This is a genomic window from Quyinboa mangrovi (genome assembly GCF_042219825.1).
Taxonomy (GTDB): domain Bacteria; phylum Bacteroidota; class Bacteroidia; order Bacteroidales; family UBA5342; genus JBHJHP01.
Genome location: NZ_JBHJHQ010000003.1, coordinates 603,952 through 661,622, shown reverse-complemented (window position 1 = coordinate 661,622; position 57,671 = coordinate 603,952). Strand labels below are relative to the sequence as shown.

Annotated in this window: 53 protein-coding genes (2 of these 53 only partly in view); 31 read left to right on the top strand and 22 right to left on the bottom strand. The window is 39.3% G+C overall.

What is annotated here, in order from left to right; all coding sequences use genetic code 11:
- From polA to ACE1ET_RS08680, 3 genes are all read right to left on the bottom strand, one after another.
- Positions 1-1,396, bottom strand: the 5' portion of a protein-coding gene (gene polA, locus ACE1ET_RS08690) for a DNA polymerase I (RefSeq protein ID WP_375727995.1). Its footprint begins 1,376 nt before the window's first position; the window shows 1,396 of its 2,772 coding nt (coding positions 1-1,396); its start codon is at positions 1,394-1,396; its stop codon lies beyond the left edge, outside the window.
- 143 nt (positions 1,397-1,539) lie between these two features.
- Complete coding sequence (locus ACE1ET_RS08685; protein WP_375727994.1) at positions 1,540-1,986, bottom strand: 6-pyruvoyl trahydropterin synthase family protein; 447 nt, start codon at positions 1,984-1,986, stop codon at positions 1,540-1,542.
- Between the two features lie 42 nt (positions 1,987-2,028).
- A complete protein-coding gene (locus ACE1ET_RS08680) occupies positions 2,029-2,346 on the bottom strand; it encodes an ArsR/SmtB family transcription factor (RefSeq protein ID WP_375727993.1) in 318 nt (105 codons plus the stop codon).
- A 199-nt stretch (positions 2,347-2,545) separates the two neighbouring features.
- Here ACE1ET_RS08680 and ACE1ET_RS08675 point away from each other — a divergent pair, with 199 nt between their 5' ends.
- Positions 2,546-3,520 carry a polyprenyl synthetase family protein gene (locus ACE1ET_RS08675; protein WP_375727992.1) on the top strand — a complete coding sequence of 325 codons (975 nt, stop codon included), beginning with the start codon at positions 2,546-2,548 and terminating at the stop codon, positions 3,518-3,520.
- A gap of 1 nt (position 3,521) precedes the next feature.
- Positions 3,522-3,833, top strand: a complete 312-nt coding sequence (locus tag ACE1ET_RS08670) for a thioredoxin family protein (protein ID WP_375727991.1) — start codon at positions 3,522-3,524, stop codon at positions 3,831-3,833.
- Between the two features lie 279 nt (positions 3,834-4,112).
- Here ACE1ET_RS08670 and ACE1ET_RS08665 read toward each other — a convergent pair whose 3' ends face one another.
- The 14 genes from ACE1ET_RS08665 to ACE1ET_RS08600 all read right to left on the bottom strand — a co-directional run bounded on the left by ACE1ET_RS08665 (position 4,113) and on the right by ACE1ET_RS08600 (position 20,719).
- The gene (locus ACE1ET_RS08665; protein ID WP_375727990.1) at positions 4,113-4,430 is read right to left on the bottom strand and encodes a nucleotide pyrophosphohydrolase; all 318 of its coding nucleotides are present in this window, start codon (positions 4,428-4,430) and stop codon (positions 4,113-4,115) included.
- Between the two features lie 8 nt (positions 4,431-4,438).
- Positions 4,439-6,250 carry an excinuclease ABC subunit UvrC gene (gene uvrC, locus ACE1ET_RS08660; RefSeq protein ID WP_375727989.1) on the bottom strand — a complete coding sequence of 604 codons (1,812 nt, stop codon included), beginning with the start codon at positions 6,248-6,250 and terminating at the stop codon, positions 4,439-4,441.
- Positions 6,251-6,259: 9 nt separating this feature from the next.
- Positions 6,260-6,784, bottom strand: coding sequence for an adenine phosphoribosyltransferase (locus ACE1ET_RS08655; protein ID WP_375727988.1), 525 nt, complete (start codon positions 6,782-6,784; stop codon positions 6,260-6,262).
- 42 nt (positions 6,785-6,826) lie between these two features.
- The gene (gene mnmG / locus ACE1ET_RS08650; RefSeq protein WP_375727987.1) at positions 6,827-8,701 is read right to left on the bottom strand and encodes a tRNA uridine-5-carboxymethylaminomethyl(34) synthesis enzyme MnmG; all 1,875 of its coding nucleotides are present in this window, start codon (positions 8,699-8,701) and stop codon (positions 6,827-6,829) included.
- Between the two features lie 67 nt (positions 8,702-8,768).
- Positions 8,769-9,188 (bottom strand): rRNA maturation RNase YbeY, encoded by a 420-nt coding sequence (gene ybeY, locus ACE1ET_RS08645; protein WP_375727986.1) that lies wholly within the window; start codon positions 9,186-9,188, stop codon positions 8,769-8,771.
- Between the two features lies 1 nt (position 9,189).
- On the bottom strand, positions 9,190-10,407 hold the full coding sequence (locus ACE1ET_RS08640; protein ID WP_375727985.1) for a murein hydrolase activator EnvC family protein: 1,218 nt from the start codon (positions 10,405-10,407) through the stop codon (positions 9,190-9,192).
- Entirely contained in the window at positions 10,404-11,213 is an 810-nt protein-coding gene (gene lolB1 / locus ACE1ET_RS08635) for a lipoprotein insertase outer membrane protein LolB1 (RefSeq protein WP_375727984.1), read from the bottom strand. Before lolB1 ends, ACE1ET_RS08640 begins: the two co-directional genes overlap by 4 nt.
- Entirely contained in the window at positions 11,210-12,958 is a 1,749-nt protein-coding gene (locus ACE1ET_RS08630; RefSeq protein ID WP_375727983.1) for a tetratricopeptide repeat protein, read from the bottom strand. The genes lolB1 and ACE1ET_RS08630 overlap by 4 nt, the downstream gene beginning before the upstream one ends.
- A 4-nt stretch (positions 12,959-12,962) precedes the next feature.
- A complete protein-coding gene (gene dut, locus ACE1ET_RS08625) occupies positions 12,963-13,397 on the bottom strand; it encodes a dUTP diphosphatase (protein WP_375727982.1) in 435 nt (144 codons plus the stop codon).
- 184 nt (positions 13,398-13,581) lie between these two features.
- On the bottom strand, positions 13,582-15,054 hold the full coding sequence (locus tag ACE1ET_RS08620) for a lipopolysaccharide biosynthesis protein (protein ID WP_375727981.1): 1,473 nt from the start codon (positions 15,052-15,054) through the stop codon (positions 13,582-13,584).
- Positions 15,055-15,066: 12 nt separating this feature from the next.
- Entirely contained in the window at positions 15,067-16,089 is a 1,023-nt protein-coding gene (gene ruvB, locus ACE1ET_RS08615; protein ID WP_375720120.1) for a Holliday junction branch migration DNA helicase RuvB, read from the bottom strand.
- Between the two features lie 285 nt (positions 16,090-16,374).
- Positions 16,375-17,352, bottom strand: a complete 978-nt coding sequence (gene nadA / locus ACE1ET_RS08610) for a quinolinate synthase NadA (protein ID WP_375727980.1) — start codon at positions 17,350-17,352, stop codon at positions 16,375-16,377.
- Between the two features lie 478 nt (positions 17,353-17,830).
- Positions 17,831-19,657: a T9SS type A sorting domain-containing protein gene (locus tag ACE1ET_RS08605; protein ID WP_375727979.1), complete on the bottom strand. Its 1,827-nt coding sequence runs from the start codon at positions 19,655-19,657 to the stop codon at positions 17,831-17,833.
- 93 nt (positions 19,658-19,750) lie between these two features.
- A complete protein-coding gene (locus ACE1ET_RS08600) occupies positions 19,751-20,719 on the bottom strand; it encodes a family 43 glycosylhydrolase (protein WP_375727978.1) in 969 nt (322 codons plus the stop codon).
- 299 nt (positions 20,720-21,018) lie between these two features.
- On the opposite strand from ACE1ET_RS08600, the gene ACE1ET_RS08595 reads away from it, so the two are divergent.
- The 10 genes from ACE1ET_RS08595 to groL all read left to right on the top strand — a co-directional run bounded on the left by ACE1ET_RS08595 (position 21,019) and on the right by groL (position 31,415).
- On the top strand, positions 21,019-22,041 hold the full coding sequence (locus ACE1ET_RS08595) for a LacI family DNA-binding transcriptional regulator (protein WP_375727977.1): 1,023 nt from the start codon (positions 21,019-21,021) through the stop codon (positions 22,039-22,041).
- Between the two features lie 22 nt (positions 22,042-22,063).
- Positions 22,064-23,521 (top strand): tagaturonate reductase, encoded by a 1,458-nt coding sequence (locus ACE1ET_RS08590; protein ID WP_375727976.1) that lies wholly within the window; start codon positions 22,064-22,066, stop codon positions 23,519-23,521.
- A 29-nt stretch (positions 23,522-23,550) separates the two neighbouring features.
- The gene (locus ACE1ET_RS08585; protein WP_375727975.1) at positions 23,551-25,041 is read left to right on the top strand and encodes a UxaA family hydrolase; all 1,491 of its coding nucleotides are present in this window, start codon (positions 23,551-23,553) and stop codon (positions 25,039-25,041) included.
- Between the two features lie 243 nt (positions 25,042-25,284).
- Positions 25,285-26,196, top strand: a complete 912-nt coding sequence (gene deoC, locus ACE1ET_RS08580; protein ID WP_375727974.1) for a deoxyribose-phosphate aldolase — start codon at positions 25,285-25,287, stop codon at positions 26,194-26,196.
- A 172-nt stretch (positions 26,197-26,368) separates the two neighbouring features.
- The gene (locus ACE1ET_RS08575) at positions 26,369-27,619 is read left to right on the top strand and encodes a sigma-54 interaction domain-containing protein (protein ID WP_375727973.1); all 1,251 of its coding nucleotides are present in this window, start codon (positions 26,369-26,371) and stop codon (positions 27,617-27,619) included.
- On the top strand, positions 27,619-28,125 hold the full coding sequence (locus tag ACE1ET_RS08570; RefSeq protein WP_375727972.1) for an LptE family protein: 507 nt from the start codon (positions 27,619-27,621) through the stop codon (positions 28,123-28,125). Before ACE1ET_RS08575 ends, ACE1ET_RS08570 begins: the two co-directional genes overlap by 1 nt.
- Positions 28,125-28,982, top strand: a complete 858-nt coding sequence (locus ACE1ET_RS08565; protein WP_375727971.1) for a hypothetical protein — start codon at positions 28,125-28,127, stop codon at positions 28,980-28,982. The genes ACE1ET_RS08570 and ACE1ET_RS08565 overlap by 1 nt, the downstream gene beginning before the upstream one ends.
- Before the next feature lie 5 nt (positions 28,983-28,987).
- Positions 28,988-29,332, top strand: coding sequence for a preprotein translocase subunit SecG (gene secG / locus ACE1ET_RS08560; protein WP_375727970.1), 345 nt, complete (start codon positions 28,988-28,990; stop codon positions 29,330-29,332).
- A gap of 160 nt (positions 29,333-29,492) precedes the next feature.
- A complete protein-coding gene (locus ACE1ET_RS08555; protein WP_375727969.1) occupies positions 29,493-29,762 on the top strand; it encodes a co-chaperone GroES in 270 nt (89 codons plus the stop codon).
- A 21-nt stretch (positions 29,763-29,783) separates the two neighbouring features.
- Entirely contained in the window at positions 29,784-31,415 is a 1,632-nt protein-coding gene (gene groL / locus ACE1ET_RS08550) for a chaperonin GroEL (protein ID WP_375727968.1), read from the top strand.
- Between the two features lie 92 nt (positions 31,416-31,507).
- On the opposite strand, the gene ACE1ET_RS08545 is transcribed toward groL, so the two are convergent.
- A complete protein-coding gene (locus ACE1ET_RS08545) occupies positions 31,508-32,410 on the bottom strand; it encodes a helix-turn-helix domain-containing protein (RefSeq protein WP_375727967.1) in 903 nt (300 codons plus the stop codon).
- Between the two features lie 163 nt (positions 32,411-32,573).
- Here ACE1ET_RS08545 and ACE1ET_RS08540 point away from each other — a divergent pair, with 163 nt between their 5' ends.
- The 7 genes from ACE1ET_RS08540 (at position 32,574) to ACE1ET_RS08510 (ending at position 40,386) form a co-directional block, all read left to right on the top strand.
- Positions 32,574-34,292, top strand: coding sequence for a hypothetical protein (locus ACE1ET_RS08540; protein ID WP_375727966.1), 1,719 nt, complete (start codon positions 32,574-32,576; stop codon positions 34,290-34,292).
- Between the two features lie 12 nt (positions 34,293-34,304).
- Entirely contained in the window at positions 34,305-35,711 is a 1,407-nt protein-coding gene (locus tag ACE1ET_RS08535; protein WP_375727965.1) for a rhamnulokinase, read from the top strand.
- Between the two features lie 54 nt (positions 35,712-35,765).
- A complete protein-coding gene (gene fucP, locus ACE1ET_RS08530; protein ID WP_375727964.1) occupies positions 35,766-37,037 on the top strand; it encodes an L-fucose:H+ symporter permease in 1,272 nt (423 codons plus the stop codon).
- On the top strand, positions 37,037-37,384 hold the full coding sequence (locus ACE1ET_RS08525; RefSeq protein ID WP_375727963.1) for an L-rhamnose mutarotase: 348 nt from the start codon (positions 37,037-37,039) through the stop codon (positions 37,382-37,384). Before fucP ends, ACE1ET_RS08525 begins: the two co-directional genes overlap by 1 nt.
- Complete coding sequence (locus ACE1ET_RS08520) at positions 37,385-38,437, top strand: aldo/keto reductase (RefSeq protein ID WP_375727962.1); 1,053 nt, start codon at positions 37,385-37,387, stop codon at positions 38,435-38,437.
- 6 nt (positions 38,438-38,443) lie between these two features.
- Positions 38,444-39,274, top strand: a complete 831-nt coding sequence (locus ACE1ET_RS08515; RefSeq protein ID WP_375727961.1) for an amidohydrolase family protein — start codon at positions 38,444-38,446, stop codon at positions 39,272-39,274.
- Positions 39,275-39,369: 95 nt separating this feature from the next.
- Positions 39,370-40,386: a zinc-binding alcohol dehydrogenase family protein gene (locus ACE1ET_RS08510; RefSeq protein ID WP_375727960.1), complete on the top strand. Its 1,017-nt coding sequence runs from the start codon at positions 39,370-39,372 to the stop codon at positions 40,384-40,386.
- 44 nt (positions 40,387-40,430) lie between these two features.
- Here the strand turns inward: ACE1ET_RS08510 and ACE1ET_RS08505 are convergent, their stop codons facing one another.
- Complete coding sequence (locus ACE1ET_RS08505) at positions 40,431-40,703, bottom strand: acylphosphatase (protein WP_375727959.1); 273 nt, start codon at positions 40,701-40,703, stop codon at positions 40,431-40,433.
- A 514-nt stretch (positions 40,704-41,217) separates the two neighbouring features.
- On the opposite strand from ACE1ET_RS08505, the gene ACE1ET_RS08500 reads away from it, so the two are divergent.
- From ACE1ET_RS08500 to ACE1ET_RS08445, 12 genes are all read left to right on the top strand, one after another.
- Positions 41,218-43,248, top strand: a complete 2,031-nt coding sequence (locus tag ACE1ET_RS08500) for a MutS-related protein (RefSeq protein ID WP_375727958.1) — start codon at positions 41,218-41,220, stop codon at positions 43,246-43,248.
- A 394-nt stretch (positions 43,249-43,642) separates the two neighbouring features.
- Positions 43,643-44,056: an NADH-quinone oxidoreductase subunit A gene (locus ACE1ET_RS08495; RefSeq protein ID WP_375727957.1), complete on the top strand. Its 414-nt coding sequence runs from the start codon at positions 43,643-43,645 to the stop codon at positions 44,054-44,056.
- Positions 44,057-44,058: 2 nt separating this feature from the next.
- The gene (locus tag ACE1ET_RS08490; RefSeq protein ID WP_375727956.1) at positions 44,059-44,598 is read left to right on the top strand and encodes an NADH-quinone oxidoreductase subunit B; all 540 of its coding nucleotides are present in this window, start codon (positions 44,059-44,061) and stop codon (positions 44,596-44,598) included.
- On the top strand, positions 44,576-45,079 hold the full coding sequence (locus tag ACE1ET_RS08485) for an NADH-quinone oxidoreductase subunit C (RefSeq protein WP_375727955.1): 504 nt from the start codon (positions 44,576-44,578) through the stop codon (positions 45,077-45,079). Before ACE1ET_RS08490 ends, ACE1ET_RS08485 begins: the two co-directional genes overlap by 23 nt.
- A 4-nt stretch (positions 45,080-45,083) precedes the next feature.
- On the top strand, positions 45,084-46,235 hold the full coding sequence (locus ACE1ET_RS08480) for an NADH-quinone oxidoreductase subunit D (protein ID WP_375727954.1): 1,152 nt from the start codon (positions 45,084-45,086) through the stop codon (positions 46,233-46,235).
- 23 nt (positions 46,236-46,258) lie between these two features.
- The gene (gene nuoH / locus ACE1ET_RS08475) at positions 46,259-47,314 is read left to right on the top strand and encodes an NADH-quinone oxidoreductase subunit NuoH (RefSeq protein ID WP_375727953.1); all 1,056 of its coding nucleotides are present in this window, start codon (positions 46,259-46,261) and stop codon (positions 47,312-47,314) included.
- Positions 47,315-47,323: 9 nt separating this feature from the next.
- Positions 47,324-47,884, top strand: coding sequence for a NuoI/complex I 23 kDa subunit family protein (locus ACE1ET_RS08470; protein ID WP_375727952.1), 561 nt, complete (start codon positions 47,324-47,326; stop codon positions 47,882-47,884).
- 20 nt (positions 47,885-47,904) lie between these two features.
- Positions 47,905-48,408 carry an NADH-quinone oxidoreductase subunit J family protein gene (locus ACE1ET_RS08465; RefSeq protein WP_375727951.1) on the top strand — a complete coding sequence of 168 codons (504 nt, stop codon included), beginning with the start codon at positions 47,905-47,907 and terminating at the stop codon, positions 48,406-48,408.
- 4 nt (positions 48,409-48,412) lie between these two features.
- The gene (gene nuoK / locus ACE1ET_RS08460) at positions 48,413-48,721 is read left to right on the top strand and encodes an NADH-quinone oxidoreductase subunit NuoK (RefSeq protein ID WP_375727950.1); all 309 of its coding nucleotides are present in this window, start codon (positions 48,413-48,415) and stop codon (positions 48,719-48,721) included.
- 24 nt (positions 48,722-48,745) lie between these two features.
- Entirely contained in the window at positions 48,746-50,914 is a 2,169-nt protein-coding gene (gene nuoL, locus ACE1ET_RS08455) for an NADH-quinone oxidoreductase subunit L (RefSeq protein ID WP_375727949.1), read from the top strand.
- Positions 50,915-50,939: 25 nt separating this feature from the next.
- A complete protein-coding gene (locus ACE1ET_RS08450; protein ID WP_375727948.1) occupies positions 50,940-52,568 on the top strand; it encodes a complex I subunit 4 family protein in 1,629 nt (542 codons plus the stop codon).
- A 35-nt stretch (positions 52,569-52,603) separates the two neighbouring features.
- Positions 52,604-54,106 carry an NADH-quinone oxidoreductase subunit N gene (locus ACE1ET_RS08445; RefSeq protein WP_375727947.1) on the top strand — a complete coding sequence of 501 codons (1,503 nt, stop codon included), beginning with the start codon at positions 52,604-52,606 and terminating at the stop codon, positions 54,104-54,106.
- Between the two features lie 63 nt (positions 54,107-54,169).
- On the opposite strand, the gene xylE is transcribed toward ACE1ET_RS08445, so the two are convergent.
- The 3 genes from xylE to ACE1ET_RS08430 form a co-directional block, all read right to left on the bottom strand.
- Positions 54,170-55,558 carry a D-xylose transporter XylE gene (gene xylE, locus ACE1ET_RS08440; RefSeq protein ID WP_375727946.1) on the bottom strand — a complete coding sequence of 463 codons (1,389 nt, stop codon included), beginning with the start codon at positions 55,556-55,558 and terminating at the stop codon, positions 54,170-54,172.
- 135 nt (positions 55,559-55,693) lie between these two features.
- Positions 55,694-57,019 carry a xylose isomerase gene (gene xylA, locus ACE1ET_RS08435; protein ID WP_375727945.1) on the bottom strand — a complete coding sequence of 442 codons (1,326 nt, stop codon included), beginning with the start codon at positions 57,017-57,019 and terminating at the stop codon, positions 55,694-55,696.
- A 7-nt stretch (positions 57,020-57,026) separates the two neighbouring features.
- Positions 57,027-57,671, bottom strand: the final stretch of a protein-coding gene (locus tag ACE1ET_RS08430; RefSeq protein ID WP_375727944.1) for a xylulokinase. It continues 852 nt past the right edge of the window; the window shows 645 of its 1,497 coding nt (coding positions 853-1,497); the start codon falls outside the window, past its right edge; it ends in the stop codon at positions 57,027-57,029.

Genomic DNA, 57,671 nt, shown 5'->3' with positions numbered 1-57,671 from the left:
TTTTTACGGTATCGTAATTCAGGTATTGAATTGCCAGTTCATCCAGATTATGTTTCAATTCAGGCTGAATCAGGTAGTGCGCAATCATGGTATCAAATACAGGTCCCTTTATTTCAATTCCGTATTTGTGCATGACAAGAATATCATATTTGATATTCTGTCCAATTTTCAAAATTTTTGAGTCCGTAAAAACGGCTTTAAATTCCTGTACAAGCTTTGTTGCATCGCTTTGATCTGCAGGAACCGGAACATAAAACGCCTGTCGGTCGGCATAAGAAAATGCCATTCCAACCAATTCTGCTTCGAGTGGATCCAGACCTGTTGTTTCGGTGTCAAAACAAAACTCCTTCTTTGTTGCCAGTTCAGCCCTTAAGGAAGCACGTTTCATGGCATCATCCACAAGGATATATTCATGTTTGCGAGTGAGAATATTTTCACGTCCTGTCTCAGGCATGTCTACGGAAACGTTTACTTCGGTATCGTCTGATCCAAACAATGTTCCCTGAACCGGATCCTTCTGTACATCGCCAATGATACGGTTTTTCATTGTCCGAAACTCCAGTTCTTCAAACAATTCTGCCAACTTCTGCCGGTCAAAATCTTCTTTTTTCAATCCATCAGGATCAAAATTAACGGGGACATCTGTTTTAATTATGGCTAGATCACGTGACAGGTACACCTGTTCTTTAAAGTTTTCCAGGTTTTCCTTTTGCTTTCCTTTCAGTTGTTCAAGATTTTCATATATGCCATCAACAGAACCAAACTGACTGATAAGCTTCATGGCTGTTTTTTCTCCTATACCGGGACAACCGGGAATATTATCCGCAGCATCTCCCATTAATGCCAGGATATCAATTACCTGCTTAGGATCACTTAAATCAAACCTTTCTTTCACCTCATTCACACCCCAAACTTCAGCATCATTCCCTGATTTTGCAGGTTTATACATTTTAATATTGTCGTGAACCAATTGGCCAAAATCCTTATCCGGCGTCATCATAAATACATCGAATCCATCTTGAGCAGCTTTATTCGCAAGAGTTCCAATCACATCATCCGCCTCAAAACCGGAAACTTCAATCACGGGAATTCTATAAGCGTCAAGAATCTGTTTGATATATGGAACAGCCAGCTTAATGTCTTCGGGTGTTGCATCACGGTTAGCTTTATACTCCTCATACATTTCATGCCTGAAATTAGGTCCGGGAGGATCGAAAACAACGCCGATATAAGCCGGGTCTTCTTTTCGGAGTAGTTCATCCAATGTATTCGTGAAACCAAATATTGCGGAAGTATTAAGACCTTTGGTTGTTACTCTCGGATTCCTGATAAATGCATAGTATGCCCTGAATATTAAGGCATAAGCATCAAGAAGGAATAATTTTTTTTCTGACATAATCAATCAATTTTGGAATGCTGACTAAGGTAAGGAAATAATTCCATTTCCTCTTATTCAGGGCTTCACTTAAAGTGAAATACTGACTAACAAAAAAAGCGCTGAAACAGCGCTTTTTGAATATATATTGAGTTTAATTAGAGCTAATTGTCGTTCATATTCCATTCGGCGAACGACTTAGCTGTTTCGTATAATTTCACTGAAAATAACTCAACCCCGGAAGGTAAATGCAGTTTTATCCGTTCCGCAAAATCAATCACCATATTTTCACATGTTGGCTGATAATCTGTTAAAAATAACCTGTCATACATCTGTTCTACATCCAAAAAACTTTTATCCGGAATATCTTTATTCAACACAACGGAATGATCCATTTTATTGACAATCTCTTTTTTCACAATACGGCTCAAATCCCCAAAGTCAATTACCATACCGTCTTTAACATCTGATTTATCCATCATCGGCTCACCAATAACGGTTACATAAAGAATATAAGAATGTCCGTGAATATTTTTACACAGGCCGTCATAGTTCCACAGGGCATGCGCCATCTCCCACCGAAACTCTTTTGTTACTCTTATTTTTGACATATTAGTTTTTTCTGATAAACAGAACAGGTTTAAAAAAGTTTATCAGAGTGTACTTGTACAACGTTTAAAGCAACACATTACTTCACTAATAGCATCACTATCAATATAATAGAAGTTACTTTTACCTTCACGCTGACTCCTTAGCAATCCGCGGGATTTCAGTAAACCTAAATGGTGTGATGCCGGCGCTTGTTCAATATCCAGCTTTTGATATATTTCTGTTACAGTAAGTCTTGAACCATCTTCTAACAGACCCAAAATTGAAATTCTGACCGGATGAGCAATTACTTTCAGAGTATCAGCCATCCGTTCCAGTTCAACATGATCCAATCCCTTGATACTATCTTTTTCTTCTATCATATTTACGGGGTATTTACTATTATGCAAATATATTAATAATTGCCAAAACGCAAATAAATATTTTCATATCAATATCTTACTATATGTTATGACTTTAAAAAAACTTAAATGTATAAGACTCAGTAGGCAACAATAGTATTTAACTGTTTATGTATGATGTATATTTTATACCTTTGGGCTTTATTTTGAACCAATCAGGATGGATCAACTCGAAAAAATAAAACAACCGATACAAAAAGATCTGGATGCATTTTCTGAATTCTATAAAGATATCCTCCAGGACAATTACAAACGCATTCAGGCTATTAATAAATATATTCTCAAACAGAGAGGTAAACTTATGAGGCCTACTCTGGTATTTTTAGCTGCACGGTTATTTGCTGAACCCAATATTAATACTACCCGTGCTGCGGCTTCTCTTGAAATGTTGCATAATGCGTCGTTGATTCACGATGATGTGATTGATGAAACGCATGAAAGAAGAGGATTATTATCAATCAATGCTATATGGAACAATAAGAATGCCATTTTAATGGGTGATTACCTGCTTTCAACGTCATTAACCCTTTCTGTTGATACCCACAATTACGATTTCCTTTATATCATGTCAGACCTCAGCAAAACACTGAGTAAGGGAGAAATCCTGCAAATGGAGAAAACAAAAACCCTTGATATTACAGAGGAAGAATATTACAACATTATCCGAATGAAAACCGCAATTTTATTTTCAAGTTGTGCAAAGGCCGGTGCAATTTCGGTAAATGCTTCCAAAGAGGATATTAAAAAAATTGAAGACATTGGAATGGCATTAGGGATTGCCTTTCAGATCAGAGATGATATTTTTGACTATCAGACAAAAGGAATTATTGGCAAACCTATAGGTAACGATCTGAAAGAGAAGAAAATAACACTTCCATTAATTTATGCATTAAATAAAGCCAATGATCATACAAAAAAACGGATTATTAAAACCATTAAACGATACAATAACAGTACCCGTAAAATGAAAGAAGTTACGCGTTTTGCTGTGCTGGAAGGAGGCATTGAATATGCTGAAAATGCCATTGAAAGAGAGATTTCCAAAGCACATTCAATTCTTGATACGTATCCTGACAGTGACATCAAGAGTGCACTGAAAGACTTTATTGACTTTACCGTAAACAGAATAAAATAACATGCCGATCAATATAAAAAATGAACTGAGAGAACATCCCGCAGTGTTGCTCTATTTTAAAAATGAAACGTGTCAACCCTGTAAAGTACTACGCGTAAAAGTTCAGGAACTGCTGGAAGCGAAATATGAAAACATCAGATTTCATGTACTCGACATTGCCGATTATCCGGAATATGTAGCAGAATTCAACGTGCTTTCATCCCCAACAATGTTACTGTTCCTTGATGGTAAAGAATTCTTCAGAGGAGGTATTTATACAAGTATAAGTGAGCTGGATGAAAAATTAAACCGGTTTTATTCGTTAATGTTTTAGAAAATAGCTGCTTAAGAACGGTCGCTTCGATACGAATTATAGATTCTACTCAGTGACCGGGTAAATCTTTTCAAAATATATCTTTGTAGTAAAAGCTTGCAGCTTACTGAGTGCAGCAGAGCAATGTATCGAAGGAAGCAATAGAATGGTCGCTTAGATACGAAACTTTGTTTCACTCAGTGACCAGGTAGATCCTTTCAAAATAAATCTTTGTACTAAAAATATGTAGCTTACTGAGTGCTGCGAAGCAGTGTATCGAAGGAAGCAATACCTTTAAACTCACTTCAACTTCTCATTATTCTTATGACGGTCTTTGTCGCGATTGGTCTTTTTCTCAATATTCCTTTGAATGGCACCTTCCAAATCAACACCGGTTTGATTGGCCAGACATACCAGTACCCACAATACGTCAGCCATCTCATCTTCAAGGTTCAATACTTCTCCGGGTTTGGTTGACTGATCCCCAAATTTTCTGACCATAACCCTGGCCAGCTCTCCAACCTCCTCTGTTAGGATTGCCATATTTGTCAATTCACTGAAATACCGAACACCGATTGTATTAATCCATTGATCTACAGATACTTGTAATTCGTTCATTGTCATAACTACTTATCTTTCAGCTCATTATATATAATCCGAGACTTAGACTTACCAACCACTTTTTCTAAATCCTCAACTTTTGCTTCCTCAATTTTTTTGAGAGATCCAAATTCCTTTAATAAAATTTCGAGCGTATTTGGACCTATTCCTTTGATTGCTTCCAATTTCGACGAAATAAAATTAGCCGATCTTTTGTTTCTGTGGAAGGTAATTCCAAACCTGTGTGCCTCATCACGCATCTGTTGAATCAGTTTTAAAGTATAGGAATTTTTATCCAGATATAACGGAATACTGTCTCCGGGTTTAAAAATCTCTTCCAGTCGTTTAGCAATACCAATAAGCGCAGGTCGCTTATCGAATTGCAATCTATCCAAAGCAGAAACAGCAGCTCCGAGCTGACCCTTTCCTCCGTCAATTACAACAAGCTGTGGTATCTGTTCTCCCTCTTCCAGCAAGCGCCTGTACCTTCGGTAAACCACCTCTTCCATCGAAGCAAAATCGTTAGGACCTTCTACTGTTTTTATATTAAAATGCCGATAATCCTTTTTTGAAGGTTTTCCATTTTTAAAAACCACACAAGCAGCAACCGGGTTTGTTCCCTGTAAATTGGAATTATCAAAACATTCCAGATGAACCGGAAGGTGGTCCAAATGCAAATCTGTTTGTACCACTTTCAACTTTTCAACAACGTTTTGCGATTTGTCCAGTTGCTGTTTTTGCTTTAATTTATCTGCCCTGTAATATTTCAAATTCCTTTCGGATAGTTCCAACAAGCTCCTTTTATCTCCCTTTTGTGGAACAGTAAACTTAATATCATCCAGTTCCATGTTTAGTTTAAAAGGAACAATTAATTCCTTAGACGTACTATGAAATCGTTGGCGTATATCAAAAAGTGCGGTTAATAAAAGATCCTCTTTATCTTCTTCTACCCGTTTTTTAATTTCCATGGTATGGGCCTGGATAACACTTCCGTCTACCACTTTAATAAAATTGACGTATGCTTCTTTTTCATCATCGATGATAGAGAATACATCTACATTTGAAATTTTAGGATTAACGATAGCAGATTTACTCTGATATTTTTCAATGATTTCGAGTCGCTGACGATAGGTTTCGGCTAACTCAAATTCCAGTTTTTGTGCAGCCTCTGTCATCAAATCCTTTAAATAATGCTTTACTCCCGAAATATTTCCTTTCAGAATTTGCCGGATATGATCTATATTTTCTTCATATTCTCTCCTTTCCTGATAACCGACACAGGGTGCTTTGCAATTACCTATATGATATTCGAGACAGGTTTTAAATTTTCCGGCTTTGATATTTTTTTCAGTTAAACTTAAATTACAGGTGCGAAGTTTATACAATTGTCGGATCAGACCCAAGATGGTATTAACCATATGTACGGATGTATATGGCCCGAAATATTCGGAACCATCTTTTATAATTTTACGGGTTTTAAAGATGCGCGGAAAGGGTTCATTTTTAATGCATATCCATGGATAGGTTTTATCATCTTTCAGCATTACATTATATCGCGGCTGATTCTCCTTTATCAAATTATTTTCCAATAACAGGGCATCCTGTTCGGTATCAACCACGATATGTTTTATGGAGTGAATTTTTCTTACAAGAATAGAAGTCTTGGCAGAATCATGTGTTTTGGTAAAATAGGAACTGACTCTTTTCTTTAAATTTTTGGCTTTACCAACATATATTAATTTACCTTCCTTATCATAATACTGATAGACACCTGGTTTTCCCGGAAGGTTTAAAACCTGATTTTTCAGATCATCTTTATGTTGGTTTTCACCTTTCACGATTCAATATTAAAACTGAATTAAAGAGAAAACGTCGCTTTTGTCCTTTAGTTTTTCAATGCCATTTAATGCGAGTAATTCAACAATAAAACTTACATAAAGCCCCTGCGGGTTGAAGCGATTTACAAGTTTTATTGCCGCTTCCATGGTTCCTCCGGTTGCAAGCAAATCGTCATGCAGTAAAACGATGTCATCTTCCTCCAGTGCGTCTTTATGAATTTCTATCTTGTCAGTACCATATTCCAGATCGTAATGTTCGCTGAAAACATCGGAAGGTAATTTACCTGGTTTACGGATCGGAACAAAAGCTGCTCCCAGTTTATATGCAATAACAGGTCCTAAAAAATAACCTCTCGATTCTACACCTACAACCTTTGTTATACCACTATCCTTATATTTATCCACGAATAGTTCTACTGTTGCAGCAAACAATTTTGCATCCTTAAACAAGGTGGTTAAATCTTTAAATACAATTCCTTTTTTAGGAAAGTCATAGACATCACGAATCGATGCTTTGATCTGTTCAATTTTCATTATTATTATTTTTATCGAATTGTTCCACGTGGAACACAAATTTTAACGACCCATTAATACCAATAAAACGTTAATATCAGAAGGTGAAACTCCGGAAATCCGACTGGCCTGTCCAATTGTTTCGGGATTAATTTTAGTCAGTTTCTGCCTTGCTTCAGTTGACAAATTTAAAAGATCATTATAGTTGAATTTATCCTTAATTTTAATATTTTCAAGACGGCTTAACTTATCAGCGATAACTTTTTCTCTATTTATATAACCTTCATATTTAATCAGAATTTCTGCGGCCTCAACAATTTCTTCCTTTCTATTTGGAATATGATCAATAAGCTCTTTAAACTTCGGAACCATTTCAGCGAGATCCTTAAATGTAACCTGTGGACGCAAAGCTACATCTTTTAACTTTACGCCTTGTTTTAAAGGAGCTGTTCCCAACGCTTCGAGCTTATCATTAATCTTATCCTTTTTTACCGAATAGTTATTCACAAAATCAATAACCTTATCCCTCCACTCAAGTTTTTCATCCAGAAGATCCTTCCGATGCTTTGTAGCCAGTCCTAAGTCATATGCCAAAGGTGTCAACCTTACATCCGCATCATCCTGCCGTAATAAAATACGATATTCCGCACGAGATGTAAACATACGGTATGGTTCATCCACACCTTTGTTCACCAGGTCATCAATCAGCACTCCAATATATGCCTGATCACGGTTCAGAACAAACTCCTTATCTCCATGAACCCTGAGATGTGCATTTATTCCTGCAATAATACCCTGGGCACCGGCCTCCTCATACCCTGTTGTTCCGTTAATCTGACCCGCAAAGTACAGATTATCAACGAGTTTTGTTTCCAAAGTATGTTTTAGCTGTGTTGGATCAAAAAAGTCATATTCAATGGCATAACCAGGACGGTAAATCTTAGCATTTTCGAACCCAGATATCATTCTAAGAGACTGATACTGAACATCTAAGGATAACGAAGAACTAAATCCATTCAGATAATATTCCTGCGTATTTTCACCTTCCGGTTCCAAAAACAACTGATGTCTGTCCTTTTCTTCAAACGTTACAATCTTTGTTTCAATACTGGGACAATACCGCGGCCCGATACTTTTAATGGTGCCATTGTAAAGCGGAGAATCCTTAAGTCCCTGCCGTAACGATTCGTGGACGTCTCCATTAGTATGAGCAATATAACAATTCCGTTGCTTTAGTCTTCTCGGTTCATGATCAAGATATGAAAACTTATGAAAATCATTTTCACCTTCCTGAGGTATTAATTTCGAAAAATCAATTGTTCTCCCGTCAATTCTCACCGGAGTTCCGGTTTTCATACGTCCGGTAACAAATCCGAAATCAGAAAGCTGATCTGACAAATGATATGAAGCGGGTTCCGACACACGACCTCCTCCAATTTGCACCCTACCGATATGCATCAATCCGTTCAAGAAAGTACCATTAGTCAGTATAACACATTTAGCCCTGAACTCAACATTCAACGCCGTTCTGACTCCAATAACCGTATTTCCTTTAAATATTAATTGCTTCACCGTATCCTGCCACAAATCCAGATTATCAGTATTTTCAAGAATATTACGCCAGCGCTCTATAAACCTGAACCTGTCACTTTGCGCACGTGGACTCCACATAGCAGGACCCTTGGAACGATTTAACATTCTGAATTGAATAGCCGTGTCATCCGTTACAATTCCTGCCTGTCCACCCAGTGCATCAATTTCCCTTACGATCTGCCCTTTTGCAATTCCTCCCATGGCCGGATTACAACTCATCTGTGCAATCTTATTCATATCCATGGTTATGAGCACAGTTTTTGAGCCTAAATTGGCTGCTGCTGCTGCTGCCTCACAACCAGAATGTCCGGCGCCAACCACAATAATATCGTAATCAAATCTCATTATTAACAAATTTCAATGCAAAAATAATAAATCAGAGGTTTAACCTGCTAATTTCGTAAGTTATATGCTAGCAAGATAAGTGGGAAAGTGCAAGATTCTCCTGCTTTGTCATCTCATTTTTATCCGTTTCAGTTTTATCCTTATATCCACAGAGATGTAACACGCCGTGTATAATTACCCGAAAAAGCTCATTCTTTTCGTTTTTAGCGAATTTCATCTCATTAAACCTAATCATATCCACTGATATAAAAACATCCCCGGAAACAAGCTTATTTTCGCTATAATCGAATGTTATAACATCAGTGTAGTAATCATGGTTCAAATATTGCCTGTTAATATTCAGTAAATAGGCATCGGAACAAAAGATGACTGAAATGTTCCACGTGGAAAGTCCTTTTGATCTAATCGTAAAGTCAATCCAATCCGCAATGCACTCCTGATCGAACTCAGGCATCGCTACATCTTCAGAAAAAAAATTGATTTCCATTTTAACGCGCCAACCAGTATTCTGGATTAGTATTTACAATACCCTTATAAATACTGAAATATAGAACTGTTTTACTGGATTCTGATGAACCTGTCTCAATATTGTCTGTGAAAATTTTCCCTATTGTTTGCTTTGTATCTACAATATCGTCTCTTTTTACATAAACCTGTGATAAATTGCCATAAAATGAAATATACTCACCATGACGAATTGTAACTCCCAAAGTATTTGTAGCCAACATAAAGACTCCTGAAACCTTTCCTTTAAAAACTGCCCGAGCTTCTGTCCCTTCATCTGTTAAGATATCAATGCCAGGGTTATTTTCAGTAACAGAACTTACTAATGCATTTTTATGCGTACCAAACTTTGATATTATTATACCCTGATCTACAGGCCATGGCAACTTACCTTTGTTCTTATCAAACTGTTCAGACACCAGTTTTTCCTCAGGAGTTAAAGAAAATTTACCCGGTGACGTATTTGATTTACCTTTATTAGAGGCTTTTATCTGCTCTTCTATTATTTTCTTTATGAACGAACTTAACTCATCCCTTTTCTTTTGTTGCTGAGCCAATTGCCTTTTAAGATTTCTTTCTTTCGATTTCAAATCTTTAACATACACATCCTGCTTATTTTGCTCCAGCTGTAAATTATACTGTTCTTTGGTCTTTGAATCCAGTAGACTCAATTTATCTTCCCGTTTCTCCTCGACTTCCCTAAGTTCCTTTTCCAGATCCTTTTGCATTGCCAGCAATAATTCACTTTGTTGCTTTCTGAAATTACTAAACTCGTGCAAATATCTGATTCGCCTGTAAACCTCACCCAAATCCTTACCGGAAAACACATACATTAGCCTGTTCTGAGCATTACGGGTCTTCCATGTATGATAAATGGCACTTTCATATTCCTTCTTTAACTTCGCAATTTCAGCCTCAAGATTTGATATATTATTTCTTTTATCAACAATATCATTGTCAATAAGTTGTATTTCCTTATTAATGCCACTAATGAGTTGCTTCCTGTTATCTATCTGCTTTCCAATAATTGTTATTTTATTCAGCGAAGATCGGGTATCCTTCTGCGTTTTTTCCAATAATTTATTGGTATATTCTATATCCTTCTCCGTTTTCTCTCGTTGCTTTTTTAATTCCTCAAGAGTCTGTGAAAAAGCAGATAAATGCAAAACAGCCAGGAAAAGTATTATAACAGATTTTTTCATTTATAATTAACTCTGGTGTATTTATCAGATATGCTAAATGGAAAATTTAAAGTTTTATTCAGTTCAGCATTTTTAAAGCTGAGTTCAAGTTTATCAATGGTATTTCCCCTTATAAACGTTATATTCAGTTCGTTTGGTATAAAAGACACATCATTCTTTTCAAAATAGGAACCATAATGAATATCTAATGATGAACCTCCCGCAAAGTCTATAACCAATATACGCTTAATCTTCAGATTCTTAGCATAAAAATATTCAATCCCAAAATTAGACTTTTCTACGGGAATATAATACTCAACTGAATAAAAATCGTTTGTTTCCCTGAATTTACGCGGCACAATTTCAGAATTATCCAAAAATGGATCGTAACCAAGTAAGAAAGATTGTACTAAATTGAAATCAGCCGGCAATCCGTACTTTTGGTTTAGGCCGTATAATCCATCTAAAAAATAGGTTTTGTAATACCTGTCTATAAAGCCAGCAGAATCCCGGTCAAGTCTTAAACGAAATAATTCTATTCCCATTAGCGGAGAAACCGAAACCATAAGCACGCTATCGTGCTTCAAACGTATAAAACCCTTAAAGTTTTTCTTTTCTTCTGATCCTGAATAATTAGCTGTGAACTTTGATATTTCAAGTGTTTTAAAAGAATGATAGGAAGTGGTTTCAATGAGCCTGATAAATTTCTTTTCATTAAGCCCGGAATATATATCACCAGTAACAACTGACTTTCTTGTAACCGAACATGAAACAAGTACAACTATCAGAAATCCGGATGCTATATGTGAGCCTATTCTATTTTTCACAAATTGACCAATTCACCAGATTCAATTTTTTTATCCAGTTCAGACGAATCGTATCCGGCAGCTTTTGCTTTTTTCCACCATTCCAATGCCTTTTGCTTATCTCCCGATTTAAAGAGAATATCACCATAATGTTCAAAGACCTCACCATTATCCTGATCGAGTTTATCAATGGCCTGTTCAATAAAATACTTTGCCATGGTGTAATTTCCCTTTTTGTAATAAACCCAGGCATAGGTATCAAGATAAGTACTGTTCTTAGGTTCCAGTTCAACACATTTAGAACTCATTTCAAGCGCTTTGTCCAAATCGTGTCCTTCCAATGAAAGATAATAACTGTAATTATTCAATACCAGCAGATTATGATCATCCAGTTGAAGTGCTTTATCGTAATACTCAAACGCATTTTTACTTTCACCAAGTTTATAATATGCATCCCCAATATTTGAATAAAACTGCCCTTTCATATCTTTATTATCATCAGAACTATATACAGCGCCCTTTAAAAATGCATTCAATGCTGTTTTATAATCTTCCTCCTGAAAAGCAGCTATGCCCTTGTACATGTAAGCCTGTGGCATGGCAGGTTGTGCATCAATAGCATGATCGGCCATTTCAATAACTTTTTTCCAGTCCTGATCATCCATATAAAATCCGGCAATTTGTAACCATGTTTCATATCGCGACGGATCAAGTTCTACCACCTGTTTAAATTGCTCAAGTGCATCCTCCTTCTGATTCTGGCTCAGTAAAAAGTTGCCGTAATAGTAATGCAGATCAGGCTCATTAGGATGCTTATCGAGCATCACATTCACCAAACTCACAAGATTTTCGGTTTTGGTAGAATCCTTGGTAGTCTGCATCATATACTGAACCAAAATGCGCAGTTTATTCTCAAATGGAATGGAATTACTTTCGAAAGCCTTCACTAACTCCTGCTGTGATTTTTCCGGTTCATTAAGAATATCATAATAACCAGCTAACGACATATGAACAGGACCATAATCCGGATCAATAGCTATTGCTTTATTATATTCCTTCAATGCTTTCTTATATTCCTTACCATCAATGTAAGCATCGCCTAATAACACATGATACCGTGGTTGATTGGGATACTCATTTTTAAGGTTTTCAATTTCACTGATTGCACCTTTAAGATCATTTGCCTGCAGGTACAAATTATGCTTTTCAAGAGATATAGGTTCACTTATTCCATCCTGTTGCTCTATTTTATCATACACGGCGATAGCATCCTTAAATCGTTTTTGTTGCGTAAGTAATGCGGCCAGATGATACTGATATTCCTGTTTATTGGGAAATTTCTGAGTTAAAATCTGATACTGCAGTATGGCATTATCGTAATCCTTGTTTTGCTCATACAAACCGGCAAGATAATATCTGTACCATTCATTCTCCGGATTATAATCTGCAGCTATCTTAATATTTTTAATAGCATTAGTAATATCCTGTGATGCCAGATACAATTTACCTAATTCAAAATATGTGGCTGCGCTTTTAGGATCGAGTTGAAGACACTGACTAAACATTTTCGCAGCCCGCTCCAGATCACCATCTAGTTTAAACCGGTTACCTTCAATAAAAAAATAATCAAACTTTCTTTGATTCTCATCTGAAAGATTCGTTTGATAACTTTTTGATTTAGTGACTACCGGAACATGTTCACTTGTTTTACATGATGCCAGTAAAAGTGTCAGCAAAACGGCATAAATACTTATTTTCTTAATCATTTTTTTAATGTTTTCCGGTGTGACCAAAACCTCCTGCTCCTCTCATTGTTTCCTCCAGAAGTTCAACTTCGTGCCAGTCCACCGTTTCGTGTTTTGCAATAACCATCTGACAGATCCGTTCTCCGTCATTGATCACGAATGGTTCATTCGAAAGGTTTACAAGAATAACGCCAATCTCTCCACGGTAATCCGCATCAATGGTTCCTGGAGTATTTAATACCGTAATACCTTTTTTGTAAGCCAGACCGCTTCTGGGCCGTATTTGTGCCTCGTAACCTTCCGGCAATTCTATAAACAAACCTGTTTTAACCAGTGCTCTATCCAGCGGATTTAAGGTAATCGGTTCATCAATGTTAGCTCTTAAATCCATACCTGCCGATAGAACTGTGCTGTAAGCAGGTAAATCGTGCTTCGATTTGTTGACAATTTTTACAATCATATTTTTAAAGTATCAGGTATCAAGTATCAGGTATCAGGATTTTTGAACTCAAATCAATCTTAATTCATAATTGTACATTAGTCTTGATACTTGAATCTTGATACTTGTGTCTATATTCTGCTAAAATAGTATTTTCAAATTCTTGTAAACTGCTTTACATAAAACGTTTAACCATTTATAACACTTATTGTTTGAATAGTTTAAATAATTTTTCTTTTCGAAGGATATATATTAAATAACCTAAAAGCAATACACCACTAAGGGCATATTTAATGTTACCCAGTGGTTCAATCAGCTTAATATCGATGACATATAATAATCCGCCAATAAGGATATACATAAATATTTTTTTGAGCTCATACTTAACAGGATAATATTTCTGCATTAAAAAATATGAAATAACAACCATGCTGAAATAGCAGATGAAATTTGCCCATGCTGATGCTATATACCCATATTTGGGTACAAATATAATATTGATTCCAAGGGTTATAACAGATCCTAAAATAGCCAGCCATGCCCCAAAAATAGTCTTATCCGTCAGTTTATACCACAACGATAAATTAAAGAAGATACCGAACATTAAATTCGCGGTCAACACTATTGGTACAACCTTTAAACCCGAATGATAGGATGAACTGATAAAATATTTTACAATATCAATGTAAAACATCACACCCAGGAAAATAAAAATGCCGAGAATGATAAAATACTTCATGACATCTGCATACTCCCTGGTTGAATCGGATTCCTGTTTATGTTTAAATATAAACGGTTCAAATGCATAACGAAAGCCTTGCGTGAACATGACCATAATTACGGCTATTTTATAATTAGCACCGTATATACCCAGCTGAGTTCTTGCATTTTCAGTTCCATCGATTAAAAAAGGATATAAAATTTTATCTCCGGATTGATTGATGATTCCTGCAATACCCACAATGAGAATTGGCCAGGAATATTTCAACATGCGCTTCAGTAAACTGAAATCAAAATCGAACTTAGCCTTTATAATTTCAGGCAACAGCATAATCAATACGATACCGGAAGAAAACAGGTTACTGACAAATACATATTTGACTCCATAATCAGGATTATATAATGACGGTATTAATCCGTCAGGATTACTTTTATGCCAGGCCGGTAAAATAATGAAAAAGAAAAGGTTAAAAAATATATTCACACCAACTAAAACGATTTTAACAAAAGCAAAACGAAGTGGTCTGTTGGTATAACGTAACCTGGCAAAGGGAATGGCCGTAAAGGCATCCATGGCAACTATAATGCCAAGCATAATTAATATATCCTTATAATTTCTGTATTCCAGAAATACTGATATAGGCTGAATAAAAAGAACAATGATTAAAATAAATAAAAGGCTCGTAAAACCAAGGGATAAAATACTTGTACTGTAAACTTTTGTTTCTCCTTCCTGCTTATTTGAAAACCTGAAAAAACCTGTTTCCATGCCATAAGTCAAAATTACCAACAGGAGAGCAGTCCATGCATAGAGGTTGATTACAATACCATAATCAGCCTGATTTTCAAGTTTATAAGTGTATAAAGGTACAAGTAACCAGTTTAAAATACGGGTAAATATGGTTGTTCCGCCATAAATGACCGTATCTTTTGCCAGTTGTTTTATCTTATTTGCCAATGCAAAATGAAATTAAAATAACACATTATCACCCGGATTAAACCTGCTTTTTCCAAGGTGTTTATAGGCCAGTTCAGTTACCTCTCTTCCACGTGGCGTACGTTTAATAAATCCTTCCTTAATCAGAAACGGTTCATAAACCTCTTCAATGGTACCACTATCCTCTCCTACTGCAGTAGCTATGGTATTTAATCCGACCGGTCCGCCTTTAAATTTATCGATTATGGTAGTCAGTATTTTATTATCCATTTCATCGAGACCATGCTTATCAATATTTAAAGCTTCCAGGGCATATTTTGTGATCTCTAAATCAATGGAACCATCTCCCTGAACCTGGGCAAAATCCCTTACGCGACGGAGTAAGGCATTGACAATTCTTGGTGTACCACGGCTGCGTCCTGCAATTTCATGGGCTGCATCATTCTTTATTTCAACATTCAAAATTCCGGCAGACCGTTTAACGATATGACTTAAAATCTCTGAATCATAGTACTCCAGGTGGCAGTTAATACCAAATCTGGCTCTTAGCGGACTGGTTAATAATCCTGATCTGGTTGTTGCACCAATCAGTGTAAAAGGATTCAAATCAATCTGAATAGAACGTGCACTAGGCCCTTTATCAATCATGATATCGATGCGGTAATCCTCCATGGCTGAATAGAGATACTCTTCCACTACCGGACTTAAACGATGAATCTCATCGATGAATAACACATCATTGGGTTCAAGATTTGTTAATAAACCCGCCAGATCACCTGGTTTATCGAGAACAGGACCTGAAGTCAGTTTAAACCCAACACCAAGTTCATTGGCAATGATATTGGATAAGGTGGTTTTTCCCAGTCCAGGAGGTCCATGCAACAGTACATGATCCAGGGCTTCTTCCCGTTGTTTGGCGGCCAATACAAAGACCTGCAGATTACTGACAATTTTCTTCTGACCTTCGAAATCGTCGAAAATTAAAGGTCTCAGTCTATTATCAATATCCCCTTCCCGTTCTGAATTACTTAAATCCCTGATATCAATATCGTCCATGGAAAATGGTTTGCCTCAAAAATAGTAATAAAAAAGATTTAAGACATAAGATGCAAGACACAAGATATTTTTTATTAATAACGATTAATGAACAATTGAGCCTGCCTGAATATAAATTATGACAGTCAAATTTTTCCTTATCAAGTATCAAGTATTTTACCGCAACGTTTAGCTGTCCCCCTTAGAAAAAGGGGGTACGAAGAGGGGGATTTGATACGATGTGCGTAGTTTACAATATTAAAAAGTAGGATTTACCATGATCTTGCATCTTGGTTCTTGTGTCTTTTACAATCCTAACTTTTCTGAAATTTCAAGCATTTTAAGAATAGGCTTTTCAGCTTTCTTTCGTAATTCTTCATCCAGCGTTATTTCCGGAAGTTCGTACTTCAGACAGTTGTATAATTTTTCCATGGTATTCACCCGCATAAAATTACATTCGTTGCAGGCACAGGTTGAATCATTTGGAGGTGCCGGAATAAATTCCTTAGCCGGACTCTTTTTCCGCATCTCATGCAGAATACCGGATTCCGTTGCCACAATAAATCTGTTCTTTGGTGATTGTGCAGAATATTTTAAAAGAGATGAAGTGGAACCAATATGATCCGCAACAGTCAGCACAACTTTTTTACATTCCGGATGAGCCAGAATTTCTGCATCAGGGTAGTCCTTTTTCAGATCCAGAATCCGTTCAAGAGAAAACTGCTCATGTACGTGACACGCTCCATCCCATAATACCATATTTCGTCCGGTAACACTGTTAATATAATTACCAAGGTTACGGTCAGGACCAAAAATAATCTTCTGATCTTCGGGAAAACTCTCCACAATCTGCTTCGCATTGGTTGAGGTCACGACAACATCGGTCAAAGCCTTAATCTCAGCAGTAGTATTCACATACGAAATAACAACATGATCGGGTCGTTCTTTTACAAATTTTTCAAAATCCACGACATTACAGGATTCAGCCAGGGAACATCCTGCATTCAAATCCGGAAGAATCACTTTTTTATCGGGACAAAGGATCTTGGCGGTTTCTGCCATGAAATGTACACCGCACAACACAATGATATCAGCTTCTGTTTTTGAGGCCCATTGTGCCAGTGCCAGACTATCTCCCACAAAATCTGCAATCTCCTGAATCTCGTCCCGCTGGTAGAAATGCCCCATGATAACAGCATTCTTTTCTTTTTTCAGTTTTTCTATCTCTGAAGCCAGGTTCAAATTTTTTTCGACGGGTGCGTCTACAAATCCTTTTTCCAACATACAATATATATTAATAGATATAATTTAAAAATAATATGATTATTATAATAGCTTGTTAATAGCGTTGAAAAATAAATGTAATATCTGTTGCATATCTCGTTATTATCATCCTGTAAAAATTGAAATAACACGCTATTGACAACATTAAAGATTTAAATAAGTTGAATATCAATACATATCAACTGTTATTCACAATCTGTTAATTACCGGCAAAGTTAAAAAATAATGGCGCTGCTAACCCTTAAAAAATGTTGAAATTGGATGGATAATTTACCTCGTAAAAAACAATAACTATGCTTTGATAATTGTAATATTTTGTTAATTGATGTTACAAAGTTTAAATGCAATAGATAGTATTTAAAAAGTATGGAATAAAAATCAACAGTTATTAACAAGGGTGTTAACAAGGAATGTTGGTGAGAGATAATTAATGTAATTTATTTTTAAATCACTTATATTCATAACATTAGCAGTATGATCAATACTTTGTAAATATTCTCCGGAAATCCGATTCTGTAGAATGAAGCGATAGCACATAGGTTCCGGTTGGAAGATCATTAAGATTACAGGAAAAGCTTGTGCTATTTTCAAACGCAGATTCATATTGTTTTACCAATCTACCATTTAAATCCAGAATTTTAATAAGGTAGTTTTGGTTTACCGGCTGATTGAAACTGAGAATCAGAGTTTGATCATTTTTATCGTAATGAAATTGCAGTGGCTGTTTATTTTGGTCCGGGTTATTTAGAGCTGTTGTATTCTGAATGGTCAGGTTAAACGTTTCGGTTGAAAGTTTTTCCGTAGAACTGTAAGTTATTATAAGTACAACATTTTGTGTTTCGGTAGAAGTGAATGTATAATTCCAGTCCGTCAGGTTTTCGTTTTTTGATTGTACAACCTGACCATTAATTAATAAGTCAATGTGATCAATTGCCCGCATAAATCCGCTTGTATCGAGATTGAAGTTAACTGGTTGTGATACATGATAAGGTTCAGGTGTTTCAATCGTAAGGTTTAACTGTGGATCTTTTCGGATCATAAAATCCAGGTTCCATTCATCGGCATTAAATGGCTGCACGGTTTGCTGATATTGCGGATAACCGCCTACTTCTGTTTCGAAATCAATGATTTTACCTTTTCGGTTTATTAAATCGTTAATAATGCGGATATCCACAGAGTCGCGCTTCCAGGGCGTTGCGCCGGCATTGTGAATCACATTTGCTTCTACGTCATCAACAGAAAGCACAGCTATATTGTCGTTCCACACAGGTATTTCAGTTACAATATTTGCAGCATCGCCGGTATAAAAGGTTGCATTACTTCCATTTATATTAAAGGCCTTATTATTGTTCATATAAATTTTGCATGGTCCTGCATGAACCTTCATAAATGGCGTATTCAATGAACTGATTCCTAGTTGCATATAATTTCCTATAATGGACATTTCTCCTGATTGCCATTCATAGCCTTCCCATTCAGCAGCGTTTAATGCATAATGAATGGCTTCTTTACCCGGATCGTAAATCATATTATTAACGATTACACCCCTGGCTCCGCCTTTAAAAAGTGGATTTCTTGAATTATTATGGGCATACAGATTTTTCAGAATGGCAATATTGGTCGCATTGTCATGAATGAGTGAACCCATGGAATGCAGCCCTTTGGTGTGCGTGGCATAAGCCAGGGCTTCAGCAATTATGCAGTTGCTGATGGTAACATCATGCGATGTATTGTTGCGCCAGTCATCCGGTGTGTCTCCTTCAAAGCGCGGACCCGATGCCGAACAGTTTTCATCCACAGCCCAGGAAAAAGAACAATGGTCAATGATAACAAAACTCCCGCTAACGGTTGACAAGCCATCCGGTTCCCATCCTGTATTTTTACCTGCTGCACCGGGTCTGATCCGAATATGCTGAAGGATGACATCGTGTGTAGCGATGTTTGTCTGGCCATTAATGATCGTAATTCCGGGATAAGGCGCTGTTTGTCCTGCGATGGTCAGAAATGGATTTTTAATGCTGATATTCTGTGCATTCAAATCAATAACACCGCCAACTTCAAAAACCACAATTCTTGGGAATGATGCCAAAACAGCTTCACTAAATGATCCGGGTCCACTGCTGTTCAGATTTGTGACTCTTATAATTTCACCATCCTTCCCGCCCTTAGTTGCATTGGCCCAGCCTTCAACACCGTAGAATGAGCTTTGCTGAGCAATTGTGATGTGTACCGAAAACAATGTCAGTACAATGTATGGGATAAGTTTCATCGATGCATTTAAAATTATAAATGTAACTAAAATCATTCATTCGTCAATTGACGGATACCTTCTTTTGCTTCGATATGGCCCGATATCTCAGATTAATCAGCAATCAAATGGAGGACTTCTTTAACTAGTTTATTGAGGAACCGCATCAACACCATTATCCGTTGGAATCACTTTCTGAATGGTTCCGTCTTCGTTGTAATACAGGTAATCTACATTTATGCTCCGTCTGTATCCTTTAAATTTCATATCGGGTGAATCTTTGGGTGTCCGTTTTAAAAACAAAACCGAATTATGATAAAACAGATACCACTGTCCTTTGTATTCCACAATGGAGTGGTGATTGGTACCACTGCTGACTTCATCTAAAATTACTCCCTGATAGGTATACGGACCCAAAATATTTTTTGAAGTGGCATACACAATTTGAGGTCCGGTAACGCCCTTTTCTCCCCAGGTGGAATAGGAGAGGTAATACGTTCCGTTGTATTTATGCACCCATACAGCTTCGAAAAAATCTTTGGCTCCTTTCACCTGTTGAACCGGACCATTATAAGTGATCATGTCATCGTTAAGTTTCACTACATTAATATCCAGCTGTCCGAAAAAAAGATAAGGAGTGCCATCGTCATCCATAAATATACAGGGATCGATAAAATCACGTTTGTTCACCACACCCGGATTGTCTTTGGTTACCAGTGGTTTTCCCAGTGCATCTTTAAACGGACCTGCAGGCGAATTACCAACGGCTACACCAATTTTGGATTCATCTGTTGGAAAGTAGAAATAGTATTTGCCGTTTTTGTATGCACAATCCGGTGCCCAGGCTTTTTCATTTGCCCACGAAACGGAATCAAGGTGCAATGCTACGCCATGATCGGTCCAGTCTTTCATGTTTTCAGAAGAATAGACATGATAATCGATCATATCGAAGGTTTTACTGTCATCCCTGTCATGTGAAGGATACACATACATGCGTCCGTTAAATACATGTGCTGATGGATCGGCAGTATATTGTTTGGTGATGAATGGATTTTGAGCAGATGTAGCACAAACGCCGGATAAAAGCAGGATTAAAAACAGAAAAAGAGATTTATTCATAATTGTAAAATTGATCTGCTAAATTACAGAATATTCCCAATGTTTTTAAAAATAGTAGAGATGCGATTAATTGCGTCTCCATTAAATAAGCTGTTCCTGCAATTTAAATCCAAACTAAATAAATATTCCGCAAAATTTGATATTGTTGAATATAAGATAATTATATATATTTTATTGCGGGTATGATACAAGAAAATTAGAATATTTTCGCAATTTTATGCAAATTATTAAAAATATTTGCGTAAAATCTCGCAACATAATATAAAACGTCATACATTTGCAGTGAAAATAAAATGCAAATGGCAAGGAAAACAGTATCACTTAAGGATTTGGCACAGGAACTAAATGTTTCTGTATCTACCGTGTCAAGGGCATTAAAGAATCACCCTGATATTAGTCAGGAAGTGATTGATAAGGTAAAAGCGTTAGCAAAAGAACGAAATTATCGTTCCGCAAATTTTGCGGAAACAACTCATCTTACCAGCACCAAAGCCATTGGTGTTATCGTTCCAAACCTTGAGCGCAGCTTTTATTCATCTATTATAAGTGGTATTGAGAATTATGCCAAGCGTAAAGGATACTTTATCATCATTGCTAATTCCCGCGAATCGTACGACAAAGAGAAGGAATGCGTTGAAAACCTGATAGGTCTCAATGTAGAAGGTCTTATCATGTGCCTGTCTCAGGAAACACAGGATAACTCACATTTTGACCTTGCAAGAAGTAAGGATATTCCAGTGGTATTTTTTGATCGCGTTTGCAGGACCAATGAGTTTTCTTCTGTGGTAGCCAATAATTCAGAGGCCGCAAAGGATTTAACAAATCATTTATACGAAACCGGAAGCCGCAGAATTGCACACATTGCCGGTCCTAAAAAACTTTCGATTACGCGGGATCGTGTTTCGGGTTATCTGAGTGGATTACAGGAAAATGATCTGAAATACAATGAAGAACATCTGGTGTATTCAGATCTGACACCTGTCGGAGCTAAAAAAGCAATTGATAAGCTGATGAAATCAGCCGAAACGCCTGATGCCATTTTTTGTGTAAACGATACAGTGGCCTATGTGGTGATGAAGGAATTAAAGGAACGTGGATATAAAATTCCCAAAGACATTGCAGTTACAGGTTTTAATAATGAACTGCATTCCGATTTTGTGGAACCAACATTAACTACGGTGTCTCATCCCACCTTTGAAATGGGAGAGGAGACAGCCCGCCTGCTGATTCGTCAGCTGCAGTCAGAACACAAACATTCACCACGGCAGATCGTGATGAAGACAGAGCTTGTAATCAGGGAATCGTCGATTAAGAACATGTAAAAAATATCAAAAAGAACTCATTATGAAATTGAACAGGGAGATTAAAAACATTGAGAAGGCACCGGAGCGGATTATTCAATTTGGAGAAGGCAACTTCCTACGTGCTTTTGTGGACTGGATGGTTGATGAGATGAACAGAAAAGCCGGCTTTAACAGCAGTGTGGTTTTGGTTCAACCCATAAATTTCGGAATGGTGGATAAACTGAATGAGCAGGATGGATTGTATACATTGGTTTCAAAAGGAATAAAAAACGGAAAAGCCCTGAAAGAATCACAGATTATTGGTTCAGTTTCAAGAGGTTTAAATCCGTATACGCAATACGATGAATACCTGAAGCTGGCAGAGAATCCGGATATGCGTTTCATCGTTTCTAATACAACAGAGGCAGGTATAACATTCGATGCAAAGGATAAGCTGAATGATCAGCCGGCATCTTCTTTTCCTGCAAAACTGACGGCCTTACTTTATCACCGTTTTAAAACATTCAGTGGAGATGCTTCAAAAGGATTTATCATTTTGCCTTGCGAACTCATTGATAGGAACGGGGATAAACTGCAGAAATGTGTCAAACAATACTGTGATTTGTGGAGCCTTGATCGTGAATTCATCAACTGGCTGGATACGGCAAATGTATTCACTAACACGTTGGTTGACCGTATCGTTCCAGGGTTCAGTCCTGAATCTGCCAAAGAGGTAAAAGAGAAAGAAGGATATGAAGATAATATGGTGGTTGACGGTGAGCAGTTTCACCTTTGGGTCATAGAAGGTCCGCAATGGATCAAAAATGAAATCCCTGCTGAAGCGGCCGGTTTGAATGTATTGTTTGTGGATGACGTCACACCATACCGTACCCGTAAAGTACGTCTGCTGAACGGTCCACATACGGTTATGACACCTGTAGCTTATCTGTGCGGAATTGAATATGTGGGTGATGCCCTGGAAGATGAGTTGATGGGACAGTTTATCCTGCAAACCATAAACAACGATATCATTCCGGCTCTGGATATGCCAAAAGAGGAACTGGAAAAATTTGCGGCAGAAGTTCTGGACAGGTTCCGCAATCCTTTTGTAAAGCACGCGTTGATGAGTATCTCGCTGAACTCAATCTCTAAATTTAAAGCACGTGTGCTTGATACTATAAAGGAATTCAATGCCAAATACAACGAACTGCCGAATAATCTCGTTTTATCACTTGCAGCCATGATGGCATTTTACAAAGGTGAATTCAATGGTAAAGCCATTACTTTGAAGGATACCGACTATGTACTGAGTTTTTTCAATACCAACTGGAAGAAACTCGAAAATAAAGAGATGAACCTAGATGCTTTTGTTCAGGTGTTTTTAAGCAACCAGATGATCTGGGGCGAGGATCTGACAAAAATCGAAGGATTGTGTGGGCGGACAGCATTTTACCTCGATAAAATCATTCATGAAGGCATGGAAGAGGTGGTAAAATCAGTTATTTCTATTGAAGCATAAACAATAATTCAGCGTACAAACATATTTCAATGTCAAAGCATATTTTAATTGATCCTGAGGATAATGTGGCTGTTGCACTGGCTGATCTGGCCAACGGCACAGAGGTGGAGCTTAACGGGAGCAGGATTATTTTGAAAAGTGACATCCCAAGAGCACACAAGTTTGCCATTGCCGATATAAAAAAGGATGCCCACATTATAAAATACGGGTATCCCATCGGACATGCCACTGCTGAAATTGCACAGGGTGATCATGTGGACGAAAGGAATATCAAAACAAACCTTTCGGGTGTGCTGGATTACAAATTCAATCAGTTGCTTTCGGGTGTGGAATATCCTCAACGCAATCTCACATTTAAAGGCTATAAGCGAAAAAATGGGGATGTAGGGATTCGGAATGAATTATGGATCGTGCCGACGGTTGGCTGTGTGAACGGCATTGGAGACCGCATGCTCAATGCCTTAAAAGCTGAGGCAGGCGACCTAAAAGTTGATGGCATTGAAATCTTTAAGCATAACTACGGGTGTTCCCAGCTGGGTGATGACCACGAAAACACGCGTAAGATTTTAAAAGATATAGTGCTGCATCCTAATGCAGGTGCAGTATTGGTACTGGGATTGGGTTGCGAAAACAACCAACCCAAGGATTTTAAAACATTTCTTGGTGATTTTGATGAAGATCGCGTAAAGTTCCTGGTGACGCAGGAAGTGCAGGACGAATTTGAGGAGGGAATGAAAATACTGCGCGATCTGTATGCCAAAGCCGGTACTGACAAACGGGAAGATGTTCCCTTGTCATCTCTGAGGCTTGGTTTAAAATGCGGTGGTTCGGATGGTATGTCGGGTATAACGGCCAATCCGTTATTGGGTAAATTAACGGATATCCTTGTGAGTCAGGGTGGAACAGCTGTGTTAACAGAGGTACCGGAGATGTTCGGTGCGGAAACTATTTTGATGGACCGGTCAAAAGATGCAGCAACCTTTGATAAAACGGTTCATCTGATCAATGATTTTAAGGCATTTTTTATAGAGAACAAACAACCGATTTACGAAAACCCATCACCAGGAAATAAAGCAGGAGGTATATCCACACTGGAAGAAAAATCATTGGGTTGTACGCAGAAGTGCGGAAAGGCAACGGTGAATGATGTGTTGATGTACGGTGACCGGATTTCTGTTAACGGACTGAACCTGCTCAGTGCTCCCGGAAACGACCTGGTAGCCAGTACAGCCCTGGGTGCAGCAGGATGTCACATGGTGTTGTTTACCACAGGAAGAGGAACACCATTCGGAAGTTTTGTTCCTACCATGAAAATATCTTCTAATACACCTTTGGCTCAGAATAAGCCACACTGGATAGATTTTAATGCAGGACCGGTTGCGGATGAAGGTATATCACTGGATGATCTGGCAGAAGAATTCCTGGCATACATTTTAAAGGTGGCAGAAGGAGAAAAGGTAAATAATGAAAAATACGGATATCGTGAGATTTCCATTTTTAAATCGGGTGTAACATTATAGTTTTATTCATAATAAATGTTTGATTAATACTTTGATTGGCTTTGGACAGCTACAAAAACCCTTCGGAATACCGGAGGGTTTTTTGTTGAAATACAAGCAGGAGTGCTACAGCTCGACCGAGGGCTTCGTTTCAAACGAAACCCTCGGTAAAAAAACGAAACCCTCATTACCAAACATCATGTACTTCACGAGGACTTCGTTGAAAACAAAAATATTCCCTAATTTTGCCGCAAATTATTTAGCATGGAACACGAGGAAATAAATAAAGAGTTATCCAGTAAAATATTGGATTGCCTCACACAGTACAGGTTTAAAGCTGATGAAGCCACAATAGACAAGGAGCTGAACAGCATTAAGGCCAAAGTTGATGAAAATAAGTCAAAAGATGTTTATAAAACCATTTTCAGTCTGATTGATCTGACAACGCTTAATGTTCAGGATAACAAGACGCGGATCAATGCCTTTGTGAATAAAGTTAATCAGTTTCAGTCAAATTTTAAGGATGTACCCAATGTAGCTGCTATCTGTACCTGGCCATCCTTAATTGGTCAGGTTCGGGACACACTGAACGTTGAAGGAGTTTCGTGTTGTGCTGTTTCTGCCGGTTTTCCGGAATGGCATACCTTCACAGAGGTAAAAATTGCAGAAACCAGTCTGACCATAATGGATGGTGCCGATGAAATTGATATTGTGATCAATGTCGGAGAATTACTGGATGAAGATTATGATAATGTATTTGATGATATTTCAGAAATCAAATCAGCCTGTGGCGAAAAAAAGCTGAAGGTTATTTTGGAAACCGGTGCGCTTAAATCCACGGAAACGATTAAGACAGCTTCCATTATTGCCATGGAAGCCGGTGCGGATTTCATCAAAACATCAACAGGTAAAATTTCTCCTGCTGCTACACCCGAAGCATTTTTGGTGATGGTGAAAGCCATAAAGGAATTTGGAGAGAAATCAGGGAAGAAGATTGGTATTAAACCAGCAGGTGGAATATCCATCACCGAAGAAGCATTGCTCTATTATACCATAGTAAAAGAAGTATTAGGTAAAGAATGGCTGAATAATAAATTCTTCAGAATCGGAGCCAGCCGCCTGGCCAACGATGTGCTGGGACAGATTACAGGAAATGAGGTGAAGTATTTTGGTTAAACGTATTGATTCTAATGAATAACAAGTTGTAGAGACGCGATGAATCGCGTCTCTACTGGTTTTATATGAACACATTTTCGCTAAAAATTTTTAAATTATACCGGCTTAATGCGGCTGAAAACTGAATTATTGTAAATTTGTCATGCTTTACTGAAAAAATTTCAGTCTCACTATGAATATTCAACAAGTAAAACAACGATTTGGTGTTATTGGTAATGCCTACGGACTGAACCGCGCCATTGATATAGCTGTACAGGTAGCATCTACGGATCTTTCGGTTTTAATTACGGGTGAAAGCGGAACAGGTAAGGAGATTATTCCTCAGATCATTCATCAGTATGGTTCGCGTAAGCATGGGGCTTACATTCCGGTTAACTGTGGTGCCATTCCTGAAGGAACCATTGATTCCGAATTGTTTGGTCATGAAAAAGGAGCATTTACCGGTGCGCATACTGATAGAAAAGGATATTTTGAAGTAGCCGATGGAGGAACCATTTTTCTGGATGAAGTTGGCGATTTGCCGTTGTCAACACAGGTAAGGTTATTGCGTGTGCTTGAATCCGGTGAGTTTATTCGGGTTGGATCATCCAAGATACAAAAAACCGATGTGAGGGTGGTTGCAGCTACTAATCTGAATATGGCCAAAGGCATTAAAGAAGGAAAATTCAGGGAAGATCTGTATTATCGTTTGAATACTGTACCTATCTCTATCCCTCCGTTAAGGGAAAGAACCGATGACATTGTATTGCTGTTTAGAAAGTTTGCTCAGGATTTTGCCGAAAAATACCGCATGCCGAATATCCGGTTGACAGAAGAAGCTAAAAATCTGCTGATTCAGTACCGGTGGCCTGGAAATATTCGCCAGCTGAAAAACGTGACTGAACAGATTTCGGTGATTGAGCCGAACCGGGAGATTACTCCGGAAATTCTAAGACAATACATTCCTTTCGATAGCCACGACCAGCTTCCTGCACTTTACAATGCGGACAAAAAAGAAGAAAAAACCTTTCATTCCGAGCGTGAAATATTGTACCAGATTCTGTTTGACATGAAAAATGACATGAACGATCTTAAAAAGCTGGTTCATGAAATTATTGATAAAGAGAATATTGATGTAACAAAACTTGACAAAGACAAATCCCGTATTCTGAATACCCTTTCAGAGAAGAAGGATGTGCATTTGTCTCATTTCAGTAAACACGAGGAAGAACCAATTCATATAGAAGAACATTCCAATGGCGACTATATTGAAGATACCGAGGTATACGTGGAAGAATCCCTTTCATTAATAGATAAGGAGATAGAATTGATAAAAAAAGCATTGGAGAAACATAACGGAAAACGGAAAAATGCGGCTCAGGAATTGGGGATTTCGGAGCGGACGTTATACCGGAAAATTAAAGAATACGACATAGACCAGTGATGAGAAAATTATTCATATTCGCCATAAGTGTGTTATTGCTTACGCAATGCGCCATTAGATATAAATTTACGGGTGCATCCATTGATTACACCAAGGTTAAAACAATGTCTGTAGCATTGTTTCCAAATGAAGCACCGTTGGTTGCCGACCCGGGATTAAGTCAGGCTTTTACAGAGGGGTTGAAGGATTATTTTATGAAACAGACGCGTCTGGATCTCAAGGAAAATAACGGTGATTTACAGTTTGAAGGGGAAATTACAGATTATACCATTAAACCGCAATCCATTCAGGCTGATATGACGGCAGCCCAAACCAGGGTAACTATGAAGGTGAATGTGAGGTTTATGAATATAACTGATCCGGAGCAGGATTTTGAAAAAAGCTTTTCTGCGTATGTGGATTTCGACAGTTCAGAAAACTTTGAATCCATTAAGGAAACGATCAGGGAAGAACTTCTGGATCAGATCTTCGAGGATATTTTTAACGAATCTGTGGCAAACTGGTAGTGAACAAAGGTGAATTCATAGCATATCTGAAAGAACCGGCTTCAATAACACCTGAAGTCGCACCCCAGCTTAAAGAGCTTTTGAAGGCCTATCCGGCTTTTCAGACGGGACATGTGTTGCTTCTTAAAAGCCTGTATGAAACCAAAGATGTGTTATATGAAAAGTATCTGACAAAGATTGCTGCTTATGCAGGGAACAGGGAATTACTCTATGATTATATTCTGGGGACTCCGGATATAAAATCTGTTGAACCGGGGCTAAAGCCGGTTGAAATAAGCAAAGAAGAAAGAAATCAACAGCAAGAGATTCAGGAGCAACAGCAAGAGACTCCTGAGCAGGAGTTAGAGCAACAGCAAGAGGTTTTTCAGGAACCAAAAGCGGCTAAAGAAAACACATATTTTGACTCTGTTACCATATCAAACGATTATTTCAACATCTCAGAAATTACAAGAGAAGGAACCTCCGGAGATAAGTTTGATGGTGTTCATTCATTCGCCCAGTGGCTTGATATTATGAGTCATAGACCGAATGATGTTGATGTGGATGAAGAAAAACCGGTTCAGCCAAACAAAAAATGGGAGCTGATAGATAACTTCATTAAAGAAACACCGGCATTCACTGCATCCAGAGAAAAACCCGTGGATAAAGACGGTGTGGTTCAGGATTTGAGTGCCAAATCGGTATCCGATAGCGATGAATTTATGACCGAGACACTTGCAAGGATATATATCAAACAGAGAAACTTTGAAAAAGCACTGCAGATATTTAAAAAGTTAAGTTTGAAATATCCCGAAAAAAGTATTTACTTTGCGGGTCAAATTAAAATTGTAGAGCAATTAAAGAATAACGAAAAATAATCACAATGTATCTTTTAATATCAATTCTTATTTTCATTGCAGCAGTTTTACTGATACTGATTGTATTGGTTCAAAACTCAAAAGGCGGAGGTTTGGCATCCAACTTTGCATCATCAAACCAGATTATGGGTGTGAGAAAAACGACAGATTTCCTTGAAAAGGCAACATGGACCTTGTCTATTGCTATTCTTGTTTTGTGCATTGCAGGCGCAGCAGCTATTCCAAGAAGCAGCGGTCAGGCTGAATCGGCTATTCAGGAAAGAGTAGAACAGACAATTGATCCTAACCAGGTTCCTCAATTCCCGACAGAAGCTCCTGCACTGGAAGAACAGGATTCAGATACGGAATAAGAGATATAAGTAAAAATATCAAAATGTCAGACTGTCATACAAGTCTGACATTTTTTTTGTCATTATTTTATGAAAGTGTCAGAATCCGGTTTGGCATACAATGTGATAAGAAGATGACCGGTTTCAAAAATAAAATGTTTAACTCTAATAATAACAAAAGATGAATATCAAACCATTAGCAGACAGAGTTGTAATTAAACCTGCCGCTGCAGAAGAAAAAACAGCAAGCGGAATTATTATTCCGGATTCAGCCAAAGAAAAACCACAAAAAGGTGAAGTTGTAGCAGCCGGTCCCGGTACGAATGATGAAGCAATGGAAGTTAAGGTTGGTGATACCGTTTTATACGGTAAATATGCCGGTACAGAACTGACACTTGATGGAGAAACTTACCTGATAATGAGACAATCGGATATTTTAGCTATTGTTTAATAACACAAAATCAAAATAAAAATGGCAAAAGAGATTAAGTTTAATATTGAAGCCAGAGACAACCTGAAAAGAGGTGTGGACATTCTGGCCGATGCAGTTAAAGTTACTTTAGGCCCCAAAGGACGCAACGTAATAATTGAAAAGAAATTTGGCGCTCCTCAGGTTACAAAAGATGGTGTAACTGTTGCGAAAGAAGTAGAACTGGAAGATGCATATGAAAATATGGGAGCACAGATGGTGAAAGAAGTTGCTTCTAAAACCGGTGACGATGCCGGCGATGGAACAACAACTGCAACTGTTCTTGCCCAAAGCATTATTTCTGTTGGTCTTAAAAACGTGACTGCAGGTGCCAACCCAATGGATTTAAAACGTGGTATTGATAAAGCTGTAGGTCTGGTTGTTGAAAACATTAAGAAACAGTCCAAACCATGCGATTCCCGCGAAATGATCCAGAACGTGGCTAAAGTTTCTGCCAACAACGATGAATCAATAGGTAAGTTTATTGCCGATGCCATGGATGTTGTTGGTAAAGAGGGTGTGATAACCGTTGAAGAAGCCAAAGGTATTACTGATGAGCTGAAAACTGTGGAAGGTATGCAGTTCGACAGGGGTTATATCTCTCCTTACTTCATTACTGATACCGAAAAAATGGAAGCTGATCTTGAGGCACCATACGTTTTGATCCACGATAAAAAGATCTCTACCATGAAAGATCTTTTACCGGTTCTGGAACAAACAGCACAGACAGGTCGTCCATTGGTAATTATAGCCGAGGATGTGGATGGTGAGGCATTGGCAACTCTGGTTGTTAACCGTTTAAGAGGTTCATTAAAAGTAGCTGCTGTTAAAGCACCTGGTTTTGGTGACCGCAGAAAAGAAATGCTTGAAGATATTGCTGTATTAACCGGTGGTGTTGTAATAAGCGAGGAAAAAGGGTTGAAGCTTGATGCTACGACTTTGGATATGCTGGGTGAAGCAGAAAAGATCACCATTGACAAGGAAAACACGACCATTGTAAACGGATCTGGTGATAAAGATGCCATTACTGCCCGTGTGAACCAGATTAAAGCGCAGATTGAAACAACCACTTCTGATTACGATAAAGAAAAACTCCAGGAACGTCTGGCTAAACTGGCTGGCGGGGTTGCTGTTCTTTATGTAGGAGCTGCTACTGAGGTTGAAATGAAAGAGAAAAAAGACCGTGTTGACGATGCATTGCATGCAACGCGCGCTGCCGTTGAGGAAGGAATCGTACCTGGTGGCGGTGTGGCTTTGGTTCGTGCTATTAATGTTCTTGATGGTGTTCAGGGCGAAAACGATGATGAAACAATCGGTATTGAAATTGTTAAGCGTGCCATTGAAGAACCAATGCGTCAGATTGTAATCAATGCAGGACAGGAAGGTGCTGTTATTGTTCAGAAAGTTAAAGAAGGTAAAGACGACTTTGGCTACAATGCCCGTACTGATGAATATCAGAAACTGTACGAAAGTGGCGTAATTGACCCTGCAAAAGTAACACGTATTGCACTCGAAAATGCAGCCTCTATTGCAGGCATGTTCTTAACAACAGAATGTGTTTTGGTTGACATAAAAGAAGATGTACCACCGATGCCTGCAGGCGGCATGGGAGGCGGTATGCCCGGAATGATGTAAAAATCAGAAATGCTTAAAATAAAAGAGAGCTGTCTTGTTAAGGCAGCTCTTTTTGCATTCTTGGTTCTTGTGTCTTGATACTTATATCTGAATTACGCAATACTCATATTTTTTCTGTAATAGGTTGGTGGCATATTCAGCTCCTGTTTGAATACACGCGAAAAATGGTGGAGGTCGTAGAAACCGCATTCCCTGGCTATTTGTTCGATGGTGAAAGTTGAATGATGCAATAACGTCAGTGCCTTTTCAATGCGTTTTTTCTGAATATATTTCTGTACACTCAGACCCACATTTTCACGAAATAAGCGTGCAAATGAATTGGTTACCAGATTCACTTTTTGAGCCAGTTCTTCGTTCTGTATATTGCGGTGCAGATGCGTTTCAATAAATGCAAGGGTATCATCTATCCGCTCATCGTAATGTGTCAGTATCCAGCTCTTTTGAGGCAGAGAAGCCACCGATTCCATGATTACATTATAAATTTTAGTAGTTATATGAACCGGAATGGAAACATGGTCCTTTAGTAGATGATGCCGTATTGTTGTGATATTTTTCCGCAACTGATCGGTTACCGGAATTTTATAGATTCCAGGCTCGCAATCATCACGGTTGATCCCAAGGTTGAAGTGTATGAATAAATGGTCAAATGTGTCCGGTTCATGATGATGAATCTCGTCCATAGAAGTAATTCGTGAACCATCAATTTTATTCAAATCGGAATTATTGCCGGACGTCAGAATAGAATACGGTGTGTTCGGTGGAATTAACAGTGACTGATCTTTATTCAGTTCATATAAACGGCCTTCCAGTTCAACAAACGCCCCCGGCAATTCATTATGGTAAAAGCGCCAGAAAGGTGCAGACAAATTTCTGACATTCCAGTTGTGAAATTTCCAGTACCTGCAACAATGCAGTTTAATCTGAAAGGTTTCAAATTGTTGCCTGACATCTGAAGGGTCAATGTGATGGTCAATGATTTCATTAAACGGTTTCATTGGCAGTAATCATATTCTGTATAACATGCTTTAATGTTTAAATTGTACACATTAAAGATTTTTATATGCAACAATATATAAGCTTTAAACGCTTAATTTTGAACTTCAATAGATAGTGATGTAATCAATCAGTTGTTTAATAATTACAAAATTAAAATATATCATGGGAAAAGCAGTCAGACTCTCTGAAAGATTTTCAGAAACACGAAAAAGCAGCATTAATATCGGTGTGTGTGCTGCATGTGATCCAAGGATTGATGATGATGCACGAATACGTACGCAGAACATCGTAGATAAAATAGCGGGTGTTATTTCTGAACGAGTTAAGGTTCCGGCTAATGAAACAGTAAATGTTGTTTGGTCCCCGATATTAATCGACGGCGAAAAGCAGGCCGATGAAGTGGCTCGTCAGTTTAAGGCTGAGGGTGTAAATATTGTGGTGTGTACACCTGATACATGGGCCTTTCCTCAGCTGACCCTGATGAGTTTGATGGCACATTTCCCCAAGGATACACCTTTAAATATAACCTGTGGTAACAGTGCACCGAAACCGGGCGTGGTATTTGCCCATGCGGTTAATGGTGCATTTGCACAACAGGGCCGGTTGACCCATCTGAATGTTGGCAGCTGGGATGACAACGGATTGGATCCTGCCATCAAACCCGAAACACTGGATCAGTTGATTGACTGGTGCTATGCAGCTGTAACTTATGTTGGTCTGAAAGGCAGGCGGGTGGTTTGTTTTGGGCACGACTCCATGGGCATGGAAACAGCTTTGACCCATGTCAATGCAACCCGCAACACATTTGGTCTGGAGGTGACCAGGCTGGATATGAAATTGCTGGCAGATAAACTGAACAAAAAAGATTACGATAAAGAAGAACTGAAAGCCTTAAAAAACTGGCTGGAATCCAATTTGAAATCTATAGACAAGTCACAACAAGGTGCCGAAGAAAAGCTGGATAAGTCGTTAAGTATGTACCTGATCATGCGCGATCTGCTGACCGATCTGGATGCGGTTGGCGGTGCATTTATGAACCAGCTGGAATGGGGAAGCGACCGTCGTGGCATTCCATTGCCAATTTGCGATATGGCCGAGTCATTGTTTAATTCAACCTTCGACCATAACGGGGCCAAATTTGCGATGCCATTTGGAACAGAGGCAGATATGCAGGGAACGTTGACCATGTTGTTTAAAACATGGTTGTCTGGAGGTAATCCTCCGTTGTTTATGGACTTCCGGAAAGTGTGGGAACCGTGGGAACTGAAGAAAAAAGTGGAGGAGCTTGGACTGAAAGTTACAGGTAACGAGCTATGGTTGCAAAAAGGTTTGGTTGACGGCGACAACTCCGGATCAGCCAGTCTGAACTGGGCAGGCTTACCAGGTGAAAAGGCAGAAGCTTTGCTGAAACGAATCACTATGCCGGGAGCAGAATTGTATTATTTCCCGGGTGGAGGAAACAGTGTTAACTTCGTATCGCCTGGAGGTATTGACGGTATTGCCAGCCGCTTAACCTACTCAGAATTAAATGGCATGTTCAGCCTGATATGGGATGAAGCAACCACAGTGGATCTTCCAAAAGAAATGGAAACCTTTATTTCCAACAGTTCCAATGTCACCTGGCCACATACGTGGGTAGTTCCGAAATATGCCACCATGGCAGAATACAAACAGTATGCACCGGCTAACCACTTCCACATGACCGCCGGATTGAAACCAGCTGTTCTGCAATACTGGATGGATCTTACCAATGTGTTATCGGTTGCGCCATGGCAAAACAGAGCCAGTTTAATAGAGGGTGTAGATCGTCCGGTTCCGTTGATGCATCTTATAAACGGCGGAGAATACGAAGCAAAAAAACTGAGAAGTAAAGGATTCTAAATACTATTGGGTATGGATCAGTTTTCATGTCTGGCAATCGATATGGGCGCAGGTAGTATCCGGATCATGCTTGGAGAGTTTTCTGATAAACTAAGCCTGACCGAGGTGCACAGGTTTTCCAATGAAATTATATTTGAAAACGGACACGAGCACTGGGACCTGGCACGAATTACCAATGAAATAAAGAAGGGACTGGAAAAGGCTGTCAAACTATCGGTTTATCCAATTCAAAGTGTGGCTGTTGATTCCTGGGGTGTGGACCATGTATTGCTTGACAACGCTCTGAAACCTTTAGCCAATCCTTTTGCATACCGCGATAAGCGGACAGATGGCATGCAGGAAAGGTGGGAGAATGAATTCCTGTCAGCGAAAGAAACATTCGAACGAACCGGTATCAACTTTTATCCGTTCAACACGCTTTTTCAGTTTCTGTCGGTTAAAGACAAATCAGAATTTGCACATGTCAGGGCTATTCTTTTTATGGCCAACTACATAGCATTTTATTTGAGTGGTGTTTTAAATAACGAGCTATCGTTATGTTCCACATCGCAAATGATACATATTGCAACGAACACATGGGATGAACTTATCCTGAAAAAACTGGCGCTTAAGTCAGGTCAGTTTTCTGAACCACAACGTTGCGGAACGGTAATTGGTAATGTTAAACCCGAGTTTGAGCTGCCGGATGCTAAAGTTTGTCTTGCACCTTCACACGATACCGCATCTGCCATTGAAGCCATTCCTGCAACTACAGATAATTATGCTTATATCTCAACAGGGACCTGGTGTATCATGGGCATGAAGAGCATAATGCCAATCACTAATGAGCTGGCTTTTACCGAAGGGATCACCAACGAGATTACCTCTCCGGGGAATATTAAGGTGCATAAAAACGCCATGGGTTTGTGGTTGATCCAGAAACTTAAGGAGGAGCTGTTCCCGGATTTATCGTATGGTGAACTGGAACAACGCATTTCAGGATCCGGGTCAACCGGTATTACCATTGATCCGAACGACAACAGGTTGTACAATCCTGAAAGCATGAAACTGGTATTTGATGAATTGCTGTCTGAAGCAGGTTGTCAGCCGTTTAAAAATTCATTGGAGTATTTCTGGTGTGCGTACGAAAGCCTTGCGGCATCTTTCAAAGGTATTCTGGATGTCCTGATTAATCTCAGAAACCGAAGGTTCGACGGCCTTCATATGCTTGGCGGCGGTATTCAGTCGGAATTGTTGTGCCGGTTAACGGCAAACGCCGTAGGAATTCCGGTTCATGCAGGACCGGTGGAAGGAGCAACCATTGGGAACATGTTATGGCAGAGCGTGGCGATGGGGTATGCCAGTTCCATTGAAGAGGCTCATAAAATAGTAGGGAAATCATTCGGCATTAAAACATATAATCCTGAAAAGGAAGATTAGAAATAAAATATGTACATTGATGAGTTATTTATAAGAATAAAATTACAATAGAACATGGATGCAATAGCTAAGAAAGTGCCTTTACTGGATAAAAAGTACACACTGGCATTTATTTTATTATCAAGTTGTTTTATGTGGTGGGGTATTGCAAATAACCTCACAGATCCTCTTGTCAGGGTTTTTAAGGCAGTATTTGGCGAATTAAGTACGTTTCAGGCGTCACTCATTCAGTTTGCATTTTACTTTGGTTATTTCTGTATGGCAATTCCCGGATCCATGATATCCCGGAAGTATTCATATAAAACAGGGGTTCTTGTAGGATTAGGGCTTTATGCCATTGGTTGTCTTTTATTGTATCCATCAACGTTGCTACAGGAATTTATTTTTTTCTGTATCTCTTATTATGTATTGGCAAGCGGTTTAAGTATTCTGGAAACCAATGCAAATCCCTACATTCTGGTACTGGGTGAAAGAGAAACAGCAACACGGCGCTTAAATTTTGCACAGTCTTTTAATCCGATCGGAGCTGTTTCTGGTGTGTTTTTGGCCCGTTATCTCATTATGGCCAAGATGCCTTTGGATGCAGAGGGTAATATACAGGTTGCATCTGATCAGATCAATGAAGTTCTGAACATCGTCATTTTTCCGTATTTGTCTATTGCTGCTGTTTTGGTGCTGGTGTGGATATTAATTGCTGTCATGAAGATGCCAAAGGTTTCTGATAACAGTGCCGACCTGCATCTGTTTCGAACCTTTAAATCCTTATTCAAAAGAAAGAATTATACGTTTGCCGTGATTGCACAGTTTTTTTATGTTGGAGCACAGATTACGGTATGGACATACACAAATTTTTATATCCCTGAACATTTGCATGTGACTCCCGATCAGGCTCTGGAATATCATTCATGGGCACTGATATTGTTTGGTGTTTCGCGATGGATCTTTACTATCCTTATGAGAAAATTTAAAGACAGTACATTACTTTTAACCGCTTCAGTAATGGCAGGTCTGCTTTCTCTGAGTGTAATTTTCGTTGGAGGTATTGTCGGCGTATATTCATTGATAGGAATATCGGCGTTTATGTCTCTTATGTTTCCAACCATATTTGGCATGGGAAGTGATGGTTTGACGGATGAAGAAACAAAGGTAGGTGCTTCCGGTTTAATTATGGCGATTCTTGGTGGTGCATTAATCACACCGTTACAGGGTGCTTTTATTGACATAATAGGTGTAAGCTTTTCTTACTTTATTCCTCTGGTTTGTTTTATTGTAATAGGTTCTTACGCGTATTACAGGTTATCATTAACCAAAAGAGTAGCAGTATAATGACAGAATATAAACGATATTGTAAGACCTTAACTCTAAAGAATGATCCGGAATTGATTGAGGCATATAAAAAAGTTCATGCACCCGGTGCCGTTTGGCCGGAGATTACAAAAGGAATGAAAGAGGTTGGAATTCTGGATATGGAAATTTACATTTTGGGGAACCAGTTGTTCATGATCATGAATACAATAATGGATTTCGATCATGACCTTGCAATGCATGATCTGGCAAAAAAACCACGGCAGAGTGAATGGGAGGCTTATGTGTCAAAGTTTCAGAATACCTCAGAAGATGCCTCTGCCGATGAAAAATGGCAGTTGATGGAACGTATTTATAAAATGGATTAAATGACATTTATTAAACCAAAATATTTAGGCAAAACCAACATTGAATGTCCGCCAATTATTTATGGGACCAGTTATCTTGGAAACCTTTACAGAGAACTTTCCTGGAAGGAAAAGCTGGCACTGATGAAGGAGTGGTTCAATGTGGCGGATGGTAAGAAAGTAGTGATTGATTCTGCCGGGAAATACGGTGCTGGTTTATCACTTGAAACCATTGGAAAAGGCCTGAAGGAACTTGGTGTTGATCCGTTAAATATTACCATCAGCAATAAGCTGGGATGGTATCGCATACCCCTAACAACCGATGAACCATCATTTGAACCCGGTGCATGGATTAATATTAAACACGATGCTGTACAGAAAATTAGCTACGAAGGCATTCTGGAATGCTGGAAGCAGGGGAGTGAGTTGCTGGGAGATACATATAAATCAGAACTGGTTTCGGTACATGATCCCGATGAATATCTTGCAGCAGCTAAATCCGAAGAAGACAGGAAAAAGCGCTTTGATGATGTACTTGGTGCTTATAAAGCCCTGTTCGAACTGAAAAAGAAGAAAAAGGTTAAAGCGGTTGGCATTGGGTCCAAGGATTGGAAAGTAATTTATGAGTTGTACCAGCATGTGAAATTTGACTGGATCATGTTTGCCAACTCTTTCACGGTTTATTCCCATCCCGGAGAAGTTCTTGATTTCTTTATGCAACTGGAGAAGGATGGTGTTGGGATTATCAACTCAGGTATTTTTAATGCCGGATTCCTTACAGGAGGTGCCTATTTTGACTACCGGTTGGTAGATGTATCAAATCCACTGGATCAGCATTTATTTGAATGGCGCGAGAAATTCTATGCCGTTTGCGATACGTTTAATGTGGTTCCGGGTGATGCCTGTCTGCAGTTTGCCTATTCACCCAAACCGGTGAATGCTGTAGCTCTTAATCCGGGGAAACCAACCCGTATGGCACGGAACAAGATTGTTATCGTGCGTCCTATGCCTTATGGTTTCTGGGAAGCATTAAAAGAAGAAAAGATTATTGATCCGGCGTATCCGTTTTTATAAATCAACATGATGATTATTGATACACATCACCACTTATGGCAGTACAATCCGGTAGAGTTTGACTGGATTGATGATGAGATGGCCATTATCCGTAAAAGCTTTTTGCCGGATGATCTGCAGCAAACCATCAAGGGAACTGGCATTGAACAGGTCATTACGGTTCAGGCCAGACAAACATTGGAAGAAACAGACTGGTTGCTCACATTGGCAGAAAAACATGATTTTATGAAAGGCGTGATCGGTTGGGTGCCCCTTGCTTCACCCGATTTAGATTCTGTTTTGGAAAAATATAAAGGTAATCTCTGGTTGAAAGGCGTACGTCATGTGGTACAGGGAGAAACGGACCCGGAATTTATTTTAGGACAGGATTTTAATAATGGGATTACACTGCTGAAGGAATATGATCTGCTCTATGAAATACTGATATTTGAACATCAGCTTCCGAACAGCATCAGGTTTGTGGACAAGCATCCTGATCAGGTATTTGTATTGGATCACATTGCCAAACCTAAAATTAAAACCAATGAAATTAAGGATTGGAAGAATAATATGTATGAACTTGCAAAACGCGATAATGTGTATTGCAAGCTAAGTGGCATTGTGACTGAAGCAAACTACAAAACATGGAACAGAGAACAGCTTCAGCCATACTTTGATGTGGTTTTGAAAGCATTTGGTCCCGAGCGACTTATGTTTGGTTCTGACTGGCCGGTTTGCCTTGTAGCTACAGAATATGAACAATGGGTTAATATAGTAAGAGGTATAATTTCAGGATTTAGCCAAACAGAACAGGACCAAATTCTGTTTAAGAATGCACAAAGAGTTTATAATATATAGACACAAGAACCAAGATACAAGATTAAGCACTGTGTTGGTTGCTGAGTTTATCGAAGCATGATACCTGATACTTGTGTCGTGATACTAAAAAGAATATGAAAGCAATAGAAATTATAAAAGCAGGTGAAGTAAAAGTTGTGGAACGTGAAATGCCGGTGGCAGGAACAGGCGAGGTTTTACTGAAGATAAAGTACGTGGGGTTCTGCGGATCGGATCTGAGCACTTATCTTGGGAAAAATCCCATGGTGAGTTATCCACGTATTCCGGGTCATGAGATTTCTGCTGAAATAATCGAAAAAGGTGATGGTGTTCCTGAAAACTTCAATGCGGGACAGAAAGTTACCGTGGTTCCTTATACCAACTGTGGACAGTGTACCTCGTGTAAACAGAAGCGTTTTAATGCTTGCCGCTATAATGAAACGCTGGGAGTGCAACGCGATGGGGCCATGGCGGAATATATTGTGGTTCCGTGGCAGAAAATATTAACCGACGAGCAGCTATCAACACGTCAGCTGGCTTTGGTTGAACCATTGACTGTTGGCTTTCACGCCATTGACAATGGTGAGGTAACAGATCTGGATACCGTTATGGTTCTGGGGTGTGGAATGATTGGGACAGGTGCTATTGTTCGTGCTGCCCTGCGTGGTGCAACAGTAATAGCTGTGGATATTGATGATGACAAACTGGCTGTAGCTAAAAAACTTGGAGCTGTTCATACCATTAATTCACTAAAGCAGAACCTGCATGAAGAACTGGAAAGGATAACCAACGGTGACGGTCCGACAGTTGTTGTTGAAGCAGCCGGAAATCCCGTTACCTATAAAGCGGCCATAGAAGAAGTCGCGTTTGCGGGACGGGTGGTATGTATTGGCTATGCCGGAAGCGAAATATCCTTCTTAACCAAACTGTGGGTACAGAAGGAACTGAAAATCATGGGATCACGTAATGCCAATCCATCCGACTTTGAAGCAGTAATTAAATATCTGAAGGGCAGCGACCTGGATGAAAACCTGTTAATCACAAAAACTATTTCAGTAGAACAGGCGTCTGAAACAGTTAAATACTGGTCAGAACATACGGGAGAGGTCTTAAAAATAATGGTGGAATTCTGAGCATACCGAGGGCTTCGCTTTAAGCGGAGGCCCTCGGTACCCACTTATCTTCTAACCGTAAACGAATTAAACCCAACCAGATCAGTTATAGTAATATCCACGTGTTCAACCTGCGCATGATCTGGTCCTTTTTTACACCAGCTTACAAACTGTGAAAGCTGTATTTCACTTCCTTCTGCTTCAATATAAACAGTGCCATTGTATCGGTTTTTTACGTATCCCGTTACACCAAGAGTCTCTGCCATTCTGCGGGTATGCCAGCGAAATCCGACTCCCTGAACATTACCATAAACAGTTATATTGAAATGTTTGAGCATACAATAAATTTAGGGAGAGTTTTGAATAAAAAGTGATTTTATGTTAACAATCGTCAATTTAGCATTTTTAATTTTATTAAACAGCTGAAATTTAGTTACTTTAATAGATATTATCTGTTGTTGTGTGACATCAAAAAATAAAATCGTAAGAAGACCATATTCAAATTCAGATATGATAGTATGATTAAGATGTGTTGGATATATTACCGATCATTATTACCGTTGAATATTTTATTTTCGTTCGTATCGTCGGTTCTTGTTGCATCATTTATTTCTTCGACAATTGAAGAAGTACCATCATCATTTTGGCTACAATTATTACACAATTGGATAATTATTTTTTTTACCGTTGGATTTGTATGCAGTATTGCCTACTATGAATATTATAAGAAAAGAAATTACTTTTTTTATTACAATCATGCTTTAACAAAGACGAAATTGTATTTGTCAGCATTAATTTTTAACTCATTAACAGGAGCCATCCTTCTAGGATTAATTTCTTATGTGTAGTACGTTGGAAATAGATAGTGTAATTAAAACATTTGCTCAGAGAAAAATACTCACTAATGTGTATTTAAAATGTCAAACAGGAGAGATTGTCGGAATTCTGGGGAGGAATGGATGTGGAAAGTCAACACTATTAAAAATATTATTTGGAACATTGATTGCGGATCAAAAGGCGATTAAAATAGATAATAAATTTTATGATAAACCGTATCAGTATAAAAATTTGATTGCTTATTTGCCCCAGCACAGCTTTTTACCTGAAAATATTAGTTTGAGGGATATAATACATGTTTTTATAAAGGATCCTGAAAAAAGGAAAAAGCTAATTGCTGACGAAAGAATAAAGCAACATTTAAAGAAAAGAACAAAAGAATTGTCCGGTGGCGAGTTAAGGTATTTTGAGATAACCTTACTTGTTAATTTAGATGTCAGATTTATTCTTCTTGATGAACCTTTTTCTGGTATTGAACCGATCTATAAGGGAAAAATAAAGGAGTTAATAAAAGAGTATAGTAATGATAAAGGTTTTATTATTACGGACCATGATTATCAAAATATACTTGATATAAGTGATAGGTTAGTTTTAATAAAAGATGGAGCATTAATAAATATACAAAAGTCAAAACAACTGGAAGAATATGGTTATTTGCCTGCCGGGACGTTAATGCGTTCAAAAATGGATGGTATTGGGGAAGAAAGTCTCCCTGTTAATTTTAATGTGGATAGTCAAACATTGCGTGATCTTGACTTGATTGGCAGTACAAAAACAGGTCTTATCTTTTCAATATTCGATAATGTAAAAACAACAGGAGGGGGAATTCGTTTGCAAAAGATGCTCAAAACACCTATTTCGGACATAAACAGATTAACGGATAGAAGAGATACGATTAAGTTTTTTGTCGAAAAAAATGTGACCCTAAAAATCACTAAAAAAGATATTGATTTTATTGAGTTTTACAGATCATACAAAACTGCTGATTCAAGGAAGAATGTTATTGGTTCAATGTATGAAGGGCTGCGTTATAAAATAAAATCCAGTAATGATTATTATATAAAAAAGACAGGTGTACAAAAAACATTAGGACTGTTACACTATCTTTCTGTATTTGCTAAAGAGTATCACACTAAAGATATTCCCGTATATTTATCTCTTATTTTTTATAATATTCAGGAGATACTTTTCGAAAAAGGATTTCGGGAAATATTAGATACGGCAGATAAAACACATTTAAATGCTGTTGACATAGAGAAGCTGGATAATTTTTTCAGGAGGACCAATAGTAACAAAATCACTGAAATTCTGGAAATGCTTTATGAGGTGGATGTATTTGAATCTGTTGCCGCTTCAGTAAAAAAATATAATTTATCTTTTCCTGAATATTCCGGTTCCGCAATTCCAAATGTAAAACTTGAAGGTTTGTACCATCCGGTTTTAGAAAGGCCTGTTAGTAATGATTTTCAAATAGGCAGACATAAAAATCTGTGTTTTCTAACCGGAGCTAATATGTCAGGGAAATCCACTTTTTTAAAGGCATTTGGATTGGCAGTTTATCTGGCCCATGTAGGTTTTCCGGTTCCTGCGTCAAAAATGGAATCAACTATTTTTAAAGGACTGATAACTACGATTAATCTTAACGACAATATTGCTCTTGGCTATAGCCATTTTTATAGCGAGGTTAAGCGGGTTAAAGAAGCAGCATCAATGATAGAAAAGAATAAGAATGTAGTTGTAATTTTTGACGAGTTATTTAGAGGAACCAATGTGAAGGATGCATTTGATGCATCGTTAATGGTTATTTCGGAACTTTTAAGAATTAAAAGAAGTATATTTTTGATCTCTACTCATATTATTGAAATTGCTGAAGAACTGAAAAATAAAGACAATATTTTTTTCAAGTGTTTTGAATCCAAAATGGACATGGAAACTCCCGTTTACAATTATAAATTAAAAGGGGGCATTACCAAAGAACGATTTGGAATGCAGATTGTGAAAAATGAAAGAATAGATGAGATATTAAAATCAATTGATGAAAATTAAAGTCTATATTCGATAAAAACCTGTATAAATTATTTCAAAGTATTAGTCAAACGTCCCCTAAACAATATAAATAGCCTAACCTATTATTATTTATAAACCGGTTATCCAATCTAAAAATAAATTACGCATTTACTTTTTAGTTTGATTCTAAATTAGTTACAAGTGTTAAAATCATAAAAAACAGATTCATTGGATGTTACACTATTTTTAAGGTAGGATAAAATTGCCGATTAAATCGATAAATCAACATATCTACATATAAAAAGTTCATTTCGGCATACAGATTTTTAAAAAAAATATATATTTGATGGTTCAAAAAAACAAGCTGCCCGTCGATATAAACATTACATTGTCAGACAGTTAACAAAAATTTTAAACGATAAGTTAACAGGTTATGCTTTCAAATTACGGTATTATACTACTTTTCGTTATCCTGGGTTTTGTTTTTGTAGGCATTGGATTTGCAGCATCCTACCTCGTGCGTCCCAGTCATCCAAATCCGGTAAAAAATTCTACGTATGAATGCGGTGAAATTCCGATAGGAGAACCCTGGATAAAATTTAACGTGCGGTTCTATGTTATCGCGCTGGTTTTTCTTTTGTTCGATGTTGAAATCGTCTTTCTGCTCCCGTGGGCCGTTATATTCAAGGGACTAGGATGGTTTGCATTTATTGAAATGATCATCTTTGTCGTTATCCTGCTCACAGGATTTGTATACGTATGGGCAAAAGGGGACCTTGACTGGGAAAAACCAAAACCTGTAATTCCAAAATTAGAAGATTTAGTTGTAGGTAAAAAAATTGATTAACGATGGGTTTATTAAATAAACTGGATGATCCTTACGATGGTGGTGGAATTGTTCTTGGAACAGTGGAAGATTTATTGAACTGGGGTCGGAGTAAATCCAATTGGTATTTGCATTTTGGTCTGGCATGCTGTGCCATCGAATTTATGGCAATGAATGCCTCCCATTTTGATTTTATGCGGTTTGGTACCATTCCGCGTACAAGTCCGCGCCAGGCAGACTTTATCATGATTACAGGGACGGTTACTTTAAAGATGGCAGACAGGATCAAGATTCTTTACGAACAAATGTCTGAACCAAAATACGTCATTTCTGTGGGATCGTGCTCTAACTGTGGAGGGCCTTACTGGGAACATGGTTACCATGTACTAAAGGGAGTTGACAAGATTATTCCCGTAGATGTATACATTCCTGGATGTCCTCCGCGTCCGGAAGCATTTGAAGAAGGAATGATAAAACTGCAGGAAAAAATAAGCAAGCAGGCGATTTTCAATAAACGGAAAAAGCTGAAAGCTGAAGCTGATGAATCAAATAACGCGGTATAACATGGAATTAAACGAGATATATCAGTTATTGAAGGACAAATTTGGTGATGCAATCATTGAAATGAATGATCAGCAGCCGGTTGATCCGTATATTATAATTTCCCCCGAAAAACTGTTTGACATTTGCCATACACTTCGCGATCACGACCAGACACAGTTCGATTATCTGATGAGCCTGAGTGGTATGGATTATGGAGAGAACGTTGGCGTGGTTTATCATTTGTATTCCATGGAGCTTAAGCATAAGCTGGTCATTAAAGTGATGGTTTCAAAAGATAAACCAGTGGTTCCTTCTGTGGAGAGAATTTGGAAATCGGCCGACTGGCACGAGCGTGAAGCATACGATCTGGTTGGAATTGAGTTCGAAGGACATCACAATATGATCCGGATTCTTTGTCCGTACGACTGGGAAGGCTATCCATTAAGAAAAGATTACGTAACACCCGAGACCTATCACGGGATGAAAATAGGATACGAATAAGGGTATGAGCGATATTAAAAAATTAGATCTCGAGTACAGCCAGTTAGGTTCCGATAAAATGCGGCTGAATGTTGGCCCGCAGCATCCGTCTACTCATGGCGTACTCAGGTTGGAAGTTGAAGTTGATGGTGAGATTGTAAACGAGGTAATTCCACATTTGGGCTACCTGCACCGGAGTTTCGAGAAACATTGTGAAAATATGACCTATCCGCAGATCATACCATACATCGATCGTATGGATTACATTGCTGCGATGAACAACGAATGGGTTTACGCAATGGCCATGGAGAAAATGATGGACATTAAGGTTCCTGAAAAGGTGGAGTATATAAGGGTAATCGTGGCAGAATTAAACCGTATCGCTAACCATCAGATAGCCATCGGAACATTTGGTCTTGATGCCGGAGCATTTACACCATTCCTGTTCTATTTCCGCGACCGCGAGCAAATTGTTTGGATACTTGAAAAGCTTTCAGGAGCACGCTTACTTTATAATTATTTTAAAATTGGTGGTCTTGCCAGAGATATCTATCCTGATTTTAAACAGGATATTCTGAAAGCAATTAAGCAGATTCGTGAAACCAATAAAGAGGTTATGGATCTCTTAATGCTGAATGGTATTTTCATTAAAAGAACAACCAATGTTGGTATCCTTCCGGCTGACGTAGCCATAAATTATGCCTGTAGCGGTCCTGTTTTGCGCGGTTCCGGTGTAAAATACGATCTGAGAAAAGATGAACCATATTCCATTTACGACAGGTTCGACTTTGATATACCGGTTGGATCCAACGAAATAGGAAAGGTAGGCGACTGCTGGAACAGGAACATCGTAAGAGTTCGTGAGATGGAAGAGTCTTGCCGGATTATTGAGCAGGCATTGGAGCAGATGCCGATGGAAGGTGATGTGCAGGAAGCAGTAAAGAAGAGAGTTAAACCACCGGCCGGTGAGGTATACATGAGGGCTGAAAATCCAAAAGGAGACCTTGGGTTTTATATTGTTAGTAATGGTACTGATAAACCGGAACGCCTGAAGGCTCGCGGAACCAGTTTCGTGAATCTGTCGATAATACCTGAAATCTCAAAGGGCTATATGTTTGCCGATTTGATCCTGATTTTAGGAAGCATCGACATTGTGCTGGGTGAAGTTGACAGATAATAAAAAATTGAATCATTATATAAATGGACAATTCAAACTTTCTATATGATCTTTTCGGCGGTGTAAACGGCTGGGCGGTCACATTTGTAATTCTTCTTCCTCTGGGATTTGTACTTGTTTATGCGCTTGTTGCCATTTTGGCTGAATTAAAGGTTTCAGCATGGATACAGGAGCGTTTAGGTCCGATGAGAACCGGGCCCTGGGGGATTTTACAGCCGGTTGCTGAGGTTCTTAAATTATTACAAAAAGAAGATATCACTCCGGACAGGGCTAACAAATTGCTGTATAATGCGGCACCGTTCATTATTTTCACAGGAGCATATTCCGCATTTGCGGTTATTCCATTCAGTCAGGCCTATACACCCGCCAGCATCAATCTCGGTCTATTTTACATTTTTGCCGTCGGATCCATCAGTGCGCTTGGTATCGTGATGGGAGGATGGGCATCAAACAATAAATACTCACTGATGGGAGCCATGCGTTCAGTGGCGCAGCTGATCAGCTACGAGGTTCCTGCAGCCATTGCAGTTTTATCTGTTGTGGTTTTGACTTCCAGCATGGATCTGCAGCATATCAGCAGCATGCAATCCGGTTGGTTCTGGAACTGGTATCTTTTTGGAGGACCCGGAACAGCTGCCAAATGGATCATTTTTCCATTTACTGTGATTCTTTTCATAACATATTTTATATCGTCACTTGCCGAAACCAACCGTGTACCCTTCGATATTCCTGAAGGTGAATCGGAATTGGTGGCAGGGTTTCACACAGAATACAGCGGAATAAAATTCGCAATGTTCTTTTTTGCAGAATACGCCAACATGTTTGTGGTAGCAGCCATCCTGACAACAGTATTTTTAGGTGGATGGAATTCGCCGTTTGGCGATTTCATGCAGGGACCGGTTTGGGGCGCTTTCTGGTTCATCCTGAAAGGGTTTATGATTGTGTTGGTTCAGATTTGGATTCGCTGGACATTGCCGCGATTCAGGGTTGATCAGCTGATGTACTTAGGATGGAAAGTATTGTTACCGGCGGCCTTTGTTTGCTTTTTTGCTATTAGTTTATACGTAATGTTGAAATAGGATTTTATAATGGCATATTTTAATACAATCTGGTCAGGCTTATCAACGGCGTTTCAGGGGATGACAATTACCTGGAAGCACATCTTTGCCAAAAAAGTGACCATTCAATATCCGGATGAACGTTTTCCGATACCCGACGGTGCACGTAACCGTCTGGCACTACAGATGAACCGATGCACTGGTTGTACCTTGTGTGCTACAGCCTGTCCGGTAAATTGCATTACCATAGAGACCATTAAGGCTTCTCCCGATGATCCTAACAAGGAAAATTACGAGAATGGGAAAGAACGGAAAATGTGGCTGGAAAAATATGAAATTGATTTTGCCAAGTGTTGCTTTTGTGGTTTATGTACTCAGGCATGTCCTACTGATGCTATTCTTCATACTAAGGAATTTGAATACTCGGAATATAAACGCGAGAACCTGGTATACCAGTTTCAAACCCTGACTCCGGTGCAGATTGAAGAAAAGAAGCGTTTGCTTGAGGAGTACAAACAGAAACAGGCAGCTGAAGCTGAAGCTGCAGCAGCTGCCAAAAAAGATGACAGTCCGAAAAAAGACGAGAAATAACAGATCAAGATATACAGTATATGGATTTAGTAACGATAGCATTCTACTTTCTCGCTGCCTTAACTCTGGGGTTCAGCGCGATTGTTGTATTGTCTAAAAATATCATGTATTCGGCATTTGCCCTGCTGTTTACCCTGTTTGGTGTGGCAGGTCTCTATGTGTTGCTTACAGCCGATTTTCTGGCGATAACCCAACTTATGCTCTACATAGGAGGTATTCTGGTGTTGATCATCTTTGGAGTAGTTCTTACATCGCGAATTACGGGAATTGATGTAAAATCGGGTACTCTGGGAAAACTGCAGGTTGTGGCTGCCGGTGTACTGGCAGTTGTTATTGCCGGGTCACTTATTTATATGGCCATTTCAACCGATTGGCACACGGCACCTTCAGAAGAAGTTAATTCAACCGTAACCCAGATAGGTAACGAGTTGTTGACTAATTACCTTCTGGCGTTTGAAGCGGCTTCGATGTTATTGTTACTTGCCATTGTTGGAGCAGCACTTATAGCACGTAAAAAAAAGTAATGTTATGCATATAGGATTGGTTCATTATTTGGTTGTCAGCGCGATTCTGTTTTCAATTGGGCTGTATGGTATCATTGCCCGTAAGCATGCCATTCTGGTATTGATGGGTATTGAATTGATACTGAATGCAGCCAATATAAATTTCATCGCTTTTGCGAAGTTTGGCGGATTGAACATTGAAGGTCATATTGCTGCCATTTTTGTCATTATTCTGGCTGCCACGGAAGCGGCTATTGCACTCGCCATTATTCTGAATATTTATCAGCATTTCAGGCATGCAAATGTGGATGAAGTAGATGATTTAAAAGAATAGTAATATTTAAAGGAAATCTTAATTATGACACAAAATATATTGCTGTTTCTTAGCGTTTTAGTGCTCCTCATTCCGATGTTGAGTTTTATTACCAATATCTTTTTTGGAAACAGGTTAGGACGAAAAAGTGGTATTGTCGGAACGGCTATTCTTGGAATAGATATGATCCTGGCTTTTACGCTGGCATTTAACAAGCTTTTTAAATACGCCGATATCACCACCGTTCAAAACAGGTTTGAATGGTTTAACCTGGGGCAATTAAAATTTGATATTGGAATAGGTATTGATAATATAGCTGCCATCATGCTGATGGTGGTTACACTCATCAGTTTCCTGGTACACTTGTTCTCCACCGTTTATATGAAAGGAGACAGACGCTATCCTACTTTTTATGCCTATTTAGGACTGTTTACTTTCTCAATGCTTGGAATCGTGATTTCAAACAACTTCCTGATGATGTACATTTTCTGGGAACTGGTTGGGATCAGTTCATACCTGTTAATCGGATTCTGGTATGAAAAAGATTCAGCTTCCAATGCCAGCAAAAAGGCCTTCATTACAAACCGTATCGGTGACCTTGGATTTTTTGCAGGAATCATGATCCTGTTCTTTACCTATCATTCGTTCATGTTCGAGGATATCTTCTCAGGTATTGCATCCGGTCATCTTCCGTTTGATAATCCAACCATGCTTACCATTGCGGGCATCTGTATTTTTATGGGAGCAGTTGGTAAATCGGCTCAGTTTCCGTTGCATGTATGGTTACCCGATGCCATGGAAGGTCCGACGCCGGTATCTGCCTTGATCCATGCGGCAACCATGGTGGCAGCAGGTGTGTACCTGGTATCCAAGGCTTTTGTAATGTTTACAGCCGATGCACTAACCGTTATTGCAGTTATCGGCGCCATCACTGCATTTATGCCGGCAACAATCGCATTGGTTCAAACCGATTTTAAAAAGATATTAGCTTATTCCACCATCAGCCAGCTGGGATATATGATTATGTCGCTGGGAACCGGTGGATATACCAACGGTTTCTTTCACCTGGTAACGCATGCATGGTTTAAGGCAGCGCTTTTCCTTGCTGCCGGATCTGTGATCCACGCCATGCACGAATCCATGCATCGCATGCACGATCATCATACCGATCCACAGGACATCAATAATATGGGAGGCCTGCGTAAAAATATGCCATGGACCTACCGCACATTTATGGTTGTAACTCTGGCGCTTTCCGGCATTCCGTTTACCTCAGGATTTTTAAGTAAGGATGGCATCCTGGCCGGTACGTTGGCTTATGCCAAACTTAGCGGAGGATGGCACTGGATCATTCCTTTCCTGGGCTTTGCGGCAGCCGGTATGACAGCGTTTTACATGTTCCGTTTAACCATTCTCGCATTTCATGGTGAACACAAAACTGAAGTGGCGACAAAAGTAAAAGAAAACAACTGGCGCATTGTTACACCGCTTGTTCTTCTGGCATTTTTGTCCTTCTGGTTTATTTATTCACCTAATCCGTTTAATGCTTCACAAGGGTGGTTCGAAAAGAAAATAGAACAGCCTGCAACCGTGGTTCCGGCTGAATACCAGTTCAGTTTCCTGATTCCTGAAGAACAACATGAAACAGCTGCTGTACATTCAACAGAACACGAGGTGGCTACTGAAAATACAGAGCATGCCATGCATGAAGCTTCTGCGGCGCATAGCGGTACCATAACCCTTTTACAGGAGGAAACACATCATTTACATGTGCTGGCAATGATCATATCTATTTTGACTGCTGGTATAGGAATATTATTGGCCTATCTGATTTATCAGTTTAAATATATTAGTGCAGATAACCTGGAACGCAGGTATAAACCGGTTCATAAATTCCTGTACAACAAATGGTACTTCGACGAATTGTATAATGCCACAGTTATTGCCGGCGTGATGGGGATATCGAAAGCATTTTCATGGTTCGACAAAAATATTGTTGACGGGATCGTCAATGCCAGTTCGTGGCTTGCACGCGGGTTCAGTTATCTCACCAGCTTATTTGATAGTTACGTGGTGGATGGTCTGGTAAACCTTGTGGCCAATGCTACGGGTTATGCAGGAACGATGATTAAGAAACTGCAGACTGGTAAGGTTCAGAGCTACATTGTGTTTGTGCTGATGGGCATTTTAATTTTGGTATACTTTTTTATTTAGCTAACAGATTCTAAAAATTACTTATATGCAAGGGACATTCAATTTTCCGATTTTATCATGGATAACTTTCCTTCCGGTTCTGGGGATATTAATTATCCTGTTCATTCCTAAAGGAAAAGATGAGAAAGGAATAGAATTATCATCAAAACTGATTAAATGGACGAGTGCCGCCATTACTTTTATTCAGTTAATTTTAGCTGTCATTATTTACATCAACTTCGATTCGTCTAAGGCTGGAATAAATGATGCCGCTTCGTTTCAGTTTGTAGAAAAACTAAGCTGGATTCATGCCAGTTTCCCGCTGATTGGAAACCTGAATATCAATTATTATATGGGGATTGACGGTGTGAGTGTCCCAATGATATTGCTGACTGCGCTGATTTCTTTCGTGGCAATTTTCCCGTCATTTAATATTAAAAAGGCTGTGAAAGGGTACTTTGCCATGTACCTTTTACTGGACCTTGGTATGATGGGTGTATTTTGTGCACTGGATTTCTTCCTGTTCTACATTTTCTGGGAACTGATGTTGTTACCAATGTACTTCCTGATTGGAGTCTGGGGTGGACCACGAAAAGAATATGCGGCCATCAAGTTCTTTATTTATACACTGGTTGGTAGTGTCTTCATGTTGCTGGTGATGATTGGACTGTATCAAAGTACCGGTACATTCGATATTATTAGTATGATGAATCCGGAAGTATTCAAGGCAGGCTCTATATTCGGAGGGACAGCGACCACTATACGGTACGTGGCATTTATGGGATTGTTTATCGGTTTTGCCATTAAGGTTCCGATCTTCCCCTTCCATACCTGGTTGCCGGATGCACACGTGGAGGCACCTACGCCGATATCCGTTATACTGGCAGGCGTACTGTTGAAGATGGGAGCTTATGGTATGATCCGAATCGCTTTTCCGATCTTCCCCGATGCCTTTGGCTATTTCCAGAATCTGATAGCCTGGATCGGAATGATAAGTATTGTATATGGTGCATTATGTGCACTTGGTCAGCATAAAGTCGGAAAGAGAGACTTCAAGAAATTGATTGCATACTCTTCGGTAAGTCACATGGGACTGGTTATCCTGGGATTAGCTTCCATGCGTCCTGAGGGAACAGTAGGTGCGATCTTCCAGATGTTCAACCATGGGGTGATTACTGCCATGCTCTTCATGATTGTAGGTGTTATTTATGACAGGGCACATACCCGCGGACTGGACGATTTTGGTGGTCTGGCCAAAAAGATGCCGGTTTATACTGGTGTGATGGCCATCGCTTTCTTTGCTGCCATTGGTTTACCGGGATTAAGCGGTTTCGTTTCAGAAGTGCTTGTATTCCTTGGTGCTTTCAGATCCTTCCCGATCCTGACAGTTATTTCAGGATTAAGTATTATTCTGGGAGCTGGTTATATGTTGTGGGCGTTACAGAAAATATTCTTTGGTGAATTGCCTGAAAAATGGAAAGGACCATGGGATCCGACAGGAAAAATATATAAGAATGATGATATCAATGCAAGGGAACTTGTTGCACTTATTCCGTTGGCCGTCGTTGTTATTTTCCTTGGAATTTATCCAATGCCTGTGCTTAACTTAATTTCAGGTTCTGTAAACCACTTTATAGAGCTGATGAAACCGTTTGTATTCATTGGAGGTCTCTAAAAACAACTTAGCTATTACAAAATACTGAATACGAGATGACAGATATATCTTCCATAACGTCGGAACTGATTAAAAGTGTAAGCTTCTTTAAACCGGAGACAACACTGACTGTCGGTATTATACTGGCAATCCTTCTGGATCTGATTATAAAGAAACCCAAACAGATTGCCGGTTATGTGGCTCTGGCTGTGCTTGTGGTTACTGGTGTATTTCTTTTACAGCAGTCCGGAGCAGAGGTTAGAGTGTTTCGCAGTTTACTGGTCGTAGATTCTTTCGGAATTTTCATGAAATGGATCATCCTGATTACTACAGTCATCGTTATCATTTTCTCCTTTTTATCCAGGGAGCTTGATCCTAAAAACTCCCGGCTAGGTGAATATTTTACACTTATACTGGGCATGGTTTTCGGAATGTTTTTACTGGTTGGATCTGCCAATCTTATCATGATTTATCTTTCCATTGAGATCATGAGTATCAGTTCCTATATCCTGGCAGGTTATACAAAAGAAGTAAAGCGGTCTTCTGAGGCATCTCTGAAATATGTGATTTATGGTGCTGTGTCGTCAGCCATCATGTTGTATGGAATTTCCATATTATTTGGTCTGGTTGGAAGTTTGAATTTATTTGACATTAACCAGCAACTGGCAACAGGAAATTTGAATACTGCTCCGGTTATTGTTGCCGGAATTATGATAATAGCCGGTTTTGGTTACAAGATATCAGCTGTACCTTTCCATTTCTGGACACCTGATGTATACGAAGGTGCGCCGATTACCATCACAGCTTATCTTTCTGTAGCATCAAAAGCGGCAGGCTTTGCCGTCATGTTACGCTTCTTCAAAACTGCCTTTGTTGACTCCTCATTTGTGTCGGAAAGCTGGCACCTGATGGGAAATTTTGACTGGCATGCAGTTATAGCCGTATTGGCAATCTTAACGATGACGCTCGGTAACCTTGTGGCTTTATGGCAGGACAATATGAAGCGTATGCTGGCTTATTCAAGTATTGCGCACGCCGGTTATCTATTGATGGCTGTTTCGGTTATGAACAACACAGGTGTATCTGCAGTGATGATCTATTTTGTGTTCTACATGATCATGAATCTCGGCGCTTTCTTTGTGGTACAGATTATTGCAGATAAGATCAACTCAGAGAATATATCAGATTACACAGGATTTGGACAGAAATATCCGGTTATAGCGGTTTGTATGACAATTTTCCTTGTGTCATTAACCGGCTTGCCACCAACAGCAGGATTTATTGGTAAGTTTTACATATTTACAGCAGTTATAAAGGGCGGTTACCTTTGGCTGGCTGTGATCGGTATTCTGAACAGTGTGGTTTCATTGTATTATTATATGAAAGTAGTACGGAACATGTACCTGCGTCAAAGTGACGCTGCAACAGAAAAAGTAAAGTTTTCACCGGTGTCAGTCGCCATTGTTGTAGCACTGGCAATACCAACATTAATCTTCGGAATTTATTTCTCATCCCTGGTGGACTGGGCAACGCATTCCATAGGTATTTTTATTGGGTAGAACGTTATTTAAGATATTAGCGAGGGTTTCACTTTTTAGTGAAGCCCTCGCTGTTTTTTGCAGTTATTTTTTCTTCCATAAATGTTCCATATCCTCCAGCGTTTTGCCTTTGGTTTCGGGAACCATTTTCCAGACAAAGATCAGAGAAAGCACACTCATTGTACCATAAAATGCATAGGTCATACCGCTGCTGAATTCCATCATGGCCGGGTAGGTGGATGATATCAGGTAGTTGGCTGTCCATTGTGCGGCCACCGCAATGGCTACTGCTTTTCCGCGGACTTTATTCGGGAAGATCTCCGAGATCAGTACCCAGGTAATCGGACCCCATGACATCATAAATGAAGCCGTGTACACAATAATAAAGATCAGCGTTCCGATGCCTATGACCTCAGCAAAGGCCAGTCCGCTGATGGCAAACATACCGATAGCCATACCGACTGATCCAACCATAAGTAAGGGTTTACGTCCCCATTTATCTACAGTTACAATGGCAATGACGGTGAAGATGACATTTACGAGCCCCATAACAACCGTTTGAAGCATAGAAGCATCTTTACCGGCACCCATACTTTCGAATATACGCGGTGCGTAATAAAGCGCTACGTTGATGCCTACAAACTGCTGGAAAACTGATAGCAGAATACCAATAAGTATAACAATCTTTCCGTAAGAAAATAGTTTGGCAGAAGATTTTTCAACAGTGCTTTTGATGTCCTTAAAAATTGCCTTTGCTTTTTCCTTTCCGTTGATACGTTCAAGGATTTGCAATGCTTTTTCATCATTATGGCTCAACGCCAGGTAGCGGGGTGTTTCGGGAACCATGAACAACAAAATGCCGAATAAGCCTGCAGGAATGGCTTCAGATAAAAACATATAACGCCACCCGGTAGAGTTGATCCAGTCAATTGTCTGGCCCTTTGCAATACCCCAGTTTACGAAATAAACAACCAGCATCCCGAAGATGATAGCAAACTGGTTAAAGGAAACCAGTCTCCCACGGATGTTCGCAGGTGCAATTTCGCCAATATACATTGGAGAGATGGCCGAAGCCAGACCTACGCCAATACCACCAATAATGCGGTAAAAGTTGAACATATAGAGCAGCCCCATCGTTGCCACACCCTTTTTGAAAAAGAAAGCTTCCGGGTAACCGGATCCCAGTGCAGAAATAAAAAACAGTATGGAGGCGATCATCAGCGATTTCTTACGTCCGAAACGGGATGCAAGAAGCCCGGAAATGGCGCCACCAATAATACATCCAATGAGTGCACTGGATATGGTTGCTCCATGAATCCAGGAACTCAATCCCTGACTGGTGATCAGAAAGGCCTGGACCGATTTCTCTGCACCGGATATCACTGCGGTGTCATAACCGAATAAAAGACCGCCAAGTGTTGCAACCAGTGTGATCGCAAAGACAAAGCCTGTATTCCCTTGAGATTTGTTCATAATTTTCAGATTAGTTGTTAAAGATTAGCGGTTGAAGCTGATTACCCCTAAATCCCCTAAAGGGGACTTTAAGCCTCTCTTTCAGGAGAGGTTTGGAGTGGGATACGTAATATTTTTTGTTACAGCCTCAATCCGTTAGATATACATATTAATCAGTTGCTCAAACATTTCCTGTTTCCCGCTGAGCTGTTTTGGTTCACCTACTTCTTTAGCAATGGCATTCAGATCTTCAAGAGACAGTTTCCCTTCTTCAAAATCGGCACCTTTCCCAGAATCGTAAGACGCATAACGTTCTTTTCGCAGTTTCAAATAGTCTGATTCCTTCAGAATTTTATCAGCGATAATCAGTGAACGGGCAAATGTATCCATCCCACTAATGTGCGCGATGAACCGGTCTTCGGCATCTGTTGAATTACGTCGCATCTTTGCATCGAAGTTAATACCACCATGTGTAAAACCGCCTGCGCTGATGATTTCCAGCATTGCTTCTGTGGTTTCATAGATGTTGGTCGGGAATTCGTCGGTATCCCATCCGTTCTGGTAATCGCCTTTGTTGGCATCGATTGATCCTAACATGCCTGCATCGGCAGCCATACGCAGTTCGTGTGCAAAGGTGTGGCCAGCCAGTGTGGCATGGTTCACTTCGATGTTCATTTTAAAATCGTTGCTTAAGCCGTTTTTAGCCAGGAAGCCAAGAACTGTCTGCGTATCAAAATCATACTGGTGTTTGGTTGGTTCCATCGGTTTGGGTTCAATCAGGAACGTGCCTTTAAATCCTTGTTTACGGCCATAATCTTTGGCAATAGTTAAAAACTGACCAAGATGATCCAGCTCACGTTTAGTGTTGGTGTTCAACAAGCTCATATAACCTTCACGGCCACCCCAGAAAACATAACCGGTACCACCTAAGGCAATCGTTGCATCGATGGCATTTTTAACCTGAACAGCAGCGTTTGCAAGCACATTAAAATCCGGGTTTGTTGAGGCACCGTTCATATACCGGGGATTTGAAAATACGTTTGCAGTTCCCCATAACAGTTTAACACCCGTGGCTTCCTGACGTTCTTTGGCAAAATCGATCATTTTTGCCAGGCGCTGTTCAATTTCAAATACCGAACCATCACCTACCACATCGGTGTCATGAAAACAATAAAATTCGGCGCCCAGTTTGGTGATAAATTCAAATGCAGCATCCATTTTGTTTTTGGCTGCTTCCATCGGATCAGATGCGCCAACCCAGGGGAAAATTTGTGTTCCGGGACCAAACGGATCTCCACCGTCACCACAGAAGGTATGCCAGTAAGCCACTGCAAACCGCAGGTACTCTTTCATGGATTTTCCACCTACAACGCGATCGGCGTCGTACCACTTAAATGCCATTGGATTTTTTGAATCCGGGCCTTCATACTTAATTTTGTTGATGCCCGGGAAATACTCTTTGTTACCTTTAAATACTGTCATGATTTTTTTATTTTTTGAGTAATAATTTTTGTGTTAAGATTGATTTCCAGTTGTTGTAAGCCGTGGTGTAAGCTTCCTTGTTGGCTGTATCAGGCTCAATTGTCTCCAGCTTTGTCAGGTTGTTGAATGCTTCTGATGCATCTTTAAAATACCCTGAACCGATTCCGGCTCCCCGGGCAGCACCGATGGAGCCATCTGTGTTATAAAGTTCTATGGTTGCACCTGATATGCCTGCCAGCGTGTTACGGAACAAAGGACTCAGGAACATGTTGGCTTTTCCGGCTCGGATCACTTTGGCTTCTATACCAATTTGTTGCATAATTTCCATTCCATACATAAAGGAGAACACGATGCCTTCCTGTGCGGCACGGAATAAATGGGCATTGGTATGACGGTTAAAGTTCAGACCCGAAATCTGAGCACCTGTATCTTTATTTTGCAGAACACGTTCTGCTCCGTTCCCGAAGGGCAGAATAACAACACCATCAGAGCCTATGGGAACTGATGCAGCCATGTGATTCATTTCTTCGTATGAATATGCCTTGTTGCCTGTGTTCTTGTTCAGCCATGCATTCAGAATTCCTGTTCCGTTAATGCATAATAATACGCCTAGTCTGTTCTGTTCTTCGGAATGATTGACGTGCGCAAAGGT

Bases quoted from the DNA above. Each gene is read 5' to 3' on its own strand.
- ACE1ET_RS08450 (WP_375727948.1), top strand. From the start codon at position 50,940: ATGCAAGGGACATTCAATTTTCCGATTTTATCATGGATAACTTTCCTT.
- fucP (WP_375727964.1), top strand. From the start codon at position 35,766: ATGGATGCAATAGCTAAGAAAGTGCCTTTACTGGATAAAAAGTACACA.
- ACE1ET_RS08555 (WP_375727969.1), top strand. From the start codon at position 29,493: ATGAATATCAAACCATTAGCAGACAGAGTTGTAATTAAACCTGCCGCT.
- ybeY (WP_375727986.1), bottom strand. From the start codon at position 9,188: ATGGAAATCAATTTTTTTTCTGAAGATGTAGCGATGCCTGAGTTCGAT.
- ACE1ET_RS08595 (WP_375727977.1), top strand. From the start codon at position 21,019: ATGGCAAGGAAAACAGTATCACTTAAGGATTTGGCACAGGAACTAAAT.
- ACE1ET_RS08540 (WP_375727966.1), top strand. From the start codon at position 32,574: ATGGGAAAAGCAGTCAGACTCTCTGAAAGATTTTCAGAAACACGAAAA.
- ACE1ET_RS08680 (WP_375727993.1), bottom strand. From the start codon at position 2,346: ATGATAGAAGAAAAAGATAGTATCAAGGGATTGGATCATGTTGAACTG.
- ACE1ET_RS08470 (WP_375727952.1), top strand. From the start codon at position 47,324: ATGGCATATTTTAATACAATCTGGTCAGGCTTATCAACGGCGTTTCAG.
- dut (WP_375727982.1), bottom strand. From the start codon at position 13,397: ATGATTGTAAAAATTGTCAACAAATCGAAGCACGATTTACCTGCTTAC.
- groL (WP_375727968.1), top strand. From the start codon at position 29,784: ATGGCAAAAGAGATTAAGTTTAATATTGAAGCCAGAGACAACCTGAAA.
- ACE1ET_RS08575 (WP_375727973.1), top strand. From the start codon at position 26,369: ATGAATATTCAACAAGTAAAACAACGATTTGGTGTTATTGGTAATGCC.
- ACE1ET_RS08480 (WP_375727954.1), top strand. From the start codon at position 45,084: ATGAGCGATATTAAAAAATTAGATCTCGAGTACAGCCAGTTAGGTTCC.
- nuoL (WP_375727949.1), top strand. From the start codon at position 48,746: ATGACACAAAATATATTGCTGTTTCTTAGCGTTTTAGTGCTCCTCATT.
- ACE1ET_RS08655 (WP_375727988.1), bottom strand. From the start codon at position 6,784: ATGAAAATTGAACAGATCAAAGCATCGATTCGTGATGTCTATGACTTT.
- nadA (WP_375727980.1), bottom strand. From the start codon at position 17,352: ATGTTGGAAAAAGGATTTGTAGACGCACCCGTCGAAAAAAATTTGAAC.
- ACE1ET_RS08630 (WP_375727983.1), bottom strand. From the start codon at position 12,958: ATGATTAAGAAAATAAGTATTTATGCCGTTTTGCTGACACTTTTACTG.
- ACE1ET_RS08495 (WP_375727957.1), top strand. From the start codon at position 43,643: ATGCTTTCAAATTACGGTATTATACTACTTTTCGTTATCCTGGGTTTT.
- ACE1ET_RS08515 (WP_375727961.1), top strand. From the start codon at position 38,444: ATGATGATTATTGATACACATCACCACTTATGGCAGTACAATCCGGTA.
- secG (WP_375727970.1), top strand. From the start codon at position 28,988: ATGTATCTTTTAATATCAATTCTTATTTTCATTGCAGCAGTTTTACTG.
- ACE1ET_RS08445 (WP_375727947.1), top strand. From the start codon at position 52,604: ATGACAGATATATCTTCCATAACGTCGGAACTGATTAAAAGTGTAAGC.
- ruvB (WP_375720120.1), bottom strand. From the start codon at position 16,089: ATGGACGATATTGATATCAGGGATTTAAGTAATTCAGAACGGGAAGGG.
- ACE1ET_RS08605 (WP_375727979.1), bottom strand. From the start codon at position 19,657: ATGATTTTAGTTACATTTATAATTTTAAATGCATCGATGAAACTTATC.
- ACE1ET_RS08685 (WP_375727994.1), bottom strand. From the start codon at position 1,986: ATGTCAAAAATAAGAGTAACAAAAGAGTTTCGGTGGGAGATGGCGCAT.
- ACE1ET_RS08585 (WP_375727975.1), top strand. From the start codon at position 23,551: ATGTCAAAGCATATTTTAATTGATCCTGAGGATAATGTGGCTGTTGCA.
- ACE1ET_RS08465 (WP_375727951.1), top strand. From the start codon at position 47,905: ATGGATTTAGTAACGATAGCATTCTACTTTCTCGCTGCCTTAACTCTG.
- ACE1ET_RS08570 (WP_375727972.1), top strand. From the start codon at position 27,619: ATGAGAAAATTATTCATATTCGCCATAAGTGTGTTATTGCTTACGCAA.
- ACE1ET_RS08525 (WP_375727963.1), top strand. From the start codon at position 37,037: ATGACAGAATATAAACGATATTGTAAGACCTTAACTCTAAAGAATGAT.
- ACE1ET_RS08545 (WP_375727967.1), bottom strand. From the start codon at position 32,410: ATGAAACCGTTTAATGAAATCATTGACCATCACATTGACCCTTCAGAT.
- ACE1ET_RS08535 (WP_375727965.1), top strand. From the start codon at position 34,305: ATGGATCAGTTTTCATGTCTGGCAATCGATATGGGCGCAGGTAGTATC.
- ACE1ET_RS08510 (WP_375727960.1), top strand. From the start codon at position 39,370: ATGAAAGCAATAGAAATTATAAAAGCAGGTGAAGTAAAAGTTGTGGAA.
- ACE1ET_RS08600 (WP_375727978.1), bottom strand. From the start codon at position 20,719: ATGAATAAATCTCTTTTTCTGTTTTTAATCCTGCTTTTATCCGGCGTT.
- ACE1ET_RS08520 (WP_375727962.1), top strand. From the start codon at position 37,385: ATGACATTTATTAAACCAAAATATTTAGGCAAAACCAACATTGAATGT.
- ACE1ET_RS08485 (WP_375727955.1), top strand. From the start codon at position 44,576: ATGAATCAAATAACGCGGTATAACATGGAATTAAACGAGATATATCAG.
- nuoH (WP_375727953.1), top strand. From the start codon at position 46,259: ATGGACAATTCAAACTTTCTATATGATCTTTTCGGCGGTGTAAACGGC.
- deoC (WP_375727974.1), top strand. From the start codon at position 25,285: ATGGAACACGAGGAAATAAATAAAGAGTTATCCAGTAAAATATTGGAT.
- ACE1ET_RS08675 (WP_375727992.1), top strand. From the start codon at position 2,546: ATGGATCAACTCGAAAAAATAAAACAACCGATACAAAAAGATCTGGAT.
- ACE1ET_RS08640 (WP_375727985.1), bottom strand. From the start codon at position 10,407: ATGAAAAAATCTGTTATAATACTTTTCCTGGCTGTTTTGCATTTATCT.
- xylE (WP_375727946.1), bottom strand. From the start codon at position 55,558: ATGAACAAATCTCAAGGGAATACAGGCTTTGTCTTTGCGATCACACTG.
- ACE1ET_RS08590 (WP_375727976.1), top strand. From the start codon at position 22,064: ATGAAATTGAACAGGGAGATTAAAAACATTGAGAAGGCACCGGAGCGG.
- mnmG (WP_375727987.1), bottom strand. From the start codon at position 8,701: ATGAGATTTGATTACGATATTATTGTGGTTGGCGCCGGACATTCTGGT.
- ACE1ET_RS08665 (WP_375727990.1), bottom strand. From the start codon at position 4,430: ATGAACGAATTACAAGTATCTGTAGATCAATGGATTAATACAATCGGT.
- xylA (WP_375727945.1), bottom strand. From the start codon at position 57,019: ATGACAGTATTTAAAGGTAACAAAGAGTATTTCCCGGGCATCAACAAA.
- ACE1ET_RS08670 (WP_375727991.1), top strand. From the start codon at position 3,522: ATGCCGATCAATATAAAAAATGAACTGAGAGAACATCCCGCAGTGTTG.
- ACE1ET_RS08490 (WP_375727956.1), top strand. From the start codon at position 44,059: ATGGGTTTATTAAATAAACTGGATGATCCTTACGATGGTGGTGGAATT.
- nuoK (WP_375727950.1), top strand. From the start codon at position 48,413: ATGCATATAGGATTGGTTCATTATTTGGTTGTCAGCGCGATTCTGTTT.
- ACE1ET_RS08505 (WP_375727959.1), bottom strand. From the start codon at position 40,703: ATGCTCAAACATTTCAATATAACTGTTTATGGTAATGTTCAGGGAGTC.